Genomic DNA, 48,835 nt, shown 5'->3' on the forward strand with positions numbered 1-48,835 from the left:
CTTCTTGGACGAGGCCGGGCGCGCTGCGGAGATCAAGCGCATTGACGGCATCATTGCCGCGGATTGCGCGCGTTGACTTACGCGGGTTCCAAGCGCCCCGCGTCACGTGGTGAGCAGGTGTGCTCAGCCCGCGGGCTGCGCACTACCGCCGCTGCCGCTAGCGATCATCAGTAACCGGACTTGGCACCGGGCCTGCGGCGGGCGAACAGACCGGTCGCACGGGCGCCCTGGCGTGCAAAGCGCTCGCGCCGCGCCACCTTGGGATCTACCTGCAACGGACGGTACACCTCGACACGATCTTGCGGTTTGAGCATCAGGTCTGCGCCCGCAGGCCTTCCCCACACCCCCACGGCATTTGCGTCCGCGTGTTCGGCCAGCCCGCATGCCCGCAGCGCATCACCCACGCACGCGCCCAAGGGCAGTTGCAAAGCCCATTCACGCACTTGGCGCGGCGCGACACACAGCACCACAGTCACGGCCAGTTCCGCGCCTGGGTCACCGGAGACACCGACAGCCCCAGTGGAAGCGCAAGCGAGCCCCGTGCTAGGTTGCTCAGCCATACACTTGCTCGGCGCGCTTCACAAACGCATCCACCATGCTGCCCGCGATGCGGTCAAACACCGGACCCACCAACGCGGCCAATGCCGTGCTGCTGAAGCCATAGTTCAGCAGCAGTTCCACCTTGCAGGCGCGCTGCGTGCCGTCGCCCACGGGGTGAAAGTGCCAGTCGCCGTCCAGTCGAGAAAACGGGCCCTTGACCAAGTGCATCTGCACACGCCGTCCGGCTTCGTGCACATTGCGCGTGACAAAAGTCTGGCGGATCCCGCCGAACGAGATACCGACCTCGGCGGTCATGCCTGCGTCAGAGTGCTCCAGCACCGTAGCATGGTCGCACCAGGGCAGAAACTGGGGGTATTGGTCCACCCCGGTGACCAGGGCAAACATCTCTTCGGGGCTGTACCAGATGAGGACGGACTTGTGAACGGTTTTCATGCAGACGGGGCTGCAGTGCGCCAAGGCACCGCGCCGGGTGAAATTAGAATCGCTGCCAGCGACACCCGAGCATTGTAGGGAGGCCTTTTAACTTCCGGTCGGTGCCGCATCTATACCCAATGGCCAAAAAACCCGATCCCTCGTCCCGCATCGCCGACAACAAGAAAGCGGCCTACAACTATTTCTTTGAAGAACGCCACGAGGCGGGCATGGTGCTGCACGGCTGGGAGGTCAAGGCACTGCGCGAAGGCAAGGTGCAACTCACCGATGGCTACGTGCTGATCCGCGACGGAGAGCTGTATTTGCTGGGCTGCCTGATCCACCCGCTCAAGACTGCGTCCACCCACGTCAATCCCGAGTCGGCGCGAACTAAGAAGCTGCTGCTCAAGAAAGACGACATCAAGCGCCTGATTGGCAAGGTCGAGCAGAAGGGCTACACCTTGGTGCCCATCAATCTCCACTGGAAGAACGGCTTCGTGAAATGCGAGATCGCCTTGGCAAAGGGCAAGGCCGAGCACGACAAGCGCGACACCATCAAGGATCGCGAAGGCAAACGCGAGGTGGAGCGGGCGATGAAGAACCGCAGCCGCTGAGGCTGCAGCGCTTCAAAAAGAGGAGCTGGCAGCGCTTGCAGGTTCTCACCTTCGCTGGATTTCCATCTGCAAGCGCCATGTATCAAGCGCTAATCGCTCCTTTTATGATAGCGCTGCCAGCGGATGTGCATGCACAGGCCATGGGCTCTCAAAGAATGGCGCCACCATCTCGGGCGTCACGTCTTCAATGCGTGCGGGGTTCCATCTTGGCGCGTGGTCCTTGTCGACAGCCAGGGCGCGGATGCCTTCTACGGTTTCACTCTGGCCAGGGCGCAGGTTGAAGCAGTGGCGCACCATGTCGCGCTCCATGCGCAGGTCGTCGGCCAGACTCATGCCGCGCGCGCGGCGGATTTGTTCCAGGACCACGTGCAGCATCAGTGGCGAGCGCTTGCGCAGCGTGGCGGCGGTGTTGCGGGCCCACTCTGAGTCGGCCGCTTCAAGGCCTTTAATGATGTCCGCGACGGTGGGTAGCGAGAAATATTGGTCAATTTGGTCTCTAGCGCTTGTGTGGTGAGCGCTGGCAGCTACAAATTTTGAATCAACAAAGGCTTTGATGGCGTTGCCGTCGGCAAACTGCTGCGTGGCCAAGGCTTCCCAGACCGGGGCTTGCTGGTCGGCGGGCAGGCAGCCGTCGGCCAGGCTGCTCTCAATGGCGTCGCCCGCGCCAATGGTGTCGCCCGTCAGCGCCAGCCACTCACCCACGTGTCCGGGACAGCGGCTCAGGAAGTAGCCGCCACCCACGTCCGGGAACAGGCCGATCGCCGTTTCGGGCATGGCCATCTTGGTGCGCTCGGTCACCACGCGCAGCGCGGCGCCCTGGCTGATGCCCATGCCGCCGCCCATCACGATGCCGTCCATGAAGGCGATGTAGGGCTTGGCGTAGTTGTGGATCAGGTGGTTGAGGGCGTATTCCTCAGTGAAGAAGTCTTCCAGCTGCGGGTTGCCCTGGCTGCCGGCGGCATGCAGAAAGCGGATGTCGCCGCCCGCGCAGAAGGCGCCGAACGGGCCTTCCTTGTTGCTGCCGCGAATGGCCACGGCCAGCACGCGCGCATCGTTCTGCCATGCGAGCAAGATGCCCATCAGCTCGCGCACCATGCCCAGCGACAAGGCATTGAGCGCACGCGGGCGGTTTAGCGTAATGAATCCCACCTGCCCACGCACTTCGCTCAACACGTCTGGCACTACCGTCTCCGTCATTTTTGTTCCTTCCAACCTAAGAGTTCATTGAAAACCAGCGCGCCAATCACCAGCGCGCCGCCCGTCAGCACCGCGGGTGCGGGCTTTTCACCGGCACCGAGCCATGCGAGCAAGATGCCAAAGATGACTTCCAGCAAACCCAGCAGCGCCATCTCGGGCGCCTTGAGCACCCGGCCGCAGCGCACGGCCAGCACGCAAGGAATCGCCAATTGCACCACGCCCAGCAGCGCCAGCAGCGCAAGGTCGTGCCCCGACGCCTGAAACGGCGTCGCCAGCGGCAGCGTGGCCACCACCGAAATCACTGCACCTACCAGCACGGCGGGCACCAGGTCCACCGCTTGGCCGTGGCGCTGCGAGTGCTGCACCACCGTCCAATTGACGGCAGCGGCCACCGGCACGCACAGGGCCACCAACGTGCCGGCCAGCGGCAAGCCAGCCATCTGCGAGCCGTACATCCACGCGATGCCCAGCCCCGCCAGTGCAATCGCCACCCAAGTGCGCGGCGCGATGCGGTGCCCTATGAACAGCCACGAGAACAGCGCTGTGAGCAGCGGGCCCACCGCCATCGTCACCAGCACATTGGCCACGGGCATGAGCACCAAAGCCACCATGAAGGCCGTGAACATCACGCTCCAGCACACGCCCGAAATCCACAGCGCCCTGCCGCTGTGCCGCATGGACGTGAACACCGCCCGGCCCTGCAGCGTGGGCAGAATGACCAGCAGCGCAAGCAGCGTGAAGAAGCTCCGCCAGAAGGTCACCTCAAAGCTGGCCGCGTGCTCCAGGTGCCGCGTGACCACGCCGGCAATCGACCACATCAGGGTCACGGCCACCATGAGCAGTACGGCGCGGGAATGCGTGAGTTTCAACATGAGGTTCCGGGAAATTCAGACGGAAAAAAGGCCACTGCGTGGCAGTGGCCCTTTCATAAGCGCAGAGCTTATCAAGAACGGGCGGCGCGCTTGCGCTCGTTTTCCGTGAGGTGGCGCTTGCGCAGACGCACGGACTTGGGCGTGATCTCGACCAGTTCGTCGTCCTCGATGAACTCCACGCCGTACTCTAGCGTGAGGTCGATCGGCGGCGTGATCTTGATCGCGTCTTCCTTGCCGGACACGCGGAAGTTGGTCAGCTGCTTGGTGCGCGTGGCGTTCACCACCAGGTCGTTGTCACGGCTGTGGATGCCGACGATCATGCCTTCGTACACGGGGTCGTTGGCCTTCACGAACATGCGGCCACGGTCGTCCAGCTTGCCCAGGGCGTAGGTGAAGATTTCACCGTCGTCCATGGAGATCAGCACACCGTTCTTGCGGCCGCCGATGTCGCCCTTGTGCGGCTCGTAGCTGTCGAAGATGTTGCTGATGAGGCCCGAACCGCGCGTCAAGTTCAGGAATTCGTTGGTAAAACCGATTAGGCCACGGGCCGGGATGCGGTATTCCAGGCGCACGCGGCCACGGCCGTCGGACTCCATGTTCACCAGTTCGCCCTTGCGCTCGCCCAGGGCTTGCATCACGCCGCCCTGGTGGCCTTCTTCGATGTCGGCCGTCACCAGCTCGATCGGCTCGTGCTTCACGCCGTCGATGTCCTTGAACACCACGCGGGGCTTGGACACGGCCAGCTCGTAGCCTTCGCGGCGCATGTTTTCCAGCAGGATGGTCAGGTGCAGTTCGCCCCGGCCCATCACTTCGAACACGCCTTCTTCGTCGGTTTCCTTCACGCGCAAGGCCACGTTGTGCTGCAGTTCCTTTTGCAGGCGGTCCCAGATCTGGCGGCTGGTCACGAACTTGCCTTCGCGGCCGGCCAGCGGGCTGGTGTTCACGCAGAAGTTCATGGTCAGCGTGGGCTCGTCCACCTTCAGCATGGGCAGCGGCGCGGGGTTGGCGGGGTCGGTCACTGTCACGCCGATGCCGATGTCTTCAATGCCGTTGATCAGCACGATGTCGCCCGGGCCGGCCAGGGGGGTCTGCATGCGGTCCAGGCCCTGGAAGGTCAGCACCTGGTTCACGCGGCCCTTGGTGGTCTTGCCATTGGGGCCTTCCATGACCAGCACGTCCTGCGCGGGCTTGAGCGTGCCTTGGCTGATGCGGCCGACACCGATGCGGCCCACGAAGCTGGAGAAATCCAGCGCCGAGATCTGCAGCTGCAGGGGGGCGTCAGGGTTGCCGGAGTTCGGTGGCACGTGCTTGAGGATGGTGTCGAACAGGGCCGACATGTCGGGGCCCCACTGCTCGCCCGGTGCGCCTTCTTCCAGCGACGACCAGCCGTTGATGCCCGAGGCATACACCACGGGGAAGTCCAGCTGCTCGTCGGTGGCACCCAGCTTGTCGAACAGGTCGAACGCGGCGTTCACCACCTTGTCGGGGTTGGCACCGGGCTTGTCCACCTTGTTCACCACCAGGATGGGGCGCAGGCCCAGGGCCAAGGCCTTCTTGGTCACGAAACGCGTCTGGGGCATGGGGCCCTCTTGCGCGTCGATCAGCAGCACCACGCTGTCGACCATCGACAGCGCACGTTCCACTTCGCCGCCGAAGTCCGCGTGGCCGGGGGTGTCCACGATGTTGATGTGCGTGCCCTTCCAGCTCACGGCGCAGTTCTTGGCCAGGATGGTGATGCCGCGTTCCTTTTCGATCGCGTTGTTGTCCATCACGGTGTCCACGACCTTTTCGTGGTCGGCGAAGGTGCCGGACTGGCGCAGCAGCTGGTCGACCATGGTGGTTTTGCCGTGGTCAACGTGGGCGATGATCGCGATGTTGCGGATTTGTTTCGTCGTCATAGTTTTTCCAATGTGCCGCTGGCTTGAGGGTGCGGCATGCCTTCCAAAATTTGTTGAATTTCCAGCGGACTCAGGAGCCTGTCCGGCACCAGCTCCCCGCCCACGATGTGGCCTACCCCCAGCAGCGCCGGAGGATTCTCGCCAAACACCGCCACGGCACTGGCATCGGGCCAGTTGCCACGGCGACGCACGCCCGACAGGAATCGGGCTGCATTCTCACTGTCCAACGTGACACGCACGTGTTGTGCCAACAGAGACTCGGGCGCCTCCAGAGCGGCCAAGCGATCGGCCTCGGGCATGGCCTCCAGCTGCGCCAGCGTGACGCAGCGCTCCACACCCAGACCGCCGGTGTCGATGCGGCGCAGAAAGGTCAGGTGCGCGCCGCAACCCAGCGCAGCGCCGATGTCTTCACCCAGCGTGCGGATGTAGGTGCCCTTGCTGCATTTAACTATCATTTTGATAGCTGGTCGCGCTTGATCAGTAAGCGCCAGAGCCAGTTTTAATGCATGAATAACAACATCGCGGGCCTCGCGCTCGACCGTGACGCCAGCGCGTGCATATTCATACAGCGCCTTGCCGTCCTTCTTGAGTGCGCTGTGCATCGGCGGCACTTGGCGAATGGGGCCCGTGAACTGCTGCTGAACAGCCGCCAAGCGCTCCGGGGTGATGTGCTCAGGCAGCACCTCGCGCCGTTCGAGCACATCGCCTTCGGCGTCGCCAGTGGTCGTCGTGGCGCCCAGTAGCGCCACGGCTTCGTAGGTCTTGGGGGCATCCAGCTGCAGCTGGCTGAACTTGGTGGCGGCCCCGAAGCACAGCGGCAAAACGCCCGTGGCGAGGGGATCGAGCGTGCCGGTGTGGCCCGCTTTTTCGGCGCGCAGCAGCCATTTCGCCTTTTGCAAGGCGTCATTGCTCGAAAGGCCGAGCGGTTTGTCGAGCAGCAACACCCCATGCACAGGGCGCCGCTGCACCCTGGTGCGTGGCGCGTGCATGGACTAGTCCTCTTTCGCGCGCGAGGACACCGCCTTGGCGATCAAGGCGTTCATGTCGGCCGCACGCTCGGAGGTGCGGTCGAACATGAAATGCAGCGTAGGCACGGTGTGGATGTGCAAGCGCTTGAACAGACCGTTGCGAAGGAACCCAGCCGCCTGATTGAGCGCCGCCTGGGTTTCCACCGGGTCGCCCGTCAACAGGCTGAAGAACACCTTGGCATGGGCGTAGTCGGGAGTGACTTCCACGCCCTGCAGCGTCACCATGCCCACGCGCGGGTCTTTCAGCTCGCGCGCGATCAGTTCCGTCAGATCGCGCTGGATCTGATCGGCCACCTTGAAGGCGCGATTGGGGGTGGCGGATTTCTTTGCAGCCATGTCGTCGTCGTTTCCGCCGCTTACAGCGTCCGGGCGATTTCCTTGATTTCAAAGAACTCGAGTTGATCGCCTTCCTTGATGTCGTTGTAGTTGCGCAGCTTGATACCGCACTCGAAGCCTTCCTTGACTTCCTTGACATCGTCCTTGAGGCGGCGCACGGACTCGACTTCGCCGGTGTAGATGACCACGTTGTCGCGCAGCAGGCGGAACTTGCAGTTGCGCGTGACCTGACCGGAGGTGACGTACGAACCCGCCACCGTGCCGATCTTGGAAGCCACGAACACCGTGCGGATCTCTGCGGTGCCCAGGGCTTCTTCGCGCTGCTCGGGGGCCAGCATGCCGGACATGGCGGCCTTCAACTCATCCACGGCGTCGTAAATGATGTTGTAGTAATGCAGGTTCACATCGCTCGACTCGGCCAGCTTGCGCGCACCGGCATCGGCACGCACGTTGAAGCCGATCACGATAGCCTTGGAGGCAATCGCCAGGTTCACGTCGGACTCGCTGATACCGCCCACGCCGGCATAGACCAGCTGCACGCGGATCTCGTCGGTGGACAGTTTGAGCAGCGACGCTGCCAGCGCTTCCTGCGAGCCCTGCACGTCCGCCTTGATGATGATGGGCAGGGTCTGCACCTCGCCCGCAGTCATCTCGTTGAACACGTTCTCCAGCTTGGCAGCCTGTTGCTTGGCCAGCTTGGTGTTGCGGAACTTGCCAGCACGGTAGGTCGCGATTTCGCGTGCACGGCGTTCGTCGGACAGCACCATGAACTCGTCACCGGCCTGCGGCACATCCGACAGGCCCTGGATTTCCACCGGGATCGACGGGCCAGCCGTCTTGGCGGGCTTGCCGTTCTCGTCCAGCATGGCGCGCACGCGGCCCGAGGTCTGGCCAGCCAGCACCACATCGCCTACCTTCAGCGTACCGGACTGCACCAGCACCGTGGCCACAGGGCCGCGGCCCTTGTCCAGCTGGGCTTCGATGACCAGGCCCTTGGCCATGGCTTCGACCGGCGCCTTCAGCTCCAGCACTTCGGCCTGCAACAGGACCTGCTCCAGCAGGTCGTCGATGCCCATGCCGGTCTTGGACGACACGGCCACAAAAGGCGAATCGCCACCGTATTCTTCAGGCACCACCTCTTCCACCACCAGCTCTTGCTTGACGCGGTCGGGGTTGGCATCGGGCTTGTCCGCCTTGGTGATGGCAACAACGATTGGCACCTTGGCAGCCTTGGCGTGCTTGATGGCTTCCTTGGTCTGGGGCATGATGCCGTCATCGGCAGCCACCACCAGAATCACGATGTCGGTGGCCTGGGCACCACGGGCACGCATGGCCGTGAAGGCCTCGTGACCGGGAGTGTCGAGGAACGACACCATGCCGCGTGGCGTTTCCACGTGGTAGGCACCAATGTGCTGCGTAATGCCGCCGGCTTCGCCCGCCGCCACCTTGGCGCGGCGGATGTAGTCCAGCAGCGAGGTCTTGCCGTGGTCCACGTGACCCATGACGGTAACCACCGGAGCGCGTGGCAGCAGTTCTGCGTCTTTTTGACCGGCATCTTCGTCGGTGAAGGCTTCTGGGTCGTCCAGCGCCGCCACCACGGCCTTGTGGCCCATTTCTTCCACCACGATCATGGCGGTGTCCTGGTCCAGCGGCTGGTTGATGGTGACCATCTGGCCCATCTTCATCAGCGACTTGATGACCTCGGATGCCTTGATGGACATCTTGTGCGCGAGCTCAGCCACCGTGATGGTCTCAGGCACGTGCACTTCAATGATCCGCGCTTCGACCGGCGCGGCCTGCTGGTGATCATCGCGGTGATCGCGACCGTCACCACGGCGGCCACGCGGGCCACCACGCCAGTTGTTGCGGCCCACGCCGCCACTGCTGTCGCCGCGGGTCTTGATTTCCTTCTTCTTGGCCGGATCGCCCGCCCAGCTGGAAGACAGCTTGGCAGACTTGACCTCTTTGCCAGCGCCCGGCGCAGCCGCTCCGGCCGTGGCCGATGCGCCGGCGCGCGCAACGCCGGTGCCCACCGCAGGCTTGTGCAGCGTGCCCTTTTTGGCGTCGCCCACAGCAGCGGGCTTGGCCGCAGGCTTGGGTTCCTCGGGCTTCTTGGCGACCATGACCGCCTTCTTGGGCGTGGCCATCATGGCGCGGATGGCTTCTGCCTCGGCCAGGGCCTTGCGGCGGCGCTCTTCCAGATCGCGGGCACGGGCAGACTCTTCGTCCGCACGGGCCTTGGCTTCTGCCTGTGCCTTTTCGCGGGCTTCGGTCTGCGCAGCAGCACGTGCAGCAGCCTCGGCTGCCTGCTCACGGGTAGCCTCCTGCTTCACGGCGGAGGCCTGGGCCTTCTTTTCGGCCTCCTGGGCGGCATAGGCGGCGGCGCGCTCTTCGGCTTCGCGCTCGCGCTTCTCGCGGGCTTCGCGCTCGGCGCGCTTTTCGGCCAGCTCGGCTTCCTGGCGACGGATCAGTTCGGCCTGGCGGCGGGCTTCTTCCTCGCGGCGGGCCAGTTCCTGGTCTTCCTGAGAGATGGCCTCTTCCACCACAGGCTCACGGGCCTCGGCCACAGCCTCTGCGCCTTCGTCGCGCTGGATGAAGGTGCGCTTCTTGCGCACTTCGACCTGAATGGTGCGGGCCTTGCCCGTGGCGTCGGCCTGCTTGATCTCGCTGGTGGACTTCTTGGTCAGCGTGATTTTCTTGCGGTCGGGCGATGCCGTGCCATGGCTGGCCTGCAGGTAGGCCAGCAGCTTTTGCTTGTCGGACTCGGTCAGCGCATCCGTGGGCGCGGCCTTGCCCACCCCGGCAGCCTTGAGCTGGTCGAGAAGGATTTCGGGCGATTTTTTGAGTTCGGTGGCGAACTCGGCGACAGTGTTACTGGACATATATGGTTCGTGCCTCCCTGACCTTTACTCTTGCTGCCCTGCGAACCAATGTTCGCGCGCCTTCAGGATCAAGGCTTTGGCATCTTCTTCAGACTGTCCGGTCAGGTCGGTCAGTTCATCAATGGCCAGATCGGCCAAGTCGTCACGCGTGTGCACACCGCCGTCAGCCAGCTTGGCAATCAGGTCGGGCGTGAGTCCTTCGAGGTCACGCAGGTCCTGGGAGACCTCGTCCACGCTTTCTTCGCGGGCGATTTCCATGGTGAGCAGCGCATCCTTGGCTCGGGCGCGCAGTTCGTTCACGGTGTCCTCGTCGAAGCTTTCGATCTCAAGCATTTCCTGCAGCGGCACATAGGCCACTTCTTCCAGGCTGTTGAAGCCTTCGGAGATCAGGATGTCGGCGATTTCCTCGTCCACATCCAGCTTCTCCATGAAGAGCTTGCGGGCCGTGTCGGTTTCGTTGGCCTGCTTCTGGGCGCTTTCGGCGGCGTCCATGATGTTGATCTTCCAGCCCGTGAGATCCGAAGCCAGGCGCACATTCTGGCCGCCGCGGCCGATGGCGATGGCGAGATTTTCCTCGTCCACCACCACGTCCATGGCGTGCTTTTCTTCATCGACCACGATGGAAGACACGTTGGCCGGAGCCAGCGCGCCGATCACGAACTGCGCTGGGTCTTCCGACCACAGCACGATGTCCACACGCTCGCCAGCAAGTTCGTTGGTCACGGCATTCACACGGGTGCCGCGCACACCGACGCAGGTGCCGATGGGATCCACGCGCTTGTCGTGAGACAGCACGGCGATCTTGGCGCGCGAGCCGGGGTCGCGTGCGCAGGACTTGATCTCCAGCAGGCCTTGCTCGATCTCGGGCACTTCGTTGCGGAAGAGCTCGATCATGAACTCGGGGGCGGAGCGCGACAGGATGATGGGCGCGCCGCGCAGCGTCAGGTCCACTTCCATGATCATGGCCCGCACGCGGTCGCCGCTGCGCAGGTTTTCCTTGGGGATCATCTCGGAGCGGCGCAGGCGGCCTTCTACACGGCCGGATTCAACAATGATGTCGCCCTTGTCCATGCGCTTGACGGTGCCGGTGAAGATCTTCTCGCCGCGCGACATGAAGTCGTTGAGCAGCATCTCGCGCTCTGCGTCGCGGATCTTCTGCAGGATGACCTGCTTGGCGGCCATGGCGCCGATGCGGCCGATAGGCACGGACTCCACGCTTTCTTCGATGTACTCGCCCACCTCGATGTCAGCGATTCGGTCCTTCGCGTCCATCAGCAGCTCTTCTGCGTCGGGGTTTTGCAGGCCTGCATCGTCAGGCACGACAAGCCAGCGGCGGAAAGTCTCGTAGTTGCCGCTGTCGCGATCCACGGACACGCGAATGTCCACCTCGCCCTGGTAGAGCTTCTTGGTAGCCTGGGCCAGGGCCGATTCCACAGCGCCCAAGACCACATCACGCTCCACGTTCTTCTCGCGCGAAATGGCCTCAACCAACATCAACAGTTCGCGATTCATGCGACGACTCTCCTATTTCAATCACCCGAGGACGGGGGCGCTTGGCGGCCGCCCATCCCATGTTCACTCAGCAACCACTCAGGCCGGAGCCGAGCCCGACTTGCCCGCGCGCCCCTTGAAGTCCACGATGGGCGCTAGGCGTACATCCCGGCATTCATCCAGGGTGAAGCCCATGGCCTGCAAAGGGGCGGGCACGCGTTTCTTGCTCACTTTTTGACCTGGCTTGACCGGGGGCTCGTCGCTCCAGACGATCTGCCAGCCTCCGGACTCGGCACGCTCCAGCGTGCCGCGAAATTTCTTGCGGGTGGCGTTGACCTGCCCCCCGGCTGCAGCGCCGATGGGCGCCTTCAGGGTGATATCGATGACCGAGCCTTCGAAGCGCACGAAGTCCTGCTCGTGGCGCAAGGGGCGATCGATGCCGGGGGACGAGACTTCCAGGCGCTTGTATTCGACGCCATCCACCTCCAGCGCAAACTGCAGCTGGCGGGTGACTTTCTCGCAATCCTCGACGGTGACGAACTGCTCGATCACAGGCTGGGGCGCATCCGCGGGCGGCTGCACCCAGGGCAAATCGATGGTGACGCGCAGCAGACCGCCGGCAGAGCGTTCGATCTCCACCAGGTCGTAACCCAGGCCCGTCACCACTTGTTCAACGACTTGCTGCAATGCCACGTGTTCAGTTCAATCCCGGAAAAACAAAAAACCCGATAACCCCCGGAGATCGTTCCCCGACAGCTTCGAGCTCCAAAAGCGTTCGACCAAAAAAAACGGGCGGTTGGTACCCGCCCGCTTGGTCGTGAGAGTCGTATTGTAGCGTGCAACGCGTTGATTTGCAAAGACAGCGGTTGCCGCGCCGCCCCCAGGCTGTTGTTAATGCGCCAGCGCCGCGCCGCAAAGCCGGCGGTTACCAAATCAAGGCCCAGCCTTGATGCACCAAGCGTCCGCAGCTACAACGACGATAGCGGCTGCAGCAGCTCGGCCAGATCGCTTTCGGTGAACAGCGGCTCCTTGCGGGCGGCCGCCTCGCTGTACAGGCTACCAGCCAGCTGCGCCTTGCGCTCCTGCAGCGCCAGGATGCGCTCCTCGAGCGTGCCCTGCGCCACCAGCTTGACCACCCACACGCTCTGCGTCTGCCCGATGCGGTGGGCGCGGTCGGTGGCCTGGTTTTCCGCCGCCGGGTTCCACCAGGGGTCGTAGTGGATCACGGTGTCGGCCTGCGGCAGGTTCAGCCCCACCCCGCCCGCCTTCAGGCTGATGAGGAACAGCGGCACCTGCCCGCTGGTGAACTGCTCGATGATGGCGTCGCGCTTGACGCTCTGCCCGGTGAGCTTGACCCAGGGTAGGCCGCGTTTTTTCAGTTCGGCCTCGATGAGCATGAGCATGCTGGTGAACTGCGAGAACAGCAGAATGCGCCGCCCTTCGGCCAGCATCTCTGGCAGCAGGGCCATGAGCTGCTCCAGCTTGGCCGAAGTCTTGACCTTCTTGGCGGCATCCAGCGGCACCAGGGCCGGGTGGCAGCACACCTGGCGCAGCTTGAGCAGCGCGTCCAGGATGGTGATCTGCGATTTGGCCTGGCCCCTGCTCTGCAGCGCCTCGCGCACGGTTTTTTCCATCCCCAGGCGGATGGTTTCGTACAGGTCGGCCTGAGCGCCTGCCAGCTCCACGGGCATGACCGATTCGACTTTGGGCGGCAGCTCGCCGGCCACCAGCGCCTTGGTGCGTCGCAGCATGAAGGGCGTGACGCGGGCGCGCAGCTGGGCCAGGCGGGCCGTGTCGCCCTGCTTTTCGATGGGGTTGCGAAACAGTTCCTTGAAGCGCGCCTGGCTGCCCAGAAACCCCGGCATCAGAAAGTGGAACAAGCTCCAGATCTCGCCCAGGTGGTTTTCCATGGGCGTGCCCGACAGGCACAGGCGGTGGCGCGCCTTCAGCGCGCCCACCACCTGCGCGGCCTGGGTGCTGGCGTTCTTGATGTTCTGGGCCTCGTCCAGCACCACCAGGTGCCAGGGCTGGGCCAGCCAGCGTTCGCGGTCGCGCTGCAGCAGCGAATACGGGGCGATGACGAGGTCGTGCTCGGCCAGCGCATCGGCCACGGCGTGGCGGCCCGCGCCGTGCAGCACCAGGCAGCGCAGGCCGGGGCAAAAGCGCGCTGCCTCGCGCTGCCAGTTGCCCATCAGGCTTATGGGCGCGATGACGAGGGCCGGGTCGGTCAGCCGGCCCGCGTCTTTTTCGACCTGTATGTGGGCCAGTGTCTGCAGCGTCTTGCCCAGGCCCATGTCGTCGGCCAACACGCCGGCCAGGCCCTGGGCGCGGAGAAACTGCAGCCAGTTCAGGCCTTGCTGCTGGTAGGGCCGCAAGGTGGCCTGCACACCCGCAGGCACGGGCACGGTGGGCAGCGCGCTCGCGCCTTTCAACCGCGCCACCAGCGTGTGCAGCGCCTGGGCGCCATCCCACACTGTGCCCTCGCCCAGCGCGGCGCTGGTGCGCAGCGCATCCATGCGCGAGAGTTTCAGGCTGTCGCCTTCGAAGTCGTGCGCGCGGTCACCCACCAAGTCGAGCAGCGCGGCCATCCAGTGCCGCAGGGTGTCGGTGGGCAGGCGCACAAAGCCCTTGCCCGTGGGGGACGGCAGATAGACGTGCGAGGGCAACTGGGGCAGGCCGGTGGCGGGGTCCAGCGGCTGGCTGGCCGCGGCGGCAATCAGTCGGGGCAGCCAGGGCAGGATGTTGTGGCGTGCCCCGTGGATCTCGATGCCGAGCGAGAGTGCGAACCAGGGCGAGGTGGCCTCGTCGTCGCCCTCGGGCTGCAGCGCCACGTCCAGCGCGTCGACATGCTGGATCCAGCCCTGCAGTGCGGCGTCCAGCGAGACCTCAAAGCCCGCGTCACGCAGCACCACAAAGCCGTTGTCCGCCCAATGCATCCAGTCGTTCTGCGAACGCTCGCCAGGGATACCAAACAGGCCTTCGTCGGTGCCCAGTAGCCCCAGGCCGAGCAGGCGTTCGATGGCATTGAGTTCGCTCAAGCCGTCGCGCTGCAGCAGCACCTGGCTGCCGTCGGCTCCGGGCACCAGCACGGCCAGTTCCTGCCCAACCCACCAGCCCATGTGGCCGGCGTAGTCAAACTGCAACTGCGCAGTAATGAGGCCCATGTCGGGCACTTCGTACGGCGGCGTGGGCGCCAGATGCAGCCGGGCCACCGGTTTTGCGCCTTGCACCCGCGCCAGGGGCTTGAGTACCGGCGGCAGCGGAAGCACGCCGCCCAAGCGGCTGGCCACTTCGGCGTGGTGCTTTTGCAGCGCGGCGGTGGCCAGCGGGGGCGCCTGCAGCAGCAGGTCCAGCTGCGCGGGGCTCAGCCCCTCGGCCGACACGGGGCCGCACACGCCCTGGGCCAGGTCCAGGTACAGCGGCGGGCGGTTGGCGCACAGCGTGGCGCTGGGGCTGGGCAGCTGCGCTTGCAGGGACCAGGCGCTGTCATCGCTGGTGCCGCTGTCGCCACCGTGCGAGGTGCTGGTTTGCGTCCAGCCCCAGGTCATGGGCAGCGCATCGCCAAAGCGCAGCGGCACACCCACGGTGGAGCCACCCGCATCGGCAAACAAGCGGCCTGTGGCGGCTGCCTGCTGCAGCGCCAGCAGGCCTACCGCGCCCTCCAGCACGCCCGTGGGGGCGCCGCTGTAGGCGGAGTAGTAACCCACGCTGCGCGGCATGGCGCGCAGCAGCTGCAGCAGCTGGCGGTCGGCATCGGTGGCGCGGTCGTACACGGCCTGGCCGGGGCCGGGCTGCGTGCGGATGGTCTTGGGCTTGGCCCAGCCGCCGGTGAGCTTGGAGTAGGACACTACGGCCTCGATCTGCAGCTGCGGCGCACCCGAGCGCAGGCGGCCGATGGGCGAGAGCAGGTAGAGATAACACTCGGGCCGGTCGGCCCGCGCGCCCGGCAGAGGCGGTGCGGCGTTGTCTGCGGCGCGGTCCCAGTCGTCCAGCCAGCGTACCAGGCGCACCTCGGCCTCGGCGCGGGCCTGGGCGGACACGCGCTCTTGCATGGCTTGCAGCGCCTGAACGGCTTGAGGCGACAGCGGCTTGGATGCCTCGCCGGGCCGCAGCTGCCCGGCCTTTAACGTCAAAGCCACGGCATGCTTGCAGCCTTCTTCCACCGGGCAAGTGCACAGGCCCGACCAGGCAACAACCTGGCCATTGGGCTTCAGGATCAGTTCCACCGACAGCTCATAAGGCTCCAGCTGGGTGCCCTGCACGGCACCCTTGATGATCCAGACACCGTCACCCACTTCGCTCAGGTTGATATCGACCACGGCGGACTGGCGCAGCAGATCCACGCCGCGGGACCAGGCGCCTTTGTCGCACTGGGCCTGCAATGAGTTGATGGAGAAGGTCGGCGTGGCGGGGAGAGACATTCAGAGCAAAAAACGGCACTAGCGCTTGATCGTCAATCGCTAGCAGCTATCAAATTGTGAGCAATCAAAGAATGACGCGAGCCAGCCTGCGGCGCTTACCGACTGCGCGCGGCACGTACCCGCTCGAACACGCCCTGGGCCTCGTCCCCGGCCCCTGCGCCGCCCGGGGCGCCCGCCTGCAAGCTGGCCAGCAGCCGGGCCAGCACGGGCGCCTGGGGCAGCAGCGGGCCTAAAAACAGCGCGCGCTGGCCGTCGGCGATCAGCAGCGTGGGGAAGGTTTCCACATCCAGGTCGCCGGCCAGCTCCGATTCGTCCTCGATGTCCACCCATTCAAACCGCACGTCGGGGTGCGCGCGGGCCAACTCGTCAAACAGGGGGCGGTAGATGCCGCAGGTGCCGCACCATGCCGCACACAGGCACACGGCCCACCAGCCGCCGGGCGGGGTGGCGGCGGAGCTTGCGGGAGCAGACGAAGGCAGAGTGGCGGGGCTGGACATGAAACGGGCTCCTGGGGCTGGTGCAGCAAGCCGTCGACACCAGCGGGCCCGCTACAAACCGCGCCGTTCCCGGGCGCGGTAAACCTCGATGGTACCCACCCCGGCCGCCTGGTTGCCCCACTGGTTGCGCACAAAGGTCGTCACGGCCGCGATGTCTTCGTCTGACAGCACCTGCTGGAACGGCGGCATGCCGTGCGGGCGCGGGTTGCCGGCCGTAGCGGGCAGGTAGCCACCCTGCAGCACCACGCGCACCAGGTTGGTGGGGTCGGCCAGGGTGACGGCGCGGTTGCCCGCCAGGGCCGGGAAGGCGCCGGGCTCCCCCTGGCCCTGCTCGCCGTGGCAGGCGGCGCAGTGCTGCTCGTACATCTTGGCGCCGCGCGCCATGGCGGCGGCAGAGGGTGCGGGTGGCGACGCGCGGTTCACCGCTGACTGCTGCGGCAGCGCCTGCAGGTACAGGGCCATGGCGCGGGCGTCGGCGTCGGTGAGGTACTGCGTGCTGCGGAACACCACCTCGGCCATGGGGCCCAGCACCGAGCCCTGCGGGGCCACGCCGGTCTGCAGCAGCGCGGCGATGTCCTCGGTGCGCCATTCCTTCACGCCCGCCTCGTGCGCGGCATTCAGCGCTGGCGCATACCAGTTCTGCACGGGGATGAGCCCGCCGCTGAAGGCCCGCGCGTCGGTGGTGGCGCCCAGCGCATTGCGCGGCGTGTGGCAGGCCGTGCAGTGGCCCAGGCCGTTGACCAGATAGGCGCCGCGGTTGTATTCAGCCGTCTGCGTAGGTTGCGGCTGAGGCGCCCCCGGCGCAAAGAACAACGCGCGCCATACAGACAGAGCCGCCTGCGTGCTGTACGGAAAGCGCAGCGCATGCGCCCGGTTGGGTTCGGCCACAGCAGGCTGGCTTTGCAGATACGCAAAGATGGCGTCCGAGTCCTCGCGTGTCACCTGCGTGTAGTTGGGGTACGGAAAGGCCGGGTAGAGCAGCCGCCCGTCCTTGCTGCGGCCATGGTGCATGGCGCGCCAGAACTCGGCAGAGGTCCAGGTGCCGATGCCGTGCACCTTGTCGGGCGTGAGGTTGGAGCTGTGCACCACGCCAAACGGCGTTTCGATGCCACGCCCGCCTGCATAGGGCGCGCCGCCCTGCGTGGTGTGGCAGGCCATGCAGTTGCCCACGCGGGCCAGGTAGTCGCCGCGCTGCACCAGCTCGGGGGTGATGTGCAAGGTTTCCGCGGCCGGCAACGGTGCCTCGCCGCGCAGGTTCAGCGTGACGAGTGCAGCGGCCGCAATGCCCAACACGGCCAGCGCGGAAGAGACCGTCCAGAGGATGCGCTTTCGGTTCATCAAACCGCCCTCCTTAGCGCCCGGCCACCGGCACTTCGGCCACGCCGCCGCAGCGGGCGGGCATGGCGGTGGGCAAGGTCCGTGCGGGTTTGCCGCCGGCCACCACGGGCTGTGCCGCCAGCCATGCGGACACGGCACTCACCTCGTCGGGCGAAAGCTGGCGCGCAATGGCCGCCATGCAGTCGGGCGCGTGGGCGCGGCGCTGGCCCGTCTTCCATGCGCCCAGCTGGCTGTTGAGGTAGTCGCGCGGCAGACCCAGCAGGCCGGGGATGGACGGCGCCACGCCGGTCATGGCCGCGCCGTGGCAGGCCACGCAGGCAGGAATGTTGCGCGCCGCATCGCCCTGCTGCACCAGCTGGCGGCCCTGCTCCGCCACAGCGGCGGGCGCTTGGGGTGCGGGCGGGGGCGGGTACGGCAAGTCCAGCGCTGCAAAGTGCTCGGCCATTTCGCGCAGGTAGTCGTCGGTCAGGTGTTCGATGAGGTAAGTCATCTGCGGATAGCTGCGCCGCCCGTCGCGGAAGTTGAGCAACTGGTTGGCCAGATAACCGGCCGGCTTGCCGGCGATGCGCGGGAAGTACCCGTCCGGCGTGGCCCGGCCCTCTTTGCCGTGGCAGACGGTGCAGGCCAGCACGCGGGAGGCCATGCCGGTGGCCTGGACAGAGGCAGGTGGGGAAATCGTGGAGCGCTCGGAAGGTTCGGAGGCAGGTGGCGCGGCCAGGGCCGCCGCACAGGCCGTGGCCGCCAGACCGGGGGCCAGCCAGCGGCGCAATAAATCGATCATGGGCAATGTGAGGTTGAAAAGCACAAGCAGCAACGTTATCCCGCACTCTACGCCGCCCTTCCAGTTCAGTACAGATTCAGTTTCAAACTAAAAATACGGATCAGTTGCGCGCAACCCACCCTAACCCACCTCATGAAACGCTACGAACGCCACGCCGACGCCATCGCGCAGCTCATCCACAGCGGCGCCTTGCGCCCGGGCGACCGTGTGCCCTCGGTGCGCGAAGCCAGCCGCACCCGCGGCATCAGCCCGTCCACCGTGTTTGAGGCGTATTACCTGCTGGAGGCCCAGGGACTGATCCACGCCCGCCCGCGCTCGGGCTACTACGTCAGCGACCGGCTGCCCGGCACGGCCGAGACGCGCCCCGCCGAACCCCTGCCCTCGCAGCCCGCGCACACATCCACCGGCGTCGCGATCAGCGATCTGGTTTTTGAGGTGCTGGGCCTGGCGCGCGACCGCGGCCTGGTGCCGCTGGGCTCGGCCTTCCCGGGGCCGGAGCTGTTTCCGCTCGACCGCCTGGGGCGGTGCCTGGCCAGCGGCATGCGCAAGCTCGACCCCTGGCACATCGTGCAAAGCCTGCCGCCCGGCGACGAACGCCTGCGCCAGCAGATCGCCCTGCGCTACGGCGTTCATGGCATGGCGGTGGATGTGGAAGAAATCATCATCACCAACGGCGCCATGGAGGCGCTCAACCTTTGCCTGGAAGCCGTCACCCAGCCCGGCGATGTGGTGGTGGTCGAATCGCCCACGTTCTACGCCGCGTTGCAGGCACTGGAGCGGCTCAACCTGCAGGCCCTGGAGATCGCCACCCACCCGCGCGACGGCATCGACCTGGCAGCATTGGCCGAAGCGCTGGAGCGCCAGTCTTCACATAAGCCCCACCAGCCTATCAAGGCCTGCTGGCTCATGCCCAGCTTTCAAAACCCGCTGGGCAGCCTGATGCCCGAGGCCAAAAAGCGCGAGCTGGTCGCCCTGCTCGCCCTCCACGGCGTGCCGCTGATTGAGGACGACGTGTACGGCGAGCTACACCACGCCCCCCAGCGCCCGCTGCCCGCCAAGGCGTTTGACACGCAGGGCCTGGTGATGCACTGCAGTTCGTTCAGCAAAAGCTTGGCGCCCGGCTACCGCGTGGGCTGGGTGGCGGCGGGCCGGTATGCCACAGCCGTCCAACGCCTCAAGCTCATGACCACGCTCTCAGCCGCCACGCCGTCGCAGTTGGCGCTGTCAGAGTACTTGGCGCAGGGCGGCTACGACCGGCACCTGCGCCAGCTGCGCCGCAGCCTGGGAGAGCAAAAAGCGATTGCGCTGGCGGCAGTGGCGGCGCACTTTCCGCCCGGCACGCGGGTGTCGCGGCCGGAAGGCGGGTACTTCTTGTGGGTGGAGCTGCCGCCCCAGGTGGATGCACTGCAGTTGCACCGCCAGGCACTGCAGCAGGGCATCAGCCTGGCACCCGGGCAGATCTTTTCGGCCGACCGGCGCTTTGCCCACTGCGTGCGCATCAACTTCGGGCATCCAGCACAGGGCCGGCTGGGGGCGTCGCTGCAGACCGTGGGGGCGCTGGCTTGCGGGCTGGCCAAGTCTTGAAGCCAGCCCCGATGCTGCCAGACAATTTCACTGATCGCTATCAAAAGCAGAGCTTGCAGCGCTTATCCATCAAGCGCTACAAGCGCTTTATGATAAAAAACTTACTGCCCAAGACTTCTCCGCATGGGTTGCACCTGCGCAAAGCCAGCTTGCATACAACTGACAAAACGCCCCAGCGTTGGAAGCGCCCAACCTCGGGTTCTCCCGACCTCGGCACAGCTTTTGCAACGGCATACTGAGCGCCGCCCGGACCCGGGCCCGCCCGCCCGCCCGCCGCCCCGGCACACTACCACCCACCCCATGGCCACACCCCAGCCCGTCCCGTTTCTGACCGTAGAAGACGAAGACGACTGGGTCGTCTCGTTTGCGCTGGGCCCGCTGGGCGCCCACCGGCTGACGCTGATGCGCACGCCCCACCTGGAGTTCATGCTGCGCCCCGAGCAGCGCGGCGTCTCCGTGGGCGCTGAGGCCGGCCAGCGCCCCTCCCTGCTGGTGGCCGTGCAGTGGGGCAGCAAAAGCGTGGACGTGGTGTCTACCGAACGCCGGTACAGCCTGGACGTGAGCAAGGTGGACGGCAACACGCTGGCGGCCGCGCTGCGCGTGCTGGGCAAGATGAACTTTGACCAGCGGTTCCAGCTGGGCGGGGCGGCGTAGGTGTAGGTGGGTACTGCGCTGCGGCTCGCGCCAATCACTCACAAATCTATAGCTTGTAGCGCTTACTGGATAAGCGCTAGAGGCCAAAATTCCTCAAATTTTGCCCCGTTGCGCCATGCGTTGCGGGCATGCGTGCTTGCGAGCAAGCGCGCAGCTCAGCGCATCATCTTGAAGTACGCCGTGGTGACGGCCACCTGAGATTCGTCCAGCCGGGTGGACGTGGTGCTGCCAAACGCCATGCTGTCGTCGATGGGCCAGGGCTGGCCGTGGGGTGTTCCGGGCACGGCGGGCGGCGTCACGTTGTTGGCCAGAGAGATATCGCGGAACCGGCCGAACCGCGCATCGCTGTGCCCGTCGATCTGCTGGTCCAGCGCGCCGGCCAGCGAAAAGGTGACGCCTCGCATCACGATCACATTGCGAGGCCGCGTCACGTAGGTGTTCACGGCCGCCCCGGGTTCCGCCCAGTCAACGCTCTGAAAACACACCTGCACCTCCTGCGGGTTGCCATTGCTGTCCAGGTACACATAGCGGTCCTGCTGGCCTTCGGTGCGGCCGTTGGGCAGCTTGATGCCCGCGGCGAGGAAGGTGTTGATCATCGGGGTACCACACAGCTCGGTGCCCGCGGGCGAGACATTGCCGTTGATGCGCCCCGTGGGGTCGGTGGGGTTGTCGCCGGGCGGATAGCCCACGCCGTTGACGAACGCCTCGTAGGCCAGCTGCCAGCCCTGGACAAAATCGGTGGACAGGCGCTGGTTGGCCGCGGAGCGCTGCAAGTCGCGCCCGATGGCCACGGCACCCACAACGAGGCCGATCACAACGAGGGCAATGCTCAACTCCAGCAGCGAAAACCCCCGCTGGCCGCGCGCGCCTGCTCTGCCTGGGGGAAAAATGTGTAATGGGGTCATGGTGCGTAGCTCGGTAATCAGATAGCGGTTGGCAAGTTGACAAGAAGGCAAGAGCAGGGCCTCGGCTCAGTGGCCGATGGCATCGCCGATCAGCGTGTTGCGATTGACCGATGTGGACAGGACCGTCATCGCGGTGGTCCGCGCCGCAAATTCGTCATGCACGCGCTCGGCCTCTGCCAGCGACGCGATGGCATCGATCTCTGCGTAGATCGCGGCCGCCATGCCCGCTGCGGCGGCCACAATACCTGCGGCCGCCAGGCCAATCTGCACGGCGCGCGCCCCGGCGCTCATGGTGGTGTCGGCCGTGGCAGACACCATCTCCTTGGCCGCATCCGCCACGCTTGCGGCCGCGCCAGCCAACCCTGCCGTGGCGGCAGCCACATCGGACTCGGCCAGTTTGACTGCCACAAAAAGCTGATCGCGGTAGTCGTACATCGCACGCTCCAGCACAAACGCCCCCGTGGCTGCATTGAAGTGCGCATGCGAGATGGCAGACAACGCGGCACCGCAATGCAGTTCACTGAACAGCTCGGCATGGCTGGCAGACAGCACGATGTCGTCATAGCTGCTGCTGACGGCCGTGCCCGGCGACTCGAAGGTGGGATTCGCACTGCTGGCCGTGGCATTGGCACCATCAAACGCGCGGCCGTCTCCGTCCGCATCCAGCATGCCGGGCGCTGCAATCACAAACGCCACGGACTGCCGCGCGCCGCGCATGTTGGTGCCCAGCCGCCCGGCGGGGGCCACCGGTGTCTGGCTTGCGGTATTCAACGCCAGGCAAACATCCACCAGGTTCACCGCCCCCGCCACACCCAAAGGGCACGGCGGGTTCTGCGACAGGTTGCAAGCCGCGTTCAACGGTGCCAGATCGTCGCCTGAGTGGTTCACGCCCAGCAGCGTCGCCGTGGCGGTGGGTATGGGCGGAGCCTCGTCATTGGGGGCATCGTTGTTGCGCGGCACTGGATCGGGCGTGCGCACCCGCAGCGGATTCATGCGGTCGCGCGCTACAGCCAGATCGCGGTCCTGAGGCGCGGTGAGCTGCGGTTCTCGGTACACCCCGTAGCGCAGAGTCCCTGCTTCGGGGCGCGGCAGACCCAAGGTGCGCCAGGGCAGATAGCCCACATGGCGCTCGCCGGTGCCCTCCACACATGCCTCCACGCCTGCCGTGTTGGCAGCCGGGCACGGCAGCCGGTAATGCGCGTGCAGAAAACCCAGCACGGCGTCACGCGACTGCTGCTGCACGTCCAGCTGCACAGTGGTTACGCGCTGGCGCTCCTGCAATTGCCAGAAGACCACAGCGGCGGGCAGTATGAGCCCCAACGCCAGCAGCACTACAGAAAGTTCAACCAGGGTAAAACCCATCATGTGGCGCTTCATGGGTTGAGCCCCTTCGTGTCGAGGCTGATCGCGAGGTTCAGCGTGCTCGTGAATGTGTCGTACAGCGTCACAGCGTAGGCATCGGCCGCGGCCTGCTTCTGCTTGGAAACCTCCAGCGCCTGCTGCGCTTCAGCCAGTTCCTCAGCGGCGAGCACCGTTTCTGCAATCGACACCGCTACGTTGGCGGCTGCCATGACCACAATGAAGGCCGTCACGCCTTCGGTATTGGCAGCCGACGCAATGCTGAGCACCCCGCTGGCGGTGGCGAGCGCCAGCCCCATGGCTGCCAACGCAACGCCCGTCTCCGCGCTTTGCACCGCCGATTCGGAGCTTTCGATGTCAAACACGCGCAGCTTCCAGTACTCCTGCATGACCCTGGCGTTGTCATACGCTGCGTAGGCGCCTTGCGCGACGGACTGCATCTCGCTCAGCCGGGCGGCGCAGCCAATGCGCGCCGCAAGGTCAGTGGGCCCCACGGCCAGCGCGATGTCGTCAAAGTTGTTGTCCTGGGGCCGCCCCGGAAAGTCGAAGCGCCATGACCCCCCTGCGCCCACGGCGTTGTTGCCGTCAAAGGTACCGTTTTCGCCGGGGTGCACCAGCATGAACGCAACCGGCACGCTGTCGGCCACGTTGCCCGCTGTCAGCACCCCAGCAGCCGTGGGGTTTGCCGCAAAGCGGCGCAGCACACGGCACCAGTCGAGGCCGTTTGGAGGGGCGGGAGCGCCGGAAACTAAATCCACTCGACGGGCCTTGGCTGCTGCTATCGCAGCACTCGCTCTGCCCGCAGCCGCGACGACAGCCGCGGAAGCCGAGGTTGGCGTTTCAAGTGTTGGGGGATATTCAGGCAGTTCCGGCATGCCCGTGAACTCAATATTCAAGTCAGGTGACACACCATCAGCAGGGCGGAGCAACAAGTTCGGAATCTCCGCCAGATCCCAACCGCCCCCACGGTTCACGCCATAGTGCAGGCTGCCGAATTCACTGCTCAGCCCCAACGTGCGCCAGGGCAGGCGCACGGCTGCGGCGTCGCCACAAGACTCGTTGCCGTTGGTGCCCGCGGCCGCACAAGGCAGGCGCGCGTTGCGCAACACGAAGCCTTCCACGGCCGCTTGGGCTTCGCTCAACTGATGCAGCATGGCGGGACGCTGCATGGGCTCGCGGGTGGAGACCACCCAACGCCAGACGAAGATGCCGATGAGGCCGATGACGGCCATTGCCACCGCCAACTCCACCATCGAAAAACCGCTCTCGCGGCGCAGGGAGTGCTTCATCATCGGATGCCTCCCTTCTGGTCCACCTGAATGAGGATTCCCATGGATGTAGCGGGCGGCATGGGCGTAACGCCACGGCCCGTGATGTTGCAAGGAGGCGGACTGCCCGCCAATCCTTCAAGGCGGGTCACCAGGTTCTGTGCGTCGGTCACCCGCTTGTTGGCTTCGCTGAGCTGACCCTCGAGCGCTGTGATCGTGCGCTGGATCTTGATAGGCAACAGGTACTTGGAGTCCGGATGCGGGCTGGTGCTGGATGGGCCCATCAGATCATGGATGGCATCACGTATGGCATTGCTGTTGTTGACATCGCCAGGCTGGCATACACCCGCCACCGTGGAGCTGCAACCGACGACGGTTGTGGGCCCACCTCCGATCACAATCGTGTAGCGCCCCGCGTTGCGCAGATTGTTGTAGGCCGTTTGGTAAGCGGTCTGTGAAGCGCTCAGGTTGGCCTGTGCTGTCGTGAGATCGTTCTGCGCTGCGGCGAGATTGCTTTGTGCAGTGTTGCGCGCTGTCACTGCGTCGTCGTACTGCTTTTGCAACTCCACCGGATCGCTGAGAAGAGCGCGCTGTGCGGTCTTCTCCATCCGCAGCCGCTGCAGCGGTTCCTTCGCAGCCGGGGTGGGTGCCGCAGCAATTTGAAGGTCCAACGCCGCAATTTCGGCATCCAACTGCGTCAACATGGTGGACCGATTGGCAATCATGTTCGCGTACGTCGCGATCTGGGCATTCCAGTTGTTCACCGAGGTTTGGTAGTTGTCTCTGCGGCGGGTGGCCGCATCCACGGCAAAAGAGTAGGTTTCCCAGCTGTCCGCCGCCGTCAGCAGTGGCAGGACCCGGTCGTCGATATTCGATGACGTGCCTGGCTGCCTAACGCTTAACCCCAGCGTGTTGATGGCGTTCGTTCGTGCGATGTTGGCTGCGACCAGTTCATTGCGCTTGGCGGCAAGCTCCGCCGCAATGGCATTGCGGTCATTGGTGGCATCCGTAACCTCTGCCCTTGCAGCGGCCAGTGCCTGAGAATAGTCAGCCGATGGGCATGTCAGCGTCGACGCATCCACCGTGCTGTCAGCCAGCGCCAACGCGTTGCCCGCCATCACCGCCGCTGCCACATTCGCAATGATGGAGGCGGCATTGAGGCCGATGGAAACACCGGTCAGCACAATAGCCGCCGTGTGCTGCGGCGCCGCCGCGCACGCATTGACCGCCAGCCCCAGCGTGGCCGCGCACAAGGCCCAGGCAGCCGCGGCATTGCCGGCTTCTGATACTCCCTCTAAGACAGTGGCGGTGGTCTCAATCGCTGTGATGCCAGCCGCAATGGCGGCGAACGCTATGGACTGCTTGGCCGACTCAATGTTGCCCTCTTTCAATTCATCCACCTGTTCCACCACATCGTGGGCCAAGGCCACGGTGTTGATCGAATCGATGAGGGGCTGGCAGTGAAAGCCTATGAACAGGCTGAGGTAAGACTTCTCCAGAACGATGTCGTTGTAGGCCGACAGCAGGGGGCGGCGCGCAGGGTCTTCCACTGCCGGGTCGGCGGAGGCGTTGACACCGTCAAAAGGCGAGTTGTTGCCGTCCGCGTCGTCATTGCCAGGGTGCACCAGTGCATAAGCCACGGTTCGCACTGTGGCGGCCCGCACCTCTGCCATGCCAGGCGCATGGGCTGTGCTGCGGCCAGTATCGATGCGCTGGCACAGGTCGGCCAGAGTCGTGATGCCCGCCTGATAGGTGCCTGCGGGAGGAGTGTCCCGCATGGCCGCAAACGTTCTGCCCGTGTCGTCGTACTCCAGCGGCCGCCAGGAATCGGTGAGCAAGGTCAGGTCGTTCTCACCCCCGCCGCGCTGGACAAGGTAGCGCAGCTGTCCAACGCCCACGCCAGGGTCCGCACCCGCCAGGCTGAGCGTGACCGACGGCAGCCAGCCCTTCTGGTCGCCTACGCCGCAATCCTCCAGACCATCACGGTCCACATCCGGACAGGGCAGTCTTGCCGCCACGCTCGCATAGGTGATGATGGCCCGGTCTGCCTGGGTCAGCGCCTGCCGCTCCTGCCGGGCAGAGTTGATGGCCGAACGCTCGCGCCATTGCATGTACCCCATGGCGGCCAGGCCAGCAACCACGGCGATCAGCAACAGCACCTGCAGCAAGCCAAACCCACGAGAGCGCCTTTGCGCTCGGCAGCCTGCGGGTTGAATGAAGTTGGTTATGGGCATGAATAGTTCAAAAAGCAGGGTCCACTACGGAAGGCTCTTGCGAAGCCATCCCGACAGTTGGGTGGGCGAGTCCGATACCACTACGTCGTCCGTGCCAAACCGCAGCGGTGCCGTAGGGCTGGCGGCGCACAAGCCGGCGTTGGTGTGCGGCGGGTCGAGCCTGTTCCCATCGCCATCTGCGTCCTTGAGCGGCACCACCACCCAATACGCCACCGACATCACTGCATTGCCGCCGCAATCGATGGCGCCCGCCGCGCCAGCGTCGCCGGTGAGGTAGGGGCGGTTGGCCGCAACCGCAGCAGACGCCAGCCCGGCGGCGTTGTTCAACGCCACGATCAGGTCAGTGACGTCCGAGTAGTTGGCTTCGCCTTCTGCGTCGCCCGTCCGCTCCAAGGCGGCGGTGAGGTCGGCGTCTTGCGCCGCGGTGGCCGACGGAGTGCGAAATACGGCATACCGTGCGCGCAATGCCTCTTCCGGCACCTGCAGCCCCACACTCACATAAGGGAACCAGCCCACCTGCACACCTGCAGCGCACACAGTACTGTCCGGTGACGTAAGTGCTTCATAACCGGTCGCCACGGCGGCGGTGTCCGGGCACGGCAGGCGCCCGTGCCGCAAGGCAAAAGACCGCACGATGGACTGCAGCTGCTGGGCCTCGGCACGACCACGCTCAATCTCCTGCTGCGACACCACGGTCTCATATCCACTGAAAGCCGCCCAGGACAACAGCCCCGCCACCACTAGGGCCACCGCAATCTCGAGCAGAGAGAACCCCGCCTGGCGCATGCGCCCAGGCCGAGGCGTCCGGTTCTGGCGCGCGGACACTTTCATGGCGATTTGCCGCCCTGCGCGGCTGGGCGCCGCGCATACGTCTGAAGATTGACGGCCGCCGCGCTGATGCGCGCACTGATGGCTTGCAGTTCCGCCAGGATGGCCTTCTTGCGCGCCTCATCGGCCGGTGCATTGCTGCTCGACAAAGTCTGCAGCTCACGGTTCAGGGCCTGGATCTGGCTGCTGCCCTCCAGCATGTCGCGTAGCGCCTGAAAGTACCGAGGATCAAACTGGCCTGGGGAGAGCGCCTCCAGCTCATTGAGCAGTGCCTGCACCTGCGCTGGCGATGCCTGCGCCCCCTGGGATTGAATGGCGGCAATCTCTGCGCGGATCTGTTTCAAGCGCTTGCGGCGCGCCTCGGCATTCAGCGCCGCGGCCGGCGTGCTCGAAGCTGGATCCACGCGCCCAGTTACGCGCTGGGCAGGCGACCCCAGACCAGGCGTAGCCTCTGGCGATGTGCCCGGCGCAGTGGCAAGCGGCGCGCTTCCCTGCGCAGGAGTGCCGACTACCGCTGCCGGATTGCCGCCCTGCCACACCCACCAGCCCGCCCCCACCACGGCCAGAAACAGCAGGCCCAGAGCACTGCCAATCCATACGTTCTTGTTCATCACTGCCCTGCCCATTGGTTCGGGCAGGCCTCCACAAAGGCCCCAGGGCCCACACGCCGGGTCCGTTCCAGAAGACAAATAAACGATTGCATCCTCGTCACCTTCGCCATCACCCACCCATCGTCTGGTTCACCGACTGCCGCACCAGGTCATAGATCGGCAGCAGCAGTGCCACGATCAGGAACAGGAACAGCCCGCCCGCGATCAGGATGATCAACGGCTTCAGAATTTCTGCCAGCGACTTCACCAGCACCTCCAGGCGCTTGCGGTGGTCGGCCGCAAGGTGCGACAGCTGCAGGTCCAGGCTGCCGGACTCTTCGCCCACCGAAATCATGCGCACGGCCATGGCCGGGAAGCCGCCCACGCGCCGCATGGATGACGACACCGATTCACCGCGCGAGACCGATTCGGCCACGTGGATCAACCGGGTGCGGTAGTAACGGTTCTTGGTGGCGCGCCCCAGGATGCGCAGGCTGGACACCAGGTCCACCCCGGCCCGAACCAGGATCGACAAGTGCTCGGTGATGTGCGCCATGCCGGAGGACACCAGCAGCGTGCGCGCCACGGGCAGACGGTGCAGCACGCTGTAGGTAGCCAGCTGAAAGCGCTCGGACCGCTTGAACACAATGACCCCTGCAGCCACCACCACAAAGGTAACCAGCAGCACCCACGGCAAATGGGCCGACAGCAGGTCGGCAAAGGACACAAGGCCTTCGGTGATGGGCGGCAGCTTGGCCTGAAGCTGCTTGAACAGCCGGGCCATGTTGGGCACCACGTAGTAGATCCAGAAGATGGCCACGCCGATGATGGTGGCAAACACGAAGGCCGGGTAGATGAGCGCGGTCTTGATGTCGCGCTTGATGTTGATCATGCGCTCCACGTGTTCGGCCGCCTCGCCCAGCATGCGGTCCAGCGTACCGGTCTGGTCGCCGATGGAAACAAGGTTGCGCACCGTCTCGGGAAAGATGTTCGGGTGCCGGTTGAAGGCCTCGGTCATGCCCACGCCAGCGTTCAAGTCGTCCAGCATGTTGCGGGCCACGGAGGCCATGGCCGAGTTGCCCACACTGTTGCTCTCGTCCACCAGGGTTGTGAGGGCGTCCATGGCCGGCACGCCCGCGCGCATCATCAGCCCCAGGTCGCGCAGAAAGCCGGCCAGGTCTTCGCTGCGCACTTGGCGACGAAACAGGTGCAGCAGCACATCCGTGACCACGGCCAGCCACACCGGAAACCGCCACAGGCTGATGACTGTGCCGTCCGTGTCCGACTCCAGTCGCATGCGCGCCGACAGATCACGCTTGACGGCGAGCCGCAGCAGGCCGGACCGGACCGATCCGTGCGGGAGCAGCACGCGGTAGTAGTACGTGTTGAGGTGGGCCATGGGTCCTCTCAATCCTCACCCACCGCGCGCAGGATCTCTTCCATGGTGGTCTCACCCGCCAGAACGCGATGACGCGCCAAAGTCAGGATGGGACGCATGCCCGCAGCCAGCGCACGCTGGCGCATCTCGGCACGCGACGCGTCTGCCGCGATGGCGTCGGCCAAGTCGCGGTTGACCACCAGCATTTCGTACACGGGCAGGCGACCCAGGTAGCCGGTGTCGCGGCACTGGTGGCATCCCGCGCCATGGAACACCTGGGTGGTCTCGTCGGCATGGCCGCGGCCCAGCCAGCGGCGTTCATCTTCGGTGGCCAGGCGCGGCTTGGCACAGTGCGGGCAGATGCGCCGGACCAGGCGCTGGTTGATGACCGCGACCAGGTTCTCGGCGATGGTTTCGGTGTCCACACCCAGCAGCTTGAGCCGCGGCATGACCCCAAAGATGGTGCCCACGTGCAGGGTGGACAGCACCAGGTGGCCGGTGGACGAGGCGTCCAGCGCAGCGCGCGCGGTTTCCGAATCGCGGATTTCGCCCACCAGGATGATGTCCGGGTCGTGCCGCAGAAAGTGGCGCATGGCGTTGGCAAACTCATACCCCGCTCGGCGGTTCACCTCGGTCTGGCAGGCCACAGGTACGCGGTACTCCACAGGGTCTTCCACTGTGAGCACGTTACGCTCGATCAGCGGCTGCATGCGCAAAGCGGCGTGCAGCGTAGTGCTCTTGCCCGATCCCGTCGGGCCGGTGATGAGAATGAGCCCGTGTGGGCGCGAGAAGGCCTTGGCCATGACGGCCACGTCGTCTTCCAGAAACCCCAGGTCGGCCAGCTTGTCGAGGTTGCTGCGCTCGGGCAGCAGGCGCAGCACCATGCGCTCGCCAAACTCGGAGATCAGCGTTGACACGCGGATGGTGAAGTTGTGCTCCATCACCACGGCGGTGAAGCTGCCGTCCTGCGGCAGGCGCTGCTCGCTGGCGTCCATGTCGGCCTGCAGCTTGACGTAGACCACCAGGCGGTCCAGCGCAGGGGCCAGCGCAAACACGGGGCGCAGCACGCCGTCCACCCGCAGCAGCACAGAGCGGCTGCGCGCCGTTGGCGCCAGATGGATGTCGGTGGCACGCTCGCGCACGGCCAGGTGCAGCATGTGCTCCAGCAGACGGGCCGGGCTGTAGGCGCGGTCCACGTCCGCTTCGAGCTTGCGCACTTCGCTCTCTATGAGGCGGGCGGGCGGGTGCTCGGCAAAATAATAGTGCTGCTGGATGGCTTGCGCCACGCTGTCGAATTCGCCCTGGAAGAAATGGCAGCCCTTGCCTAGCTTGCGCTGAATCAGCTCCGAGACCACGTCCGGCTGCGCATCGCCCAGCACCACGTCGATCAGACCGTCGTCGTTCTGGCGCACCGGCAGGAAGCCATAGGTCAGGCACAGCGCCCGGTTGAACAAGCCTGCCACTGCCGTATCTGGCTCGGGCATTTCGTCGATGTTGACAAAGCGCAGGCCCCGCTGATCAGCCAGTTGGCGGGCCACTTCGTTGGCGCTGGCAAAGCCCAGTTCGACCAGAAGGTTGCCCATGGGCACCTTCTCGATTTTTTGCTTCTGCAGCACATAGTCGATGGCCACTGCAGAGACCAGCCCGGCGTTGACCAGCGCGGCCCCGAGGGAGGGGCTTTTCTCTCTGAGCACCGCCAGGCGATCAGTGGCAGTAGCGCCAGTGGTTGGCAGCAACTCGCCCGAGTTCTCCTGCACGATTTCAGCGGGGGGATGCATCCTGGTGCTCCAAAAGTAAGAAGGTCAGTTCGTCGGGCTTGCCGGTAACGGGCAGCCCGTGCTGCTGCTGAAAGCGGGCGAGCGCCTCCCCGGTCCTGGTCCCGAAAAATCCGTCATCGGGTTCGCGCAGGTCGAGCAGGCCCAGGCTGCGGAGCTTGCTCTGCACCTTGCGCGTGGCCTGCTGGGCGGCCACGATGTGGCGCGCGTCGCCGCGGCCCAGCCATGCCACCCAGGACTCCTTGCCCACCGCAAAGCGGCACGTGCGCGGCGACGGCTTCCAGGCCGGGCTGGTGCCGTCCGGCAGGCGCTGTACCAGGACGACTTCGTCAGCAGAGGCCAGGGCCTGCAGCTGGCTTTCGCACACGCGCCGCGCGGGCACCTCGGCGTCGGCCGGCTTGACCGCAGCCTGCGCAGAGCCAGCGGCAGACGACGCGGCAGTTTGGATTGCGCCGGTTTCAGCAGGCGCTGGCAACAATGGCACGGCCAGCGCCGACGGCGCCGGTGCCCCTGTGGAGGTGGGGGCGGTCGCTGTCACCATGGCTTCAGCGCCCGCTGCCGTGGCCGTAGCCTTCTGCGCGGGCTCTGGCACCGCAACTTCCTGCACGGCAGGCGCCCCGCCCGTCGCGGCGCTGCCGTCGGGGATGGCCACGCGGCCCCAGTTGGCGATCGCCATGGTGGCCACCGTGGCCGTGGTGCCCGCCAGGAGCCCGGCCATAATCCAGGCCTTGCGCTTGCGGCTGCTGCCTCCGGCGCTCGCCGCGGAAGCAGCCTCGTCGCCCAACGCGGGCAGGTCAGACACCGCGCGTTGTACCAGCGCAGCGGTCACCACCGACCCACGGGTGCTCGCAAGGCCATAAAGACAGCGGTCCAGCACCAGGTGGATGCGGCGCAGGTTGCCACCGGTGGCACGGTGCAATGCATCCACGGCGCTGTTTTCCATGGAAAGCCGGCCTTCGGCGCCGGCCGCGTTCACGCGGAAGTCAAAGTACCGGGCGACTTCGTCATTTTGCAGGCCGCTCAGGCGCGCATGCTTCACGATGCGGCTCTTGAGTTGGCGCAGCCCGGGCTCGGCCAGGGTATCTTCCAACTCGGGCTGGCCCACCAGCAGGATCTGCAGCAGCTTTTCCTGCCCCGTCTCCAGGTTGCACAGCAGGCGCACCAGCTCCAGCGATTCCACGCTGAGGTTCTGCGCATCATCGATGACCAGCAGGCTGATGTCGCCCGCCTGGTGGCGCGCAATCAAAAATTCCGTCAGGCGCGCCAGGCCCTGTTCCACCGAATCGGTGGGCGGCAAGCCAAAGTCCGCCTGGATGGCCGATAGCAGCGCGCTGTCCTGCAAAAAAGTGTTCAGGATGAGTGCCGAATGGCAGTTCTTGTCGTGCAGCGTGTCCAGCAGGCGCCGCACCAGCGTGCTCTTGCCCAGGCCCACTTCGCCGGTCAGCAGCACAAACCCCTTGCGGGCTTCGATGCAATGCACGATCTCCGCAAAGTCTTCCTCCAGACGGGGCGTAAAGAAATACGACCCCGCGTCCGGCGTGGGAGGAAAGGGGTTGCGCGACAGACCGAGCGTCGCGTAGATGGAGCTGGCAGTCATTGTCGGGCGGCAGGGGTGAACTGGCCCAGGGCCGCGCGCAGCGCGGACGAATCGGGCTGCAGGCGCAGTGCGGCGTCCAGCGTGGCACGGGCCTCTTCGGGTTTGTTCTGGCGAGACTGGATGCTGGCCAGGTTGATGGATGCTTCCTCATCACCCGGCATGCGCTCCAGGATGGCGCGGTAGCCGCTGGCAGCGGCAGCATCACGGCCACCGCGCAGATCAAACCACGCCTGTGCACGCAGCAGTCCTAGGGAGCCGGCTGGCAGGCGCTCGCGCAGGGCGGTCAGCTCACGTTCGGCATCGCTGTCGCGCCCTTCGCGCATGGCAGTGATCAGGCGTGCAAAACGCAACTCAACCGGGGTGTCGTCCACAGCAGGCGTAGCGGGGGCGGGCTCCACGGGGGCGGCGGGGCGTGCAGAGCGGGCCTGGCGTACCGGGGCGGCACGCGGCGCAGCAGGCGGCGCGGCTGTGGCATTTGCCGGACCGGCAGGCGCGGTCGCTGCTACCGCCACAGCGGCCGTCGGGGTCACGGGGGCAGCGACTGCCGGGGCAGCGGCAACGGGTGGCACGGGGGTCGATGGAACTGCCGGGGTCGCGTGTACCGCTGCAGCCGGCTGCATGGCAACGGGCGCGGACACCGCTGTAGTGCCGGCGGCGGAAGAGTCCGACCCGGCCACTGCGATGGAAGCGGTGGCCGGGGGCGCTGACACGTCCACCACGGGCGCCGACGCCGCAGCCAGGGGTTGGGGCAAAACCGGCTGAGCCGCCACGGGCTTGGGCGCAGACGAGCGGCTGAGGTTGGGATCAAACCGGGGCTGTGTCTGCGTTTGCCACACATACCAGCCGGCCACACCCGCACCCACCACAATGACGAACGCCAGAGCGGCGTCCACCCATGCGGGGCGCTTGCGGGCCGGCGTGGCTGGCGCGCGCGGCAGCACACGCGGGGCGTCCTGGGGCGCGTCCATGGACTTCAGCGCGTCGTGGATGAGGCTCATAGCACACGCACCCGCAAAACGATGACCAGTTCACGGCTGCCGTGGACCTTGTTCTCGTTGCCGAACAGCTTGCCCAGCAAGGGCACGTCCGACACACCCGGTGCACCGCGGTCGTTGTTGGAAGTGCGCTGGTCGATGAGGCCGCCCACCACCACCACATCGCCGTCTCCCACGTTGAGCGTGGTGGTCAGGCCCTTGTAGCTCACCTTGGGCAACGACACCAGGTTCTCGCCGCCCACGGCCACCAGCTGCAGGCTGGCGGGGTCCACATCGCTTTGCATGGGGTTAAGCATCAGCTCGATGCGGCCATCGTCGCGCACCATGGGCAACACGCCCACCATGACGCCCGAGAACACCGTGTCCGTCTGCACGCTGGACGAGGTGGTGGATGCCCCACCGCCCGGCACCGTCTGCGTGGAGGCCGACTGCGACACGTAGCGCGAGCTGGTGCCTACCGACAGCAGAGCGGGCGTGCCGTTGCGCACCTGCACGTTGGGGTTGGACAGCACCTTGAGGTTGCCGTAGGCGCGCAGCGCATTGATCACGATGCCGTAATTGCTGCCCTGGTACGACATGCCCAGCGCAGGGCCCGACACGCTGCCGATGAGCGCCGCCGGAATGGAGATGGCCCGTGCGGGATAGCCCGTGCCCGCATTGGGCAACGTGCCCGAGCTGCCACCCAACTGCATGGGCGATGAGCCAAACCCCGCAGCCAGGCGGCCGCGCAGATTCGTCCAGTCCACGCCAAATTCGAAGTTGTCGGACAGTTGCACGTCAATCAACTGCGCCTCGACGTACACCTGCTTGCCCAATACCTTGTGCACCTGCGCCAGCATCTTTTCGACGGCGCGCATCTTGGACGGCCGGGCCTTGACGTAGAGCGTGCCCGTCATCTTGTTGAGCGTGAAGCCGCTGTCCTCACCCATGGTGGCCAACGGTGCCTGGGGCACGGCGGGGCGCGTCGATGGAGTTGCTGGCATGCCTGGCCAGGTGGTCGGGGGGGGTGCCAGCGCGCCCGCGGCGGCCAGGCTTTGCTGTTGCTGCTGGGCCGCACGGTCCTGGGCGTTGTCGCCCAGCACGGCCTTGATGGCTTGTTCGATCTCCAGGTACGGGTCGGTATTGCTGCCGCCCGAGCCTGCCATGGTCAGACTGCCCTGCTGCGCGCCCGTGCCGCCGCTACCGCCGCTGCTGCTGCCCCCGCCGCTGCCGCCCGATGTGGTACTGCCAAACACATTGCCGCCCGACCCCATCTGGATGCTGGACTTGGTGTTCAGGAAGTTGAGCGAGAAGAACTTTTCTTCGGTCAGGTTCACGCGCAGCGTGTTGCCGCGGAACTCGCCGGCCACGTCATACGTGCGCAGCACCTCGTTGAAGCCTTCGCGCAGCGTGACCTGGCGCAAGTGCATGTCGGCCAGTTGCCCGCCCTTGAGCACGTTCGGGTCCACGATCAGGTTCAAGTTTCCGGCATCGGCAAACGCGCTGAGGATCTGGCTGATGCTCGCCTTGGACATGGCCACGTTGATGAGCTTGCCTTCCAGCGGATCGAACACCGGGGCCACGGGTGCGATCACCGGCGGGGCCGCGGCCTTGTTCATCTCTGCCAACAGCATTTGCTGGTGGATCAACAGGCGTTGCGACTCCTGCGCGGCATGCTCGCGCAGGTTGTCGGCCGCTTTGGTGTCGGGCGGCGGCAGGCTGGTCGCGCTGCGGGGCGGCTGGCTGGCGCACCCACTGAGCACCAGTGCTGCGCACACCAGAGCCACGGGCTTGAAAAACGGGGTTGTGTTCATATCGCTGTCCTCGGCGCTGCTCGCGTAATGCTTGAAAATTTCATGAAGAAAGGAAGGTGCCTGCACAGGACAGCGCCACGCCTGCACGCGCAGGGTTCGTGGTCGGCCCGCAGGCTGCCAGCGTGTTCATGGAAGGCTCCTGATCGGCCCCGGCTGCCCGCCAGGCAGGCCGGAACGGAACTCCTGCGAATTGACACTGGCCAGCGATCCATCGGCCCAGCGCAGCGTGCCCACGCGCAGATCGCCTTCGGGCAGGGTCAGCGTCTGGCGGCCCAAGCGTTCGGTCACCACGGCTTCGGTCGGCCGCACGCGCACCACGCGGCCACCGCCCTCCAGGCGTGCGCCTTGGCGCGCCAGGTGGCCGTCGATCACGACCGATTGCCGATCCGCTGCTAGGTCGTCCAGATGCAGCGACAGCGAGCGGCGCGGCATTTGCACACTACCCACCACATCGCTGCCGGGCACCGGCAGGGCGATCAGGCTCAGGGGGTCGGTGCCCGCGCTGGAGGCCTGCGCCTGGATGCGCTCCATCGCCCCAAAGGCGTTCACCACACGCGCCTGATCGTTGCGCAGCGCGGGCGGCAGTGGCGACAGCTCGGTAGTGACCGGCCGAACCGAGGGCGTGCGCGCTTGGCTCAGCTGCACCACGCCATACAGGCCCCAGCCCAGCAACAGCACGGCCAGTCCATTCAAAAGCAATGCGGCGTATTTCATGGTTTCACGTTTCCTGCAGAAGCTGCCGGGGTCGCCACCAGCTCATAAGAGAAGGCACCTGGCACGGCGTAGGTGGGCTCCACGGCCTTGAGCGTCCAGCCCGCTGCCGCCATCTGCGACACCCAGCGCGTGACCGAGGCTGACGCACCCAGGGGCGCAACGCCATCCACACGGAAGGCGCGGCCACGTGTCAGGCCTGCAGCAGGCTCCAGCCGCACACGCTGGATCCGGATGTCCCTGCCCGATGCAGACTTGAGCAGCGCCATGAACGCCACCGGGTCGTGCCGCGCGCCTTCGTCCAACGCTTTGGAGAACTCCGCCACCGGCAGCAGCCTTTGGGGCGCCTCTATGGTGGACACGGCCTGGATGCGCACATTCAACGCCTCCAGCTCGCTGCGCTGCGCCTGCCCGCTTTCGCGCTGCTGGTCGGCCATCTGGCCCAAGGTCACGCCGGCAAAGGCCAGCACCAAGCCAACCACGGCGGTCAGCGCGGTAATAGGCGCCACCCAGCGCTCGGACCTCCATGCCACCCGCTCGAGCAGCGGATTCAGCGCATGGCGCCCAGCCGCATTGCGTGCCAGCGTGGGCAGCACGGTGTGCACACGCTCTCCCGCAAACAGCAATTCAGTCGCAGCCATCACCTTCGGGGCGCCGCCCAGCGCGTTGCGCACTGCGGCCACGCAGGTGTCCACATCGGCGGGTTGCGTGCTCCACAGCGTGCCCCACTCCACGGCTTCGGCGCCCAGCCGCGACAGCAGCGCGCTGTGGTTGGACGTCAACACCTGTGCTGCACTGGCCATGGCCGATGCGCCGGAGCCCAGCGCCTGGGTTGAACCAAACACCATGCCTTCGTCCGACTGCGCAAAACACATCAGCCGGCGCTGAGACAACATGACGCGCGCACCGCCCGTGTCCACGCCGTGGCACAGCAGCCCTGCGGCGGTCATCACCAGGCAGTGGTCGGCCTGCTCCTGGGCCCATTGCGTGCAACGCTGCCACAGCTCCAGCGAAAGCGCCGAAAAGTAGACCTGAAAGCCGCCGGGCACCTTCACCAGCCGGTGCACCACCACATGGGCGGCTCCTTCCACCAGGCCCTGGGTGCGCACCCGCTTTTCCACCAGGGCTGCGGCGTACTCCGTCTTGCCTTCAAACCGCCATACGTCGGTGAAGACATCGTCCAGATCCAGCACCACCAGCGCGCTGTGGTTGAGCTGCGGCCAGGCAGGTACGTCCTGCACCTGATGGCCGTTGCAATGCAGCCAGCCGGAGCTGGCGACGCGGTAGATGTGTTCGTTGCTCATGGCTTCACCTTGGGCGCCAGGGCGGACACCGTCTGAAAATGCAGCGTGCCGCTGACGCCCAGCGTCAGCCCCTGATCGCCCGGCTGGGGTGGGTGGAACAGGCTCGCCTCTGGCGAAACCGTGGCCAGGTCGAACATGTCCGCCACAAAGATGGCGCCTGCCCCGCCGCGCCCCAGCTCGCCCAGGAACTGGGCCGCCTCGGCCCGCGTGGCGGGGCCCTGCGCGCGGCGCAGCCTGCGCTCGCCCCACTGTGCGGGGTCAAAGCCCAGGCGCTCCACCTGCTGCGCCACGTCCTTGATGGACCGCACCAGCTGCTCGCGCTGCTGCACCTCGGGGATGAGGCGGCGTGCGTTCTCCACCGCCTGCTGCAACTGCGCCTGCTGCTGCTGTTCAAACGCCAGGCGCTTGAGCCCCTTGTGTGCCATGTAGGCGCCACCACCCAACAGGGCCGTGGCCAGCGCCAGGGACACGAGCTTGAGTGTGCGGGTCGCGTTCAATTACTGCTCCATGATCCAGTGGGCGGTCAGCAGGATGACGCGGTCTTCGTCAAACGTGCGGCCTGTGGCGGTGCCCCCCGCTGTACCACTGTTGTTGGTCACGGTCTGGCGGGTGTCGCTATTGGTCATGGCGCTGTTCGCTGCCGTGTTGGCAATATTGTTGCCTTCGGTGTTGTTGGCCTCCCACTGCGTGCCGGGGGCATTCGCTTCTGCTGCGGCGGTGTGCGCAGGGCGGCTCTGAATGCGGAAACGGCCTTCGCGCGAATCGGGCTTGCCGTCAATCACCTGGTCCATGAAGCGGGCCAAGTCGGGCGTCAGGCCCCGGATCACCATCACGTTGCCTGCACCGCTGGCAGAGCCAGAGGTGTTCCACTGGAAGCACACCTGCATCTCCACCGCGTTGCCGTTGGAGTCGATGTACAGGAAACGGTCTTCATGCCCTTCGCCACGGCCCGGCGGCATGCGCACACCAGCGCGTGTCATGAGGGTGCGCAGGTTCTGGCCAGCCAGGCCGGCGTCGCCCAGGCCCACTTGGTCTGCGGAATAGCCCTGGCCACTGCAAATCTTCAGACCGCGGTTGGTGAAGTTTTCAGGAATTCCGGCCACCGCCATCGAACCTGCACGCGTGCACGCGGGGTTGCCGGCTGGGATCTCCGTTTCGCTGCCATTGACCATGTAGGTCGGCGCCTGCTGGCAGTCGCCCAGCACCACGCCCGTGCGCTGGTAATACTGGTCGTAGGCCATCTTCCACTGGTAGGCGAACTTGTTGATCGCTTTTTGGTACTCAGCATTGCGCTGCACATCCTTGGCGATGGCCACGGCGCCGATGATCAGGCCGATGACGGCCAGCACAATGGCCAGCTCCACCAGGGTGAAACCTTGCTGCACCTTGCGGCCCAGCCTTCGGAACGTTTGCATGTTTTTCATCGAAATCTCCGACGATGGGAAAAGGGTTGATGGGGACGGAACCTGAACGGTGGCTGGCGCGATCACCATCACTGATTCATGCGGTAGATGGCAGTGACGATGGCGACCTGGTCTTCGTCAAAGCTGCGGTCGTTGTTGGTATTGATCAGGTCGCGGTTCGTGGCCTGCCACTCTTGTCCTGGTGCGTTGATGGCCGTGCCCCCAGCGTTGTTCAAAACACCTTGGCGACGGAACCGGCCCTCGCGCTCGTCGGGCTTGCCATCGATCATCTGGTCCAGCGCCCGTGCCAGGTCAGGCGTGAGGCCCGTGATGACCATCACATTGCCAGCGCCATCACCGACGGCATTCGCAGCGGAGCTGTCCGCGAGGGGCACGTTCCATTGAAAGCACACCTGGATTTCCTGGGGGTTGCCATTGCTATCCAGGTACACGTAACGGTCTTCCAGCCCTTCCGCGCGGCCGGGGGGCATGCGGATGCCCACACGCGTCATCAGCACCCGCAGGTCAGGATCGGTGCCGTTGGTGAAACCCCGCGTCATGCCCTGCCCCGCCGCGCCACGGCAGATTGCATTGGGAGGTGTGACACCCGTCATATTCCGGCCAGACCGAGTACCGGCCGCCAGAAATTGCGCACCATTGACCATGTTCTGAGGTGCCGTCTGGTCGTCTCCCAGCACCACGCCCGTGCGCTGGTAATACTGGTTGTATGCCTGCTCCCATTGGTCGATAAATTTGTTCTTGACCTTGGTGTACTCGGCATTGCGCTGCACATCCTTGCCAATGGCCACGGCGCCGATGATCAATCCAATGACGGCCAGCACAACGGCCAGCTCGACCAACGTGAAACCCTGCTGGCGCACGGAGCGCGGGCTGCGGGTGAGGTTCTTGAATACGTTGCTCATGATGTTGTTTCCCTCGCCCTGATTACTGGTTCATCTTGTAGATGGCGGTCAGGGTGATGACCTGTTCTTCGTCACGCGTGTTACCTGCGCCGGCCGCTGTGGTGCCGGCGGCGCCGCGTCCATACGTGTTGTTGGCACTCCACTCCACGCCGGGAGCGTTGTTGGTCGCGTTGTCGATCCCCTGCAGGCGGAAGCGCCCTTCACGCGCATCCGGTTTGCCGTCGATCATCTGATCCAGCATGCGGGCCAAGTCAGGTGTCAGCCCAGAGATCACCATCACATTACCCGCGCCTGCGGGGGTGGTGGGCCGGTTCCACTGAAAGCACACCTGAATTTCCTGCGGCGAGCCGTTGGTGTCGGTGTAAACGTAGAGGTCTTCCTGCCCCTCTGCACGGCCGGGCGGCATGCGGATGCCAGCGCGGGTCATGTAGGCGCGCAGATCGTTCGCGTTGACTGTGAAGGGAGAGTCAGAGCGCATCGCTCCGGGGTCAGGGTTGCGGGCACAGACAGGTAGCGGCTCTGACCCCGCCGCAACCAGCGCTGCCATGTCGCCGCCCGACGTGGGGTTGGTTCCCGTAGCCACATACGCCGCCCCATTCACCATGATCCGCGGCGCCGTCTGGCTGTCGCCCACCACCACCCCCGTGCGCTGGTAGTACTGGTTGTACGCCTGCTCCCACTGGTCGATGAACTTGTTCTTGATCTTGGTGTATTCGGCGTTGCGCTGCACATCCTTGCCGATGGCGACCGCGCCGATGATGAGACCGATGACGGCCAATACCACGGCCAGTTCTACAAGGGTGAAACCACCCTGCGCCGCTCGGGTGCCAGCGAGGCTGTGGGCGCGCCGGGAGGGCAGGACGGAAAGAAGTGATCGCATGATTTCCTCAGGCGTTGAACAAAGAAGTGAGCGCGAGATTACTAAACGTAACGAAAGTAAACAAATTAAAAATGGGGTCAGCAAACGCACGGCGGTAGTGCCTGATGAGCCTGGTTCTCAACGGCTCTGCGCTTCTTCGCCATCGCTCTTCACTCCTCACTGATTTCATCTTTTTTTCTTATGAATCAATGGCTTGCAAGCCAAGCCCGTCTACCGACCCCTCTGCAAGAGAAGGTGCGCAAGCATCGCGCAAGTGGCCTTCGGTAGCCATAGTGCGTATGTATTAGTGACACAACAGCAACAAAAACAAACAATTAGGAATCCATTTCAATAGCTTATGCCTATCAAAAAATTGCGGGTTTTCGGCGGTGTCGCGAATATCGGCCGGTGGTAAGGCTGACGCGCGCTCTCACATCGCAACGCCCTCGCGGGTCATCGCGCGAGGAGCTTGCTCAATCGCTGGGCGCAGACGCGCTGCAGGACCACATCAGCGGGCCCCAAAAAGTGCATGTGTTGAAGTGCAATGCGGTCCGCGACAAGTCGCCAAGACAAGCGGCGGCACGGACGTCTGAAGATGCGGCAGAAGGACTCCAATGGAGCCAGCTGGAGACAACGGCGGCCCATCACCTAACGCGCGATCAGCGCGCCGCGTGCTACTTGGGCGGGCTCAGCTTGAAAAGCAGATGAGTGGGGGACGGATATGTGTGCTTATAGCCGGTGAGCGGAAGGCCTGCACCTCACGTCACGGCCGTCCACTTCTGCGCGCTGGCCGCAGACGCCACCACCTGCTCGATAAAGCGCACGCCGCGCGCACCGTCTTCCACGCGCGGGTAGTCGGCGTGCAGCGGGTCGGCCGCCGTGCCTGCCTGCCGCGCGCGGATGTCGGCGGCCACGCCCAGGTAGACGTTGGCAAACGCCTCGATGAAGGCCTCGGGGTGGCCCGCAGGAATGCGCCCTGCGCGGAGCGCCGCCGGGCTGAGCCAGGGCGAGCCGCGCGTGAGAATGCGGCGCGGGCCGTCCACGGGGGAGTGGATGAGCTGGTTGGGTTCTTCTTGCCGCCAGGTGATGGTGCCCAGCGTGCCGGACACCTGCAGGCGCAGGTCGTTCTCCAGCCCGGCTGCCACTTGCGATGCCACGATGAAGCCGCGTGCGCCGCTGTCGTAGCGCAGCAGCAGCTGGGCGTCGTCGTCCAGCTTGCGCCCGGCACCAAAGGAGGTGAGGTCCGCACACACCCAGGCGGGGTGCTGGCCAGTGACGGTGGCGGCCAGGTTCTCGGCGTGTGATCCGATGTCGCCCAGCGTGCCTGCACTGCCGCTGCGTGCCGGGTCCAGCCGCCAGTCGGCCTGTTTGTTGGCGCCGCCCTCTTCCACCGCAGTGGCCAGCCAGCCCTGGTTGTATTCGACGGTGATCTTGCGGAGCTGGCCGAGCGCGCCACTCTGCACCAGGTGGCGCGCCTCGCGCACCATGGGGTAGCCGGTGTAGTTGTAGGTCACGCCGAACACGGTGCCGGCCTTTTTCACGGCGGCGACGAGTTCGTCGGCCTGCGCGCTGGTGTGCACCAGGGGCTTGTCGCACACCACATGAAAGCCCGCCTGCACAAAAGCCAGTGCCACCGGGTGGTGCATGTGGTTGGGCGTGACGATGCTCACCAGATCGATGCGCTCCTGCGCGGGGCGGCGCAGCTCGTCGGCCAACAGGTCCTGCCAGCTGCCGTGGTTGCGGTCGTCCGCCAGGCCCAGCGCGGCGCCGGAGGCTCGGGCGCGCTCGGGCGAGGACGACAGCGCACCCGCCACCAGCTCGAACTGGCCATCCAGCGCCATCGCCTTGCGGTGCACCGCGCCGATGAATGCGCCATGGCCGCCGCCGACCATGGCGTAGCGGAGCTTTCTTTGAGTGGACATGCAAAAGGCCTTTGCTCGCTGTGTATGTTGTTGGTTTGAAGAACGCGGCTAGGCCTGCTTGTCACGCGCAAACACCGCATCGAAAGCACCGGCCGCCGGCTTGAAGTCGAGCCGCTTGCAGAACGCCGCGCTCTCGGTGGCGCCATGCACACGGTCCATGCGGCTGTCTTCCCACTCCACTGAGAGCGGGCCCTGGTAGCCGATGTCGTTCAGCGCAACGATGATGGATTCGAAATCGATCATCCCGCGCCCCACGCTGCGAAAGTCCCAGTTCCGCCGCGCATCGCCAAAGCTGGTGTGCCCGCCGAACACGCCCACTGTGCCGTCGCCCTTGCCCCACCAAACGTCCTTCATGTGGGCGTTGTAGATGCGATTGCCAAACTGGCGGATGAACTTGACATAGTCCACGCCCTGGTAGGCCAGGTGGCTGGGGTCATAGTTAAAACCGAAGCGCTTGTTGCCGCCCACGGCTGCAATCGCGCGCTCGGCGGAGGCAATGTCGAACGCGATCTCGGTGGGGTGCACTTCGAGTGCAAAGTTGATGTCGTGCTCTTCAAACACGTCGAGGATGGGGCCGAAGCGCTTCGCAAAATCAGCAAAGCCCTTGTCCCAATACGCCTGCGTGGTGGGCGGGAAGGCATAGATCGAATGCCACACCGACGAGCCCGTGAAGCCCGTCACCGTCTTCACGCCAAACGCTGCGGCGGCACGCGCCGTATCGGCCAGCTCGGCAGCGGCGCGCTGGCGCACGCCTTCGGGCTCGCCATCGCCCCACACATGCGACGGCAGGATGGACTGGTGGCGCTCGTCGATCAAGTCGCACACGGCCTGGCCCACCAGGTGGTTGCCGATGGCAAAACACTGCAGGCCATGCTGGGCCAGCAGCGCGTGTTTGTCTTTCACGTACTCGGGCGACGACAGCGCCTCCTGCACATTGAAATGGTCGCCCCAGCAGGCCAGCTCCAGGCCGTCGTAGCCCATGCTTTTGGCAAGCGGCGCGAGTTCTGCCAGCGGCAGGTCGGCCCACTGGCCGGTGAAGAGGGTGACGGGTCTTGGCATGGCGGCTCCAAGGGGCGTTGGGTTGCAGATGCACAGCGGCAAGCAGCTATTCTTTCAATAGCTGCTCGCGCTTGCTGGATAAGCGCTAGAGGCCTATTTGACTCAAAGAATCATCAGAATGGCGAATCAGGGAAGTAGAAGTCCTTCGCCGTTTCCTTGGTGATCAGCACCGACGGAATGATGGTGTTGGCGGGCAGCTTTTCGCCCTTGATGCGCGCCTCGGCCGTGAGCTTGATCGAGTCGTAGATGAACTTGGGGCTGTACGACACGTTGGCCTGGATCAGCGGGTTGCTGCCGTCCATCAGTGTCTTGATCATGCCCTTGGCACCCGCGCCACCAAACACCAGCTTGATGTCCTTGCGCTTGGCCTGCTCGATGGCCTTGAGCACGCCCACGGCCATGTCGTCGTCGGCGGCCCACACGGCGTCGATCTGCGGGAAGCGGGTCAGGTAGTCCTGCATCACCTTGAAGGCGTCGTCGCGGTTCCAATTAGCGTACTTGGCGTCCAGCAGCTTGATGCCGGGGTGGTTCTTCAGCACGCTGTTGAACGCGTCCATGCGCTCGTTGTCCAGCGTGGTCGCAATGCCGCGCATGGCCACCACGTTGCCCTTGCCGCCCAGCGCTTTGGCGATGTACTCGGCCGGAATCTTGCCGAACGCCGTGTTGTCACCCGCCACATACGCGTCCTGCGCGCTGGTGTCGGTCAGGCCCCGGTCCACCACCGTCACGTACACGCCCTTGGCCTTGACCTGGGCCACGGGCTTGGTCAGCGCCGCCGATTCGAACGGGAAGATCACCAGTGCATTGATCTTGTTCACCGTCACCAGGTCTTGCAGCTGGTTGGCCTGCTCGGGCGCGCCACCTGCGGTCTTCACGATGACCTGCAGGCCGGGGTGGGCCTTCTCCAGGTCCTTCTTGGCCTGGTTGGCCCAGTACACGATGCCGCCGGTAAAGCCGTGCGTGGCCGACGGAATGGCCACGCCCACCACCGTCTTGTTGGCCTGCGCCATGGCAGGGGCGGCCAATGCCAAGGCGGCGGCGCCCACGGCCGAGAGGGCCAGGCGGCGGGTGAAGGAAGTAGAAGAAAGTTGGCTGCTGTTCATGCGTTGTCTCCTGTTGCTGCTATTGCTTTGCTGAAATGGCCAGGAAGCTGGCCGGCTGGGGAACACTGAGAAACTCAAAAAAGCTGGTTGGACCGTAGGTCGGGTTAGCCCGCAAGGGCGTAACCCGACGCCCCGAGACCACACTGCGTTGGCGTCGGGTTACGCTGCGCTAACCCGACCTACGCGACTCCCGAAAAACTGAAGATCCATCACCGCTTGCCCCTCTGCATGAAGGCAACCGCAATAATCACCAAGCCCTGCACCGCCGCGTTCAAATACACGCTGATGATGCTGGTGAGGTTGAGGATGTTGCTGATGACCGACAGCAGGATGGCACCAACCACCGTGCCGGTGATGCTGCCCGCCCCACCCTTGAGCACCGTGCCGCCCACGATGACGGCGGCAATTGCCTCCAGCTCCCACAGCAGGCCCGTGGTGGGCGATGCAGAGCCCAGGCGCGGCACGTATAGCAGCGTGGCGATGCCCACGCACACGCCCAGCAGCATGTACGTCAGGATCTTGATCTTGTGCACATCCACCGCCGCGTACTGCGCCACCTGCTCGTTGGAGCCGATGGCCTGCACATAGCGTCCATAGGCCGTGCGGTTCAGGATCACGCCGCCGATGACAGCCACCAGCAAAAAGACCCACACCGGAATCGGCACGCCCAGCAGGTTGGCGTAATACACGGGGCTGTAAATGTCCGATAGGTCGTTCTCCAGCGTGATCGCCCCGCCGTTGGAGAAATACGTGAGGTACGCGCGGAAGATGCCCAGCGTGCCCAGCGTGACGATGAAAGGCTCGATGCGGCCCTTGGTGATGAGCAGACCATGCACCAGCCCGAACACCGCGCCCAGCACCACGGCCAGCAGCATGCCCACCACCACGGCCGCCATCGGCGAGCCCAGCACGGGCGCCATCGCGTTCATGAACAGGATGACTGAGCCCGCGATCAGCGCCGCCATCGACCCCACCGACAGGTCGATGCCGCCCGAGATGATCACAAAGCACATGCCCACCGCGATGATGCCGATGAAGGCCGTGCGCGTGAGCACGTTCATCACGTTGTCATACGTGGCGAAGTTGCTGTTGAGCAGCGTGCCGGCAATGCACAGCAGCACCAGCCCGATGACCGGGCCCAGCCCGTGCAGCTTGCCCCACCAAGCCGCGGCGCCGCCGTGGCGGCCCGCACCGGGTACCACAGGTGGTGCGGGTGCTGCGGCAACCGCTGCGGTGGTAGCGTTTTCAGCGGGTACCTGTGGCATGTGCGATCAACTCCTCTTCGGTCAAATGGGGCTCTTGGAGCGTGGTCTGCAGCCGCCCGGCGCGCATCACCGCCACGCGGTGGCACAGGCCGATCAGCTCCATCAGTTCCGACGAGATCACCACAACAGCAAGCCCCTGCTCTGCCAGGCGCTGCACCAGGTGGTAGATCTCGCGCTTGGCGCCCACGTCCACGCCACGCGTGGGCTCGTCGAGCACCACCACGCTGGGGCCGGGGTGCAGCACCTTGGCCAGCGCCAGCTTTTGCTGGTTGCCGCCCGACAGCGACGACGCGCGTACCTCCAGCGAGCCGGTGCGGATGCCGAACTCCTGCACCGCATCGCGCAGCGCAGCCTGCTCGCCCGCCGGGTTGAGCCAGGGCTTGGCGTAGCGCTCCAGCGCCATCAGCGTCAGGTTGGGCCGCAGGCTGAAGTGCACGTGCAGGCCCTTGCCCTTGCGGTCTTCGCTCAGGTACGTCAGGCCATGGCGCGCCGCATCGCGCGGGCTTTTCAAATTCACCGGCTTGCCCGCCAGCTCCACCGTGCCGGCCGAGCGCGCGCGCAGGCCCAGCAGGCCCTCGAACAGCTCGGTGCGGCCAGCGCCCACCAGCCCGGCAAAGCCCAGGATCTCGCCACGCCGCACGTCAAAGCTCACGTCCTCGGCCCAGCCCGGCACCGAGAGGCCGCACACCTTCATGGCGGGCGCTCCCCCCTCCGGCGCGGGTAGCTTGGGCGGGAACAAATCCGCCAGCTCGCGGCCCACCATCAGGTTGGCCATCTGCCGCCGCGTGACGTTTGCCGTGGCCTCGCGGGCCACCAGCAGGCCGTCGCGCATCACCACCACCTCGTCGGTGGTGCGCTCCACTTCGTCGAGCTTGTGCGATATGTAGATGATGGTCACGCCCGCCGCCTTGAGCCCGGCCATCAGGGCAAACAGGCGCTCCGTCTCGCCGGGGGTCAGCGTGGCGGTGGGCTCGTCCATGATGAGCAGGCGCGCATTGCGGGCCAGCGCACGGGCAATCTCCACCAGCTGCTTTTCGGCCACGATGAGCTTGCGCACCCGCGTGTCCGGGTCCAGCGGCAGGCCCACTTGCGCCAAGGCAGCGCGCGTCTTCTCACGCATCGCCTTGTCATCGAGGAAGGGGCCGCGCTTGATCTCATGGCCCAGGAAGATGTTCTGCGCAATCGTCAAATCATCCGCCAGGTTGAACTCCTGGTGGATCAGCACAATGCCCTGCGCCTCCGCCGCGCGCGATCCGCCGCCCGGGGCGCGCACCGCGCCGTCTACCACCACCTCGCCGGTGGTCGGGCTCTCGTACCCGGCCAGAATCTTCATCAGCGTGGACTTGCCCGCGCCGTTCTCGCCCAGCAGGCCATAGACGCGGCCCGGCTGCAGCGCAAAGCCCACGCCGTGCAGCACGCGCACCGGGCCAAACTCCTTGGTGACATTGCGGAACTCGACGGCTACGCTCATCGCACAGCCCCCACACCAACGCCCGCAGCCGACCCCGACCCGGAGATCGAGCCCGCGCGCGACAGGCTCTCCTGCATCGCCAGCACGCCCGCCCCCACCACACCGGCATCGTCGGCCAGCGGCGCGTATTGAATCTCCAGGTGCCGCGTGGAAAGCGCCAGCGACCGGTGGTACACGCTCTGCCGCACCGACGCGAGGAACAGGGGCCCCATGTCCGTCACCCGCCCCGCAATGAACACATGCGACGGGTTGAAGAAGTTGACGATGGACGCCAGCATCTGCCCCACCAGGCTGCCCGCGCGCTGGATGATGGCGTTGGCCGCTACATCGCCCGTGCGGCTGGCCTGGGCCACGTCTTCAATGGTCAGCGTGCCCGTGCTTTGCAGCCGCTCGGCCAGCAGCGCGCTCTCTCCGCGCTGCGCAGCCTCCATCGCCATGCGCGCCATGGCGGGCGCTGCGGCCATCGCCTCCACACAGCCCTGGTTGCCGCAGTGGCAGCGCGGGCCGTGCTGGTCCACGCAGATGTGGCCCACATCGCCCGCCGATCCATTGGCACCCCGGTACACCTGCCCGTGGCACACAATGCCGCAGCCAATGCCCGTGCCGACCTTGATCACGAGGAAGTTGGGCAAATTGCGCTGCAGCCGGTACATCTCGCCCAGCGCCATCAGGTTCACGTCGTTGTCCACAAACACCGGCGCGGCAAACGCCTCGCGCAGGTAGTCGCGGATGGAAAAGCCGTCCCAGTCGGGCATCAGCGGCGGGTTGACGAGCTGCCCGCTTTCAAAATCCACCGGCCCCGGCACGCCCATGCCGATGGCAATAACCTGACTCGCGGCCAGCCCGCAGCGCGCCAGCAGCTCGCGCATCAGCCCCCGCACTCGCGCCAGGATCACGCCCGGCCCCTGGCGCACATCGATGGGCTCGCGGTGCCGCGCCAGCACTGTCATGTCGGGCCGCATGATGGCAATTTGCATGCTGGTGGCGCCCAGGTCGGCGCCAATCACCACGCCCAGGGTTTCGCTTAATCGAAGGGTTTCGGCCCGCCGACCGCCAGAGGACTCCTGCAGGCCCACCTCGTCGAGCAGGCCCTCGTCCAGCAGGGCCGCCACCATGGCATTGGCCTTGCTCTTGGAATAAGCCAGGCGCTGCGCCAGCGCATTGCGCGACGCGCCAGCGGACCAGAAGATGGTCTGCAAGACGCCCAGGTCTTCGGTGCCGCAGTGACTCCAGCGGGTGGATGGCAAGGCTTGTCTCCTGTCGTTTTCGTATGCAGCACCTCATGGGGGTGGGTGCTTGACAGGGATGCTATGCGGTCTACTTTGGCCGGGCAAGACTTAACTTTGACCCATTTCAAATCGAAGTACCTGTGACGTGGGCCAGTGGCGTATACCATTCTCGACCCATCGCTAGGGAAGCTCTTCACGAATCGGTTCTGGCAGTGCCGTAGTGATGCCCGAACTAAGACAGCCCTTGCTTTCGAGAATTGATCGCCCCCAGCAGGCGCTGTGCGCGGGCAATTGCCCGG

Annotated in this window: 41 protein-coding genes (1 of these 41 running past the window's edge); 4 read left to right on the forward strand and 37 right to left on the reverse strand. The window is 65.5% G+C overall.

Annotated features, from left to right (window positions below):
• A protein-coding gene (locus ACK4HJ_RS16170; protein WP_409833458.1) for a DUF4124 domain-containing protein crosses the window boundary here: on the forward strand, positions 1 to 76 show its 3' end. 452 nt of this gene lie to the left of the window's left edge; 76 of the gene's 528 nt are visible here — the last part of the coding sequence; its start codon lies beyond the left edge, outside the window; its stop codon occupies positions 74 to 76.
• 91 nt (positions 77 to 167) lie between these two features.
• On the opposite strand, the gene ACK4HJ_RS16175 is transcribed toward ACK4HJ_RS16170, so the two are convergent.
• Both ACK4HJ_RS16175 and ACK4HJ_RS16180 read right to left on the reverse strand, forming a co-directional pair.
• On the reverse strand, positions 168 to 560 hold the full coding sequence (locus ACK4HJ_RS16175) for an RnfH family protein (protein ID WP_409833459.1): 393 nt from the start codon (positions 558 to 560) through the stop codon (positions 168 to 170).
• Positions 553 to 993, reverse strand: a complete 441-nt coding sequence (locus tag ACK4HJ_RS16180; RefSeq protein WP_409833461.1) for a type II toxin-antitoxin system RatA family toxin — start codon at positions 991 to 993, stop codon at positions 553 to 555. The genes ACK4HJ_RS16175 and ACK4HJ_RS16180 overlap by 8 nt, the downstream gene beginning before the upstream one ends.
• Before the next feature lie 119 nt (positions 994 to 1,112).
• Here ACK4HJ_RS16180 and smpB point away from each other — a divergent pair, with 119 nt between their 5' ends.
• Positions 1,113 to 1,586, forward strand: coding sequence for an SsrA-binding protein SmpB (smpB, locus tag ACK4HJ_RS16185; RefSeq protein ID WP_409833463.1), 474 nt, complete (start codon positions 1,113 to 1,115; stop codon positions 1,584 to 1,586).
• Between the two features lie 102 nt (positions 1,587 to 1,688).
• Here the strand turns inward: smpB and ACK4HJ_RS16190 are convergent, their stop codons facing one another.
• From ACK4HJ_RS16190 to ACK4HJ_RS16245, 12 genes are all read right to left on the reverse strand, one after another.
• Positions 1,689 to 2,783: an enoyl-CoA hydratase/isomerase family protein gene (locus ACK4HJ_RS16190; protein ID WP_409833465.1), complete on the reverse strand. Its 1,095-nt coding sequence runs from the start codon at positions 2,781 to 2,783 to the stop codon at positions 1,689 to 1,691.
• Positions 2,780 to 3,655, reverse strand: a complete 876-nt coding sequence (locus ACK4HJ_RS16195; RefSeq protein WP_409833467.1) for a DMT family transporter — start codon at positions 3,653 to 3,655, stop codon at positions 2,780 to 2,782. The genes ACK4HJ_RS16190 and ACK4HJ_RS16195 overlap by 4 nt, the downstream gene beginning before the upstream one ends.
• Before the next feature lie 71 nt (positions 3,656 to 3,726).
• The gene (typA, locus tag ACK4HJ_RS16200) at positions 3,727 to 5,553 is read right to left on the reverse strand and encodes a translational GTPase TypA (RefSeq protein ID WP_409833469.1); all 1,827 of its coding nucleotides are present in this window, start codon (positions 5,551 to 5,553) and stop codon (positions 3,727 to 3,729) included.
• Positions 5,550 to 6,542 carry a tRNA pseudouridine(55) synthase TruB gene (gene truB / locus ACK4HJ_RS16205; protein ID WP_409833471.1) on the reverse strand — a complete coding sequence of 331 codons (993 nt, stop codon included), beginning with the start codon at positions 6,540 to 6,542 and terminating at the stop codon, positions 5,550 to 5,552. The genes typA and truB overlap by 4 nt, the downstream gene beginning before the upstream one ends.
• Before the next feature lie 3 nt (positions 6,543 to 6,545).
• Complete coding sequence (gene rbfA / locus ACK4HJ_RS16210) at positions 6,546 to 6,917, reverse strand: 30S ribosome-binding factor RbfA (protein WP_409833473.1); 372 nt, start codon at positions 6,915 to 6,917, stop codon at positions 6,546 to 6,548.
• A gap of 20 nt (positions 6,918 to 6,937) precedes the next feature.
• A complete protein-coding gene (infB, locus tag ACK4HJ_RS16215; protein ID WP_409833475.1) occupies positions 6,938 to 9,799 on the reverse strand; it encodes a translation initiation factor IF-2 in 2,862 nt (953 codons plus the stop codon).
• Positions 9,800 to 9,823: 24 nt separating this feature from the next.
• Positions 9,824 to 11,311 (reverse strand): transcription termination factor NusA, encoded by a 1,488-nt coding sequence (gene nusA / locus ACK4HJ_RS16220; protein ID WP_409833477.1) that lies wholly within the window; start codon positions 11,309 to 11,311, stop codon positions 9,824 to 9,826.
• 78 nt (positions 11,312 to 11,389) lie between these two features.
• Positions 11,390 to 11,983 (reverse strand): ribosome maturation factor RimP, encoded by a 594-nt coding sequence (gene rimP / locus ACK4HJ_RS16225; protein WP_409833478.1) that lies wholly within the window; start codon positions 11,981 to 11,983, stop codon positions 11,390 to 11,392.
• 275 nt (positions 11,984 to 12,258) lie between these two features.
• Positions 12,259 to 15,711, reverse strand: coding sequence for an SNF2-related protein (locus tag ACK4HJ_RS16230; RefSeq protein WP_409833480.1), 3,453 nt, complete (start codon positions 15,709 to 15,711; stop codon positions 12,259 to 12,261).
• A gap of 95 nt (positions 15,712 to 15,806) precedes the next feature.
• Complete coding sequence (locus ACK4HJ_RS16235) at positions 15,807 to 16,208, reverse strand: thioredoxin family protein (RefSeq protein WP_409833482.1); 402 nt, start codon at positions 16,206 to 16,208, stop codon at positions 15,807 to 15,809.
• A gap of 51 nt (positions 16,209 to 16,259) precedes the next feature.
• Positions 16,260 to 17,546, reverse strand: a complete 1,287-nt coding sequence (locus ACK4HJ_RS16240) for a c-type cytochrome (protein WP_409833484.1) — start codon at positions 17,544 to 17,546, stop codon at positions 16,260 to 16,262.
• 13 nt (positions 17,547 to 17,559) lie between these two features.
• Positions 17,560 to 18,327, reverse strand: coding sequence for a c-type cytochrome (locus ACK4HJ_RS16245; RefSeq protein ID WP_409833485.1), 768 nt, complete (start codon positions 18,325 to 18,327; stop codon positions 17,560 to 17,562).
• A 132-nt stretch (positions 18,328 to 18,459) separates the two neighbouring features.
• On the opposite strand from ACK4HJ_RS16245, the gene ACK4HJ_RS16250 reads away from it, so the two are divergent.
• Both ACK4HJ_RS16250 and ACK4HJ_RS16255 read left to right on the forward strand, forming a co-directional pair.
• The gene (locus ACK4HJ_RS16250) at positions 18,460 to 19,911 is read left to right on the forward strand and encodes a PLP-dependent aminotransferase family protein (protein ID WP_409833487.1); all 1,452 of its coding nucleotides are present in this window, start codon (positions 18,460 to 18,462) and stop codon (positions 19,909 to 19,911) included.
• Between the two features lie 300 nt (positions 19,912 to 20,211).
• The gene (locus tag ACK4HJ_RS16255; RefSeq protein ID WP_409833489.1) at positions 20,212 to 20,565 is read left to right on the forward strand and encodes a hypothetical protein; all 354 of its coding nucleotides are present in this window, start codon (positions 20,212 to 20,214) and stop codon (positions 20,563 to 20,565) included.
• A 155-nt stretch (positions 20,566 to 20,720) separates the two neighbouring features.
• Here the strand turns inward: ACK4HJ_RS16255 and ACK4HJ_RS16260 are convergent, their stop codons facing one another.
• From ACK4HJ_RS16260 to ACK4HJ_RS16370, 23 genes are all read right to left on the reverse strand, one after another.
• Complete coding sequence (locus tag ACK4HJ_RS16260) at positions 20,721 to 21,470, reverse strand: type II secretion system protein (RefSeq protein ID WP_409833491.1); 750 nt, start codon at positions 21,468 to 21,470, stop codon at positions 20,721 to 20,723.
• Between the two features lie 66 nt (positions 21,471 to 21,536).
• Complete coding sequence (locus ACK4HJ_RS16265) at positions 21,537 to 22,847, reverse strand: type II secretion system protein (RefSeq protein ID WP_409833493.1); 1,311 nt, start codon at positions 22,845 to 22,847, stop codon at positions 21,537 to 21,539.
• Positions 22,844 to 24,121 carry a type II secretion system protein gene (locus ACK4HJ_RS16270; RefSeq protein ID WP_409833495.1) on the reverse strand — a complete coding sequence of 426 codons (1,278 nt, stop codon included), beginning with the start codon at positions 24,119 to 24,121 and terminating at the stop codon, positions 22,844 to 22,846. Before ACK4HJ_RS16270 ends, ACK4HJ_RS16265 begins: the two co-directional genes overlap by 4 nt.
• Positions 24,118 to 26,256 carry a hypothetical protein gene (locus ACK4HJ_RS16275; protein ID WP_409833534.1) on the reverse strand — a complete coding sequence of 713 codons (2,139 nt, stop codon included), beginning with the start codon at positions 26,254 to 26,256 and terminating at the stop codon, positions 24,118 to 24,120. The genes ACK4HJ_RS16270 and ACK4HJ_RS16275 overlap by 4 nt, the downstream gene beginning before the upstream one ends.
• Before the next feature lie 99 nt (positions 26,257 to 26,355).
• Positions 26,356 to 27,162 carry a type II secretion system protein gene (locus ACK4HJ_RS16280; protein ID WP_409833497.1) on the reverse strand — a complete coding sequence of 269 codons (807 nt, stop codon included), beginning with the start codon at positions 27,160 to 27,162 and terminating at the stop codon, positions 26,356 to 26,358.
• Positions 27,159 to 27,770, reverse strand: coding sequence for a hypothetical protein (locus ACK4HJ_RS16285; protein WP_409833499.1), 612 nt, complete (start codon positions 27,768 to 27,770; stop codon positions 27,159 to 27,161). The genes ACK4HJ_RS16280 and ACK4HJ_RS16285 overlap by 4 nt, the downstream gene beginning before the upstream one ends.
• A 109-nt stretch (positions 27,771 to 27,879) precedes the next feature.
• Complete coding sequence (locus tag ACK4HJ_RS16290; protein WP_409833501.1) at positions 27,880 to 29,148, reverse strand: type II secretion system F family protein; 1,269 nt, start codon at positions 29,146 to 29,148, stop codon at positions 27,880 to 27,882.
• An 8-nt stretch (positions 29,149 to 29,156) separates the two neighbouring features.
• On the reverse strand, positions 29,157 to 30,905 hold the full coding sequence (locus ACK4HJ_RS16295) for a GspE/PulE family protein (protein WP_409833503.1): 1,749 nt from the start codon (positions 30,903 to 30,905) through the stop codon (positions 29,157 to 29,159).
• Entirely contained in the window at positions 30,889 to 32,499 is a 1,611-nt protein-coding gene (locus ACK4HJ_RS16300) for an ExeA family protein (protein ID WP_409833505.1), read from the reverse strand. The genes ACK4HJ_RS16295 and ACK4HJ_RS16300 overlap by 17 nt, the downstream gene beginning before the upstream one ends.
• The gene (locus ACK4HJ_RS16305; RefSeq protein ID WP_409833507.1) at positions 32,496 to 33,497 is read right to left on the reverse strand and encodes a tetratricopeptide repeat protein; all 1,002 of its coding nucleotides are present in this window, start codon (positions 33,495 to 33,497) and stop codon (positions 32,496 to 32,498) included. Before ACK4HJ_RS16305 ends, ACK4HJ_RS16300 begins: the two co-directional genes overlap by 4 nt.
• Positions 33,494 to 35,287 (reverse strand): pilus (MSHA type) biogenesis protein MshL, encoded by a 1,794-nt coding sequence (mshL, locus tag ACK4HJ_RS16310; protein ID WP_409833509.1) that lies wholly within the window; start codon positions 35,285 to 35,287, stop codon positions 33,494 to 33,496. Before mshL ends, ACK4HJ_RS16305 begins: the two co-directional genes overlap by 4 nt.
• 126 nt (positions 35,288 to 35,413) lie before the next feature.
• Positions 35,414 to 36,001, reverse strand: a complete 588-nt coding sequence (locus ACK4HJ_RS16315; RefSeq protein ID WP_409833511.1) for a hypothetical protein — start codon at positions 35,999 to 36,001, stop codon at positions 35,414 to 35,416.
• Positions 35,998 to 37,302, reverse strand: a complete 1,305-nt coding sequence (locus tag ACK4HJ_RS16320) for a hypothetical protein (RefSeq protein WP_409833512.1) — start codon at positions 37,300 to 37,302, stop codon at positions 35,998 to 36,000. Before ACK4HJ_RS16320 ends, ACK4HJ_RS16315 begins: the two co-directional genes overlap by 4 nt.
• The gene (locus ACK4HJ_RS16325; RefSeq protein WP_409833514.1) at positions 37,299 to 37,799 is read right to left on the reverse strand and encodes a hypothetical protein; all 501 of its coding nucleotides are present in this window, start codon (positions 37,797 to 37,799) and stop codon (positions 37,299 to 37,301) included. Before ACK4HJ_RS16325 ends, ACK4HJ_RS16320 begins: the two co-directional genes overlap by 4 nt.
• Positions 37,800 to 38,726, reverse strand: coding sequence for a type II secretion system protein (locus tag ACK4HJ_RS16330; protein WP_409833516.1), 927 nt, complete (start codon positions 38,724 to 38,726; stop codon positions 37,800 to 37,802).
• Positions 38,727 to 38,794: 68 nt separating this feature from the next.
• Positions 38,795 to 39,628 (reverse strand): type II secretion system protein, encoded by an 834-nt coding sequence (locus ACK4HJ_RS16335; protein ID WP_409833518.1) that lies wholly within the window; start codon positions 39,626 to 39,628, stop codon positions 38,795 to 38,797.
• Positions 39,629 to 39,650: 22 nt separating this feature from the next.
• The gene (locus tag ACK4HJ_RS16340) at positions 39,651 to 40,508 is read right to left on the reverse strand and encodes a type II secretion system protein (RefSeq protein ID WP_409833520.1); all 858 of its coding nucleotides are present in this window, start codon (positions 40,506 to 40,508) and stop codon (positions 39,651 to 39,653) included.
• 737 nt (positions 40,509 to 41,245) lie between these two features.
• Complete coding sequence (locus tag ACK4HJ_RS16345) at positions 41,246 to 42,409, reverse strand: Gfo/Idh/MocA family protein (RefSeq protein WP_409833522.1); 1,164 nt, start codon at positions 42,407 to 42,409, stop codon at positions 41,246 to 41,248.
• A gap of 48 nt (positions 42,410 to 42,457) precedes the next feature.
• Positions 42,458 to 43,468, reverse strand: coding sequence for a sugar phosphate isomerase/epimerase family protein (locus tag ACK4HJ_RS16350; RefSeq protein ID WP_409833524.1), 1,011 nt, complete (start codon positions 43,466 to 43,468; stop codon positions 42,458 to 42,460).
• A gap of 113 nt (positions 43,469 to 43,581) precedes the next feature.
• A complete protein-coding gene (locus ACK4HJ_RS16355; RefSeq protein WP_409833526.1) occupies positions 43,582 to 44,571 on the reverse strand; it encodes a substrate-binding domain-containing protein in 990 nt (329 codons plus the stop codon).
• A gap of 209 nt (positions 44,572 to 44,780) precedes the next feature.
• A complete protein-coding gene (locus tag ACK4HJ_RS16360; RefSeq protein ID WP_409833528.1) occupies positions 44,781 to 45,836 on the reverse strand; it encodes an ABC transporter permease in 1,056 nt (351 codons plus the stop codon).
• Positions 45,817 to 47,307 carry a sugar ABC transporter ATP-binding protein gene (locus ACK4HJ_RS16365; protein ID WP_409833530.1) on the reverse strand — a complete coding sequence of 497 codons (1,491 nt, stop codon included), beginning with the start codon at positions 47,305 to 47,307 and terminating at the stop codon, positions 45,817 to 45,819. The genes ACK4HJ_RS16360 and ACK4HJ_RS16365 overlap by 20 nt, the downstream gene beginning before the upstream one ends.
• Positions 47,304 to 48,554 (reverse strand): ROK family protein, encoded by a 1,251-nt coding sequence (locus tag ACK4HJ_RS16370; protein ID WP_409833532.1) that lies wholly within the window; start codon positions 48,552 to 48,554, stop codon positions 47,304 to 47,306. Before ACK4HJ_RS16370 ends, ACK4HJ_RS16365 begins: the two co-directional genes overlap by 4 nt.
• Positions 48,555 to 48,835: the final 281 nt, after the last annotated feature.

Origin of the sequence: Acidovorax sp. (genome assembly GCF_046294525.1) — a bacterium.
Lineage (GTDB): Bacteria > Pseudomonadota > Gammaproteobacteria > Burkholderiales > Burkholderiaceae_C > Acidovorax.

What these genes read in the sequence shown, in the direction of transcription:
- ACK4HJ_RS16240 (WP_409833484.1), bottom strand. Translation starts at nt 17,546, where the DNA reads ATGAACCGAAAGCGCATCCTCTGGACGGTCTCTTCCGCGCTGGCCGTG.
- infB (WP_409833475.1), bottom strand. Translation starts at nt 9,799, where the DNA reads ATGTCCAGTAACACTGTCGCCGAGTTCGCCACCGAACTCAAAAAATCG.
- ACK4HJ_RS16175 (WP_409833459.1), bottom strand. Translation starts at nt 560, where the DNA reads ATGGCTGAGCAACCTAGCACGGGGCTCGCTTGCGCTTCCACTGGGGCT.
- ACK4HJ_RS16285 (WP_409833499.1), bottom strand. Translation starts at nt 27,770, where the DNA reads ATGAACAAGAACGTATGGATTGGCAGTGCTCTGGGCCTGCTGTTTCTG.
- ACK4HJ_RS16230 (WP_409833480.1), bottom strand. Translation starts at nt 15,711, where the DNA reads ATGTCTCTCCCCGCCACGCCGACCTTCTCCATCAACTCATTGCAGGCC.
- smpB (WP_409833463.1), top strand. Translation starts at nt 1,113, where the DNA reads ATGGCCAAAAAACCCGATCCCTCGTCCCGCATCGCCGACAACAAGAAA.
- ACK4HJ_RS16235 (WP_409833482.1), bottom strand. Translation starts at nt 16,208, where the DNA reads ATGTCCAGCCCCGCCACTCTGCCTTCGTCTGCTCCCGCAAGCTCCGCC.
- ACK4HJ_RS16305 (WP_409833507.1), bottom strand. Translation starts at nt 33,497, where the DNA reads ATGAGCCTCATCCACGACGCGCTGAAGTCCATGGACGCGCCCCAGGAC.
- ACK4HJ_RS16350 (WP_409833524.1), bottom strand. Translation starts at nt 43,468, where the DNA reads ATGCCAAGACCCGTCACCCTCTTCACCGGCCAGTGGGCCGACCTGCCG.
- ACK4HJ_RS16245 (WP_409833485.1), bottom strand. Translation starts at nt 18,327, where the DNA reads ATGATCGATTTATTGCGCCGCTGGCTGGCCCCCGGTCTGGCGGCCACG.
- ACK4HJ_RS16250 (WP_409833487.1), top strand. Translation starts at nt 18,460, where the DNA reads ATGAAACGCTACGAACGCCACGCCGACGCCATCGCGCAGCTCATCCAC.
- nusA (WP_409833477.1), bottom strand. Translation starts at nt 11,311, where the DNA reads ATGAATCGCGAACTGTTGATGTTGGTTGAGGCCATTTCGCGCGAGAAG.
- mshL (WP_409833509.1), bottom strand. Translation starts at nt 35,287, where the DNA reads ATGAACACAACCCCGTTTTTCAAGCCCGTGGCTCTGGTGTGCGCAGCA.
- ACK4HJ_RS16265 (WP_409833493.1), bottom strand. Translation starts at nt 22,847, where the DNA reads ATGAAGCGCCACATGATGGGTTTTACCCTGGTTGAACTTTCTGTAGTG.
- rbfA (WP_409833473.1), bottom strand. Translation starts at nt 6,917, where the DNA reads ATGGCTGCAAAGAAATCCGCCACCCCCAATCGCGCCTTCAAGGTGGCC.
- ACK4HJ_RS16320 (WP_409833512.1), bottom strand. Translation starts at nt 37,302, where the DNA reads ATGAGCAACGAACACATCTACCGCGTCGCCAGCTCCGGCTGGCTGCAT.
- ACK4HJ_RS16335 (WP_409833518.1), bottom strand. Translation starts at nt 39,628, where the DNA reads ATGAGCAACGTATTCAAGAACCTCACCCGCAGCCCGCGCTCCGTGCGC.
- ACK4HJ_RS16360 (WP_409833528.1), bottom strand. Translation starts at nt 45,836, where the DNA reads ATGCCACAGGTACCCGCTGAAAACGCTACCACCGCAGCGGTTGCCGCA.
- ACK4HJ_RS16340 (WP_409833520.1), bottom strand. Translation starts at nt 40,508, where the DNA reads ATGCGATCACTTCTTTCCGTCCTGCCCTCCCGGCGCGCCCACAGCCTC.
- ACK4HJ_RS16355 (WP_409833526.1), bottom strand. Translation starts at nt 44,571, where the DNA reads ATGAACAGCAGCCAACTTTCTTCTACTTCCTTCACCCGCCGCCTGGCC.
- ACK4HJ_RS16315 (WP_409833511.1), bottom strand. Translation starts at nt 36,001, where the DNA reads ATGAAATACGCCGCATTGCTTTTGAATGGACTGGCCGTGCTGTTGCTG.
- ACK4HJ_RS16295 (WP_409833503.1), bottom strand. Translation starts at nt 30,905, where the DNA reads ATGCATCCCCCCGCTGAAATCGTGCAGGAGAACTCGGGCGAGTTGCTG.
- ACK4HJ_RS16190 (WP_409833465.1), bottom strand. Translation starts at nt 2,783, where the DNA reads ATGACGGAGACGGTAGTGCCAGACGTGTTGAGCGAAGTGCGTGGGCAG.
- ACK4HJ_RS16365 (WP_409833530.1), bottom strand. Translation starts at nt 47,307, where the DNA reads ATGAGCGTAGCCGTCGAGTTCCGCAATGTCACCAAGGAGTTTGGCCCG.
- typA (WP_409833469.1), bottom strand. Translation starts at nt 5,553, where the DNA reads ATGACGACGAAACAAATCCGCAACATCGCGATCATCGCCCACGTTGAC.
- ACK4HJ_RS16330 (WP_409833516.1), bottom strand. Translation starts at nt 38,726, where the DNA reads ATGAAAAACATGCAAACGTTCCGAAGGCTGGGCCGCAAGGTGCAGCAA.
- ACK4HJ_RS16180 (WP_409833461.1), bottom strand. Translation starts at nt 993, where the DNA reads ATGAAAACCGTTCACAAGTCCGTCCTCATCTGGTACAGCCCCGAAGAG.
- ACK4HJ_RS16290 (WP_409833501.1), bottom strand. Translation starts at nt 29,148, where the DNA reads ATGGCCCACCTCAACACGTACTACTACCGCGTGCTGCTCCCGCACGGA.
- truB (WP_409833471.1), bottom strand. Translation starts at nt 6,542, where the DNA reads ATGCACGCGCCACGCACCAGGGTGCAGCGGCGCCCTGTGCATGGGGTG.
- ACK4HJ_RS16270 (WP_409833495.1), bottom strand. Translation starts at nt 24,121, where the DNA reads ATGATGAAGCACTCCCTGCGCCGCGAGAGCGGTTTTTCGATGGTGGAG.
- ACK4HJ_RS16345 (WP_409833522.1), bottom strand. Translation starts at nt 42,409, where the DNA reads ATGTCCACTCAAAGAAAGCTCCGCTACGCCATGGTCGGCGGCGGCCAT.
- ACK4HJ_RS16195 (WP_409833467.1), bottom strand. Translation starts at nt 3,655, where the DNA reads ATGTTGAAACTCACGCATTCCCGCGCCGTACTGCTCATGGTGGCCGTG.
- ACK4HJ_RS16255 (WP_409833489.1), top strand. Translation starts at nt 20,212, where the DNA reads ATGGCCACACCCCAGCCCGTCCCGTTTCTGACCGTAGAAGACGAAGAC.
- ACK4HJ_RS16300 (WP_409833505.1), bottom strand. Translation starts at nt 32,499, where the DNA reads ATGACTGCCAGCTCCATCTACGCGACGCTCGGTCTGTCGCGCAACCCC.
- ACK4HJ_RS16280 (WP_409833497.1), bottom strand. Translation starts at nt 27,162, where the DNA reads ATGAAAGTGTCCGCGCGCCAGAACCGGACGCCTCGGCCTGGGCGCATG.
- ACK4HJ_RS16260 (WP_409833491.1), bottom strand. Translation starts at nt 21,470, where the DNA reads ATGACCCCATTACACATTTTTCCCCCAGGCAGAGCAGGCGCGCGCGGC.